58 protein-coding genes and 1 tRNA gene (2 of these 59 only partly in view) are annotated in these 55,135 nt (G+C 69.3%); 22 read left to right on the forward strand and 37 right to left on the reverse strand.

The features are described from left to right. On the forward strand, positions 1–321 hold the 3' portion of the coding sequence (locus AB7F93_RS06300) for a glycosyltransferase family 2 protein (protein WP_428302039.1). Its footprint begins 849 nt before the window's first position; only the last 321 of its 1,170 coding nucleotides appear in the window; its start codon lies beyond the left edge, outside the window; its stop codon occupies positions 319–321. An 81-nt stretch (positions 322–402) separates the two neighbouring features. Here AB7F93_RS06300 and AB7F93_RS06305 read toward each other — a convergent pair whose 3' ends face one another. The 12 genes from AB7F93_RS06305 to AB7F93_RS06360 form a co-directional block, all read right to left on the reverse strand. Continuing rightward, positions 403–1,182, reverse strand: coding sequence for a cephalosporin hydroxylase family protein (locus AB7F93_RS06305; protein WP_428302040.1), 780 nt, complete (start codon positions 1,180–1,182; stop codon positions 403–405). 16 nt (positions 1,183–1,198) lie between these two features. Beyond that, on the reverse strand, positions 1,199–1,831 hold the full coding sequence (locus AB7F93_RS06310) for an acetyltransferase (RefSeq protein ID WP_428302041.1): 633 nt from the start codon (positions 1,829–1,831) through the stop codon (positions 1,199–1,201). A gap of 13 nt (positions 1,832–1,844) precedes the next feature. Continuing rightward, positions 1,845–2,951 (reverse strand): DegT/DnrJ/EryC1/StrS family aminotransferase, encoded by a 1,107-nt coding sequence (locus AB7F93_RS06315; protein WP_428302042.1) that lies wholly within the window; start codon positions 2,949–2,951, stop codon positions 1,845–1,847. Beyond that, complete coding sequence (locus AB7F93_RS06320) at positions 2,948–4,171, reverse strand: methyltransferase domain-containing protein (protein WP_428302043.1); 1,224 nt, start codon at positions 4,169–4,171, stop codon at positions 2,948–2,950. Before AB7F93_RS06320 ends, AB7F93_RS06315 begins: the two co-directional genes overlap by 4 nt. Further along, a complete protein-coding gene (locus AB7F93_RS06325; protein WP_428302044.1) occupies positions 4,168–4,719 on the reverse strand; it encodes a dTDP-4-dehydrorhamnose 3,5-epimerase family protein in 552 nt (183 codons plus the stop codon). Before AB7F93_RS06325 ends, AB7F93_RS06320 begins: the two co-directional genes overlap by 4 nt. After that, entirely contained in the window at positions 4,716–5,789 is a 1,074-nt protein-coding gene (rfbG, locus tag AB7F93_RS06330; RefSeq protein WP_428302133.1) for a CDP-glucose 4,6-dehydratase, read from the reverse strand. Before rfbG ends, AB7F93_RS06325 begins: the two co-directional genes overlap by 4 nt. Then, complete coding sequence (gene rfbF / locus AB7F93_RS06335; RefSeq protein ID WP_428302045.1) at positions 5,789–6,556, reverse strand: glucose-1-phosphate cytidylyltransferase; 768 nt, start codon at positions 6,554–6,556, stop codon at positions 5,789–5,791. Before rfbF ends, rfbG begins: the two co-directional genes overlap by 1 nt. Further along, positions 6,553–7,833 (reverse strand): lipopolysaccharide biosynthesis protein, encoded by a 1,281-nt coding sequence (locus tag AB7F93_RS06340; protein WP_428302046.1) that lies wholly within the window; start codon positions 7,831–7,833, stop codon positions 6,553–6,555. Before AB7F93_RS06340 ends, rfbF begins: the two co-directional genes overlap by 4 nt. 240 nt (positions 7,834–8,073) lie before the next feature. Continuing rightward, positions 8,074–8,568: a hypothetical protein gene (locus AB7F93_RS06345; RefSeq protein ID WP_428302047.1), complete on the reverse strand. Its 495-nt coding sequence runs from the start codon at positions 8,566–8,568 to the stop codon at positions 8,074–8,076. Beyond that, positions 8,565–8,888: a nucleotidyltransferase domain-containing protein gene (locus AB7F93_RS06350; protein ID WP_428302048.1), complete on the reverse strand. Its 324-nt coding sequence runs from the start codon at positions 8,886–8,888 to the stop codon at positions 8,565–8,567. Before AB7F93_RS06350 ends, AB7F93_RS06345 begins: the two co-directional genes overlap by 4 nt. A 252-nt stretch (positions 8,889–9,140) precedes the next feature. Beyond that, the gene (locus AB7F93_RS06355; protein ID WP_428302049.1) at positions 9,141–9,515 is read right to left on the reverse strand and encodes an endonuclease domain-containing protein; all 375 of its coding nucleotides are present in this window, start codon (positions 9,513–9,515) and stop codon (positions 9,141–9,143) included. A 240-nt stretch (positions 9,516–9,755) separates the two neighbouring features. After that, on the reverse strand, positions 9,756–10,937 hold the full coding sequence (locus tag AB7F93_RS06360) for an aromatic ring-hydroxylating oxygenase subunit alpha (RefSeq protein WP_428302050.1): 1,182 nt from the start codon (positions 10,935–10,937) through the stop codon (positions 9,756–9,758). Positions 10,938–11,102: 165 nt separating this feature from the next. Between AB7F93_RS06360 and AB7F93_RS06365 the strand changes: the two genes are divergently transcribed. After that, positions 11,103–12,434 (forward strand): aromatic ring-hydroxylating oxygenase subunit alpha, encoded by a 1,332-nt coding sequence (locus AB7F93_RS06365; RefSeq protein ID WP_428302051.1) that lies wholly within the window; start codon positions 11,103–11,105, stop codon positions 12,432–12,434. Next, positions 12,431–12,985 (forward strand): aromatic-ring-hydroxylating dioxygenase subunit beta, encoded by a 555-nt coding sequence (locus AB7F93_RS06370; protein ID WP_428302052.1) that lies wholly within the window; start codon positions 12,431–12,433, stop codon positions 12,983–12,985. The genes AB7F93_RS06365 and AB7F93_RS06370 overlap by 4 nt, the downstream gene beginning before the upstream one ends. A 156-nt stretch (positions 12,986–13,141) precedes the next feature. On the opposite strand, the gene AB7F93_RS06375 is transcribed toward AB7F93_RS06370, so the two are convergent. The 9 genes from AB7F93_RS06375 to AB7F93_RS06415 form a co-directional block, all read right to left on the reverse strand. Further along, positions 13,142–14,335, reverse strand: a complete 1,194-nt coding sequence (locus AB7F93_RS06375) for a benzoate/H(+) symporter BenE family transporter (RefSeq protein ID WP_428302053.1) — start codon at positions 14,333–14,335, stop codon at positions 13,142–13,144. A gap of 161 nt (positions 14,336–14,496) precedes the next feature. Then, positions 14,497–15,237 carry a co-chaperone DjlA gene (djlA, locus tag AB7F93_RS06380; protein WP_428302054.1) on the reverse strand — a complete coding sequence of 247 codons (741 nt, stop codon included), beginning with the start codon at positions 15,235–15,237 and terminating at the stop codon, positions 14,497–14,499. Between the two features lie 5 nt (positions 15,238–15,242). Next, the gene (locus tag AB7F93_RS06385) at positions 15,243–16,811 is read right to left on the reverse strand and encodes a chorismate-binding protein (RefSeq protein ID WP_428302055.1); all 1,569 of its coding nucleotides are present in this window, start codon (positions 16,809–16,811) and stop codon (positions 15,243–15,245) included. Between the two features lie 154 nt (positions 16,812–16,965). Continuing rightward, positions 16,966–17,733 (reverse strand): TerC family protein, encoded by a 768-nt coding sequence (locus AB7F93_RS06390; protein WP_428302056.1) that lies wholly within the window; start codon positions 17,731–17,733, stop codon positions 16,966–16,968. A 109-nt stretch (positions 17,734–17,842) separates the two neighbouring features. Beyond that, complete coding sequence (locus tag AB7F93_RS06395) at positions 17,843–18,505, reverse strand: glycerophosphodiester phosphodiesterase (protein ID WP_428302057.1); 663 nt, start codon at positions 18,503–18,505, stop codon at positions 17,843–17,845. A gap of 6 nt (positions 18,506–18,511) precedes the next feature. Beyond that, a complete protein-coding gene (gene can / locus AB7F93_RS06400; RefSeq protein WP_428302058.1) occupies positions 18,512–19,132 on the reverse strand; it encodes a carbonate dehydratase in 621 nt (206 codons plus the stop codon). A gap of 173 nt (positions 19,133–19,305) precedes the next feature. Beyond that, positions 19,306–20,529 (reverse strand): CaiB/BaiF CoA transferase family protein, encoded by a 1,224-nt coding sequence (locus AB7F93_RS06405; RefSeq protein WP_428302059.1) that lies wholly within the window; start codon positions 20,527–20,529, stop codon positions 19,306–19,308. Continuing rightward, positions 20,529–21,731: a 3-oxoadipyl-CoA thiolase gene (locus AB7F93_RS06410; RefSeq protein WP_428302060.1), complete on the reverse strand. Its 1,203-nt coding sequence runs from the start codon at positions 21,729–21,731 to the stop codon at positions 20,529–20,531. Before AB7F93_RS06410 ends, AB7F93_RS06405 begins: the two co-directional genes overlap by 1 nt. Positions 21,732–21,762: 31 nt before the next feature. Then, positions 21,763–22,530, reverse strand: a complete 768-nt coding sequence (locus AB7F93_RS06415) for an HpcH/HpaI aldolase family protein (RefSeq protein ID WP_428302061.1) — start codon at positions 22,528–22,530, stop codon at positions 21,763–21,765. Between the two features lie 183 nt (positions 22,531–22,713). Here AB7F93_RS06415 and AB7F93_RS06420 point away from each other — a divergent pair, with 183 nt between their 5' ends. From AB7F93_RS06420 to AB7F93_RS06455, 8 genes are all read left to right on the forward strand, one after another. Then, the gene (locus tag AB7F93_RS06420) at positions 22,714–25,041 is read left to right on the forward strand and encodes a chemotaxis protein CheA (RefSeq protein ID WP_428302062.1); all 2,328 of its coding nucleotides are present in this window, start codon (positions 22,714–22,716) and stop codon (positions 25,039–25,041) included. Next, complete coding sequence (locus tag AB7F93_RS06425) at positions 25,041–25,481, forward strand: chemotaxis protein CheW (protein ID WP_428302063.1); 441 nt, start codon at positions 25,041–25,043, stop codon at positions 25,479–25,481. Before AB7F93_RS06420 ends, AB7F93_RS06425 begins: the two co-directional genes overlap by 1 nt. A gap of 79 nt (positions 25,482–25,560) precedes the next feature. Beyond that, positions 25,561–25,932 carry a response regulator gene (locus AB7F93_RS06430; RefSeq protein WP_428302064.1) on the forward strand — a complete coding sequence of 124 codons (372 nt, stop codon included), beginning with the start codon at positions 25,561–25,563 and terminating at the stop codon, positions 25,930–25,932. 1 nt (position 25,933) lies between these two features. Next, on the forward strand, positions 25,934–27,040 hold the full coding sequence (locus AB7F93_RS06435; RefSeq protein WP_428302065.1) for a protein-glutamate methylesterase/protein-glutamine glutaminase: 1,107 nt from the start codon (positions 25,934–25,936) through the stop codon (positions 27,038–27,040). After that, positions 27,030–27,875 carry a CheR family methyltransferase gene (locus tag AB7F93_RS06440; RefSeq protein ID WP_428302066.1) on the forward strand — a complete coding sequence of 282 codons (846 nt, stop codon included), beginning with the start codon at positions 27,030–27,032 and terminating at the stop codon, positions 27,873–27,875. Before AB7F93_RS06435 ends, AB7F93_RS06440 begins: the two co-directional genes overlap by 11 nt. Next, positions 27,872–28,312, forward strand: coding sequence for a chemotaxis protein CheX (locus tag AB7F93_RS06445; RefSeq protein WP_428302067.1), 441 nt, complete (start codon positions 27,872–27,874; stop codon positions 28,310–28,312). The genes AB7F93_RS06440 and AB7F93_RS06445 overlap by 4 nt, the downstream gene beginning before the upstream one ends. 43 nt (positions 28,313–28,355) lie before the next feature. After that, positions 28,356–28,718: a response regulator gene (locus AB7F93_RS06450; protein ID WP_428302068.1), complete on the forward strand. Its 363-nt coding sequence runs from the start codon at positions 28,356–28,358 to the stop codon at positions 28,716–28,718. A 59-nt stretch (positions 28,719–28,777) separates the two neighbouring features. Next, a complete protein-coding gene (locus AB7F93_RS06455; RefSeq protein ID WP_428302069.1) occupies positions 28,778–29,251 on the forward strand; it encodes a hypothetical protein in 474 nt (157 codons plus the stop codon). Positions 29,252–29,528: 277 nt separating this feature from the next. Here the strand turns inward: AB7F93_RS06455 and AB7F93_RS06460 are convergent, their stop codons facing one another. The 3 genes from AB7F93_RS06460 to AB7F93_RS06470 all read right to left on the reverse strand — a co-directional run bounded on the left by AB7F93_RS06460 (position 29,529) and on the right by AB7F93_RS06470 (position 32,134). Further along, positions 29,529–30,893 carry a L,D-transpeptidase family protein gene (locus AB7F93_RS06460; protein ID WP_428302070.1) on the reverse strand — a complete coding sequence of 455 codons (1,365 nt, stop codon included), beginning with the start codon at positions 30,891–30,893 and terminating at the stop codon, positions 29,529–29,531. Then, positions 30,886–31,191 (reverse strand): hypothetical protein, encoded by a 306-nt coding sequence (locus tag AB7F93_RS06465; protein ID WP_428302071.1) that lies wholly within the window; start codon positions 31,189–31,191, stop codon positions 30,886–30,888. Before AB7F93_RS06465 ends, AB7F93_RS06460 begins: the two co-directional genes overlap by 8 nt. A gap of 73 nt (positions 31,192–31,264) precedes the next feature. After that, positions 31,265–32,134: an alpha/beta fold hydrolase gene (locus AB7F93_RS06470; RefSeq protein ID WP_428302072.1), complete on the reverse strand. Its 870-nt coding sequence runs from the start codon at positions 32,132–32,134 to the stop codon at positions 31,265–31,267. Positions 32,135–32,303: 169 nt separating this feature from the next. On the opposite strand from AB7F93_RS06470, the gene AB7F93_RS06475 reads away from it, so the two are divergent. After that, the gene (locus tag AB7F93_RS06475) at positions 32,304–33,920 is read left to right on the forward strand and encodes an AMP-binding protein (RefSeq protein WP_428302073.1); all 1,617 of its coding nucleotides are present in this window, start codon (positions 32,304–32,306) and stop codon (positions 33,918–33,920) included. Here the strand turns inward: AB7F93_RS06475 and AB7F93_RS06480 are convergent. Then, the gene (locus AB7F93_RS06480) at positions 33,905–34,492 is read right to left on the reverse strand and encodes a DNA-3-methyladenine glycosylase I (RefSeq protein ID WP_428302074.1); all 588 of its coding nucleotides are present in this window, start codon (positions 34,490–34,492) and stop codon (positions 33,905–33,907) included. The two genes, AB7F93_RS06475 and AB7F93_RS06480, sit on opposite strands and share 16 nt — an antisense overlap. A 139-nt stretch (positions 34,493–34,631) precedes the next feature. On the opposite strand from AB7F93_RS06480, the gene AB7F93_RS06485 reads away from it, so the two are divergent. From AB7F93_RS06485 to AB7F93_RS06495, 3 genes are read left to right on the forward strand one after another with little or no spacing between them, the layout of a single operon-like run. After that, positions 34,632–34,892, forward strand: coding sequence for a hypothetical protein (locus AB7F93_RS06485; protein WP_428302075.1), 261 nt, complete (start codon positions 34,632–34,634; stop codon positions 34,890–34,892). A 59-nt stretch (positions 34,893–34,951) separates the two neighbouring features. Beyond that, a complete protein-coding gene (locus tag AB7F93_RS06490) occupies positions 34,952–35,782 on the forward strand; it encodes a DUF692 domain-containing protein (protein ID WP_428302076.1) in 831 nt (276 codons plus the stop codon). After that, positions 35,779–36,531, forward strand: coding sequence for a DNA-binding domain-containing protein (locus AB7F93_RS06495; RefSeq protein ID WP_428302077.1), 753 nt, complete (start codon positions 35,779–35,781; stop codon positions 36,529–36,531). The genes AB7F93_RS06490 and AB7F93_RS06495 overlap by 4 nt, the downstream gene beginning before the upstream one ends. Positions 36,532–36,615: 84 nt before the next feature. On the opposite strand, the gene AB7F93_RS06500 is transcribed toward AB7F93_RS06495, so the two are convergent. After that, positions 36,616–36,692, reverse strand: a tRNA-Met gene (locus AB7F93_RS06500). 127 nt (positions 36,693–36,819) lie between these two features. Here AB7F93_RS06500 and lptM point away from each other — a divergent pair. Further along, a complete protein-coding gene (gene lptM, locus AB7F93_RS06505; RefSeq protein WP_428302134.1) occupies positions 36,820–36,975 on the forward strand; it encodes an LPS translocon maturation chaperone LptM in 156 nt (51 codons plus the stop codon). Beyond that, positions 36,972–38,219: a diaminopimelate decarboxylase gene (gene lysA, locus AB7F93_RS06510; RefSeq protein ID WP_428302078.1), complete on the forward strand. Its 1,248-nt coding sequence runs from the start codon at positions 36,972–36,974 to the stop codon at positions 38,217–38,219. Before lptM ends, lysA begins: the two co-directional genes overlap by 4 nt. A 168-nt stretch (positions 38,220–38,387) precedes the next feature. On the opposite strand, the gene AB7F93_RS06515 is transcribed toward lysA, so the two are convergent. The 8 genes from AB7F93_RS06515 to AB7F93_RS06550 all read right to left on the reverse strand — a co-directional run bounded on the left by AB7F93_RS06515 (position 38,388) and on the right by AB7F93_RS06550 (position 45,127). After that, a complete protein-coding gene (locus AB7F93_RS06515) occupies positions 38,388–39,614 on the reverse strand; it encodes a porin (RefSeq protein WP_428302079.1) in 1,227 nt (408 codons plus the stop codon). 208 nt (positions 39,615–39,822) lie between these two features. Further along, a complete protein-coding gene (htpG, locus tag AB7F93_RS06520; RefSeq protein WP_428302080.1) occupies positions 39,823–41,715 on the reverse strand; it encodes a molecular chaperone HtpG in 1,893 nt (630 codons plus the stop codon). 103 nt (positions 41,716–41,818) lie between these two features. After that, positions 41,819–42,343, reverse strand: coding sequence for a DUF3106 domain-containing protein (locus tag AB7F93_RS06525; RefSeq protein ID WP_428302081.1), 525 nt, complete (start codon positions 42,341–42,343; stop codon positions 41,819–41,821). After that, the gene (locus AB7F93_RS06530; protein ID WP_428302082.1) at positions 42,330–42,542 is read right to left on the reverse strand and encodes a hypothetical protein; all 213 of its coding nucleotides are present in this window, start codon (positions 42,540–42,542) and stop codon (positions 42,330–42,332) included. The genes AB7F93_RS06525 and AB7F93_RS06530 overlap by 14 nt, the downstream gene beginning before the upstream one ends. After that, the gene (locus tag AB7F93_RS06535) at positions 42,494–42,853 is read right to left on the reverse strand and encodes a hypothetical protein (RefSeq protein ID WP_428302083.1); all 360 of its coding nucleotides are present in this window, start codon (positions 42,851–42,853) and stop codon (positions 42,494–42,496) included. The genes AB7F93_RS06530 and AB7F93_RS06535 overlap by 49 nt, the downstream gene beginning before the upstream one ends. Continuing rightward, positions 42,850–43,389 carry an RNA polymerase sigma factor gene (locus tag AB7F93_RS06540; RefSeq protein ID WP_428302084.1) on the reverse strand — a complete coding sequence of 180 codons (540 nt, stop codon included), beginning with the start codon at positions 43,387–43,389 and terminating at the stop codon, positions 42,850–42,852. Before AB7F93_RS06540 ends, AB7F93_RS06535 begins: the two co-directional genes overlap by 4 nt. A 19-nt stretch (positions 43,390–43,408) precedes the next feature. Then, positions 43,409–43,843: a hypothetical protein gene (locus AB7F93_RS06545; protein ID WP_428302085.1), complete on the reverse strand. Its 435-nt coding sequence runs from the start codon at positions 43,841–43,843 to the stop codon at positions 43,409–43,411. 105 nt (positions 43,844–43,948) lie between these two features. Beyond that, a complete protein-coding gene (locus AB7F93_RS06550; protein ID WP_428302086.1) occupies positions 43,949–45,127 on the reverse strand; it encodes an alkaline phosphatase family protein in 1,179 nt (392 codons plus the stop codon). Positions 45,128–45,192: 65 nt separating this feature from the next. Between AB7F93_RS06550 and AB7F93_RS06555 the strand changes: the two genes are divergently transcribed. Both AB7F93_RS06555 and AB7F93_RS06560 read left to right on the forward strand, forming a co-directional pair. Further along, a complete protein-coding gene (locus AB7F93_RS06555; protein ID WP_428302087.1) occupies positions 45,193–46,362 on the forward strand; it encodes an aromatic ring-hydroxylating oxygenase subunit alpha in 1,170 nt (389 codons plus the stop codon). Positions 46,363–46,364: 2 nt separating this feature from the next. Then, positions 46,365–46,853 (forward strand): aromatic-ring-hydroxylating dioxygenase subunit beta, encoded by a 489-nt coding sequence (locus AB7F93_RS06560; RefSeq protein WP_428302088.1) that lies wholly within the window; start codon positions 46,365–46,367, stop codon positions 46,851–46,853. A gap of 17 nt (positions 46,854–46,870) precedes the next feature. Here AB7F93_RS06560 and AB7F93_RS06565 read toward each other — a convergent pair whose 3' ends face one another. Next, complete coding sequence (locus AB7F93_RS06565) at positions 46,871–47,536, reverse strand: Crp/Fnr family transcriptional regulator (protein ID WP_428302089.1); 666 nt, start codon at positions 47,534–47,536, stop codon at positions 46,871–46,873. A 57-nt stretch (positions 47,537–47,593) separates the two neighbouring features. On the opposite strand from AB7F93_RS06565, the gene AB7F93_RS06570 reads away from it, so the two are divergent. From AB7F93_RS06570 to AB7F93_RS06580, 3 genes are all read left to right on the forward strand, one after another. Continuing rightward, on the forward strand, positions 47,594–49,609 hold the full coding sequence (locus AB7F93_RS06570; protein ID WP_428302090.1) for a CHASE2 domain-containing protein: 2,016 nt from the start codon (positions 47,594–47,596) through the stop codon (positions 49,607–49,609). 154 nt (positions 49,610–49,763) lie between these two features. Then, positions 49,764–52,973, forward strand: coding sequence for a TonB-dependent receptor domain-containing protein (locus AB7F93_RS06575; RefSeq protein WP_428302091.1), 3,210 nt, complete (start codon positions 49,764–49,766; stop codon positions 52,971–52,973). Positions 52,974–53,005: 32 nt separating this feature from the next. Next, a complete protein-coding gene (locus AB7F93_RS06580; RefSeq protein WP_428302092.1) occupies positions 53,006–53,317 on the forward strand; it encodes a hypothetical protein in 312 nt (103 codons plus the stop codon). Positions 53,318–53,337: 20 nt separating this feature from the next. Here AB7F93_RS06580 and dapB read toward each other — a convergent pair whose 3' ends face one another. Beyond that, positions 53,338–54,156: a 4-hydroxy-tetrahydrodipicolinate reductase gene (dapB, locus tag AB7F93_RS06585; RefSeq protein ID WP_428302093.1), complete on the reverse strand. Its 819-nt coding sequence runs from the start codon at positions 54,154–54,156 to the stop codon at positions 53,338–53,340. A 142-nt stretch (positions 54,157–54,298) separates the two neighbouring features. Continuing rightward, on the reverse strand, positions 54,299–55,135 hold the 3' portion of the coding sequence (gene dnaJ / locus AB7F93_RS06590) for a molecular chaperone DnaJ (RefSeq protein WP_428302094.1). 273 nt of this gene lie beyond the right edge of the window; 837 of the gene's 1,110 nt are visible here — the last part of the coding sequence; the start codon falls outside the window, past its right edge; the stop codon is at positions 54,299–54,301.

The raw sequence follows: 55,135 nt of genomic DNA on the forward strand, positions 1-55,135 counted from the left end.
CATTCGGGCTATGGAGAAGTGGATAGGTCTGCTTATCTGAATTTTCTTGCCAACGAGGTCTTGAGATTTGAAGACCTCCGCGCTCGTGAAAACTCCTTGAGAGCGCTAAGAGAGGCTGGTTGGCAAGAGTCGCGGCGCTCGTTGGCGCAAAAAATCAAAGACGCTCTGGCTCATCTTGCTCTAAGCGTTCCGTCTCGTAATTTCAATACGGTGGGAGAGGCGATCAATTACGCACTAACGCATGAGCCGCTTACGCACAGGATATTTGTGGGCCTTAGCAGAGATATTCGGGGGTACGCGCTCGTTGAGCGATCCAATTAAGCGTCTGCATGTGAGGCTCCCCATCGTCAATGATGACAGCCAAGCGGCATTTCAGATTACAACATCAGTGCGTCTGGTGAGTCAGATGCGTCGCAGATATCCATCCGGCGCGACGGTGATCAGCAGCTTGTGGGGGATGCTCTGGTCGATCTCGAATTCTGGGTGGTTTCTGATGTACTCCCAAACTGCGGTCTTGGGATTGTTGCCCGGTCCCCAGGGTCGGTCGGGGAACATGCTTTCGGGCATGTCCTCGATGATGGTGTCGAAAACCACGCAATAGCTGCCGGCGCTGACGAGAGGCGCGTAGGCCTCCAGTTCTGCCAGCACATGGTCATGAGTGTGGTTGCTGTCGAGGCACACCAGGACGCGCGGATACTCGGCCGCGATGCCGTGTACCTGCTCGATCATATCCGGCGCGATACTGGAGCCCTGGATCATCTGGATGCGCGTGGCCATCGGATGCGCCTCGATCGCCGCGCGATTGTGGGCGCGGATGTCGATGTCGATGCCGAGCACCTTGCGCCGCGATTCCCGGGGGTTGATGCTGACACCCGCCTCGATGGCCTCGCAGATATCGAGCTGGGCGAGCATGGAGGCGCTGAAGATCAGCGAGCCGCCGTGGGCGATGCCGGTCTCGATGATCAGGTCGGGCTTGACCTGCCAGATGAGTTCCTGCATGGCCACGATGTCTTGGGGGTACTGGATGATGGGGCGGCCAAGCCACTCAAAGTGATAGGAATACTTCAGGCGATTGACACAGCCGATCCAAGACAGCGATTTTTCCAGCGCGTCGGCATTGCTGCCTTGCTCACCAATTTCGAGATCGCATTCCATTTTGAATTGCTGATCGTGTTCGCGCATATCAAAGTAATTCCGCTTATCGAGATGGAATGGCTTTCGCCGGGTTGCCGATAACAGTGGATCCGGGCCTAATATCCCGAGTTACTACGGCGCCGGCGCCCACTACTGCGTCCGCGCCGATGGTTAGGCGCGGGAGGATCACCGAGCCTGCACCAATGAAAGCGTTTTCGCCCACAGTGACGCAGCCGCATACGGTCGCTCCGGGGGCGATGTGAACGCCATTTCCTAGTACGCATTCGTGGTCCACGGATGCATTGTGGTTGATTATGCAGGCATCGCCGGTGGTGACATCGGCAGCAACATTGGCTAAAGCCAATACTTGAGTTCCTGCGCCCAAGAGCGCGCTGCGGCTGACCACAGCAGAAGGATGCACGAGTACTGGAAGGGTTAATCCGTGTTTCCTGAACAAATCCTGAAAATGCAGGCGATCTCGTCCGCGGTTGCCACCGATAGCAGCCAGCCCCGCTACATGCTGAACACGTGCCACGCTCGTGGCCCACTGATCGAAGCCCACTTCACCGAGAAAAATGGGTACACCCGGCAACGCGCTAGGCACCTGCCGATTGTCAAATAGCGCCAAGACCCGTCCGCCGCGCAAGGCAATGATGTCGGCCAGGACTTTGGCATGTCCGGCACTGCCCCAAAGCACGAATCGCGTTGACTCAGACAAGCTGCGTCTCGATAACCGTGATTACCTGATCTTGATCGGTCTGGCTCATGTCGTGGTAGCTCGGAAGATTGATTGCACGTTCGGGGACCGTAAAGGCGTATTCCCCTGATGGGCGCGGAGTAAACATCGGCAAACCAGATAGCGGATGGAAAAATACCCGTGCGTCGATATTCTCCGCGGCAAAAGCCGCCTCAAGCATTTCCCGGGTGATGCCGAGCGAATGATCGAACACGACCGTCGGCATCCATGCGCCATTGATGGTGCCTGTCGGCTCTGGATTCATCGTCACGCCTGGGAGTCGTTCCAGCCGCGCCTTGTAGGACGCGAGTATCTCCCGCTTCCGGTTGACCAGTTCGTCGATACGTTCCAGTTGGGCGCAGCCGATGGCGGCCTGGATGTTGGACATCTTGTACTTGAAGCCGACGACGTCGGGCCAGAACTGTTTGGTTTGTCCGCGCGCGCGGCCGTGGTTGCTGAGCGTCAGCACCCGCTCGTAGAGGTCGGCATCGTTGGTGACGAACATGCCGCCTTCGCCGGTGGTCAGCGTCTTGGTGCCGTGAAAGGAAAACGCGCCGAATCGGCCCATCGAACCGGCACGCCGGCCGTGATAGACCGAGCCGATGGCCTCCGCCGCATCCTCGATGACCGGAATGCCATGCCGCTCGCCGATCGCGAGCAGTGCACGCATTGCGCAGAGATTGCCGTAGATGTGAACCGCGAGGATGGCCTTGGTACGAGGCGTGATGGCCTGTTCGACCAGCGCCGGATCCAGACACCAGGAGTCGGGCAGGATGTCGACGAACACCGGCTTTGCGCCCAGATGCACGATGGGCGCGGCGCTGGCGATCCAGTTGGTGTCGGCCATGATGACTTCGTCACCCGGCCCGATGTCGAGTGCGGCCATGCCCATATGGAGCGCGCCGGTGCAACTGGACGTTGCAATGGCGTACCCGACGCCGAGGTGGGTCTTGAACGCTTCCTCGAATCGCACGATGTAGTCGTAGCAGTGCTCACCCCAGCCGTTCGCCGCCGCGTCGGTGGCGTAGCGGACCTCCAGCTCAGTGATCGACGGCTTGGTGTACGGGATGCGCGGTTTCATGTGATGCGTAGCTCCGGAACCGCGGTGACAAAGCGCGTGCCCGTGGCCGTCAGGTGGGCGTTTTGTTGTCTGATTTCCGGCGCGATGTTCCACGGCAGGATCAGCACGTAGTCCGGTCGCTGCTCTCGCAGAACATCGGGCGGCAGGACAGGAACGTGGCTGCCGGGCAGGAATTTACCCTGCTTGGACGGCGCCGCATCGCAGACGAAGGGCAGCAGGTCGGGCTTGACGCCGGCGTAGTTGAGCAGGGTGTTGCCCTTGGCGGCGGCGCCGTAGGCGGCGACCTTCTTCCCCGCCTTCTTTTGCTGGATAAGGAATTCGAGCAGGTCGTCCTTGATGCGGTCGGCGCGGGCCTGAAAGCCGGCGTAGGTGTCCAGGCGTTGCAGGCCGCGGCGGGACTCTTCCGCCAGCAGTGCGCCGACGGTGGCGGCGGTGGCGCGCGCATCCTCGGCGTGACAGGCGAACACGCGCAGGCTGCCGCCGTGGGTGGGCAGCTCCTGCACGTCGAACGCGCGCAGGCCGACGGCCGTCAGGATGCGGCTCGCGGTATGCAGCGACAGGTAGGAGAAATGCTCGTGGTAGACGGTGTCGAACTGGGTGTGCTCGATCAGCCGCATCAGGTGCGGGAACTCCAGCGTGACGGTGCCGCGCCGTTTTAGCGCGACCTTGAGGCCACGGGTGAAGTCGTTGATGTCGGGCACGTGGGCGTAGACGTTGTTGCCGATGATGAGGTCGGCCTGCCGGCCCTGGGCGGCCAGTTGTTTTGCCAGCGCTTCGCCGAAGAATTCCCTCAGCATCGGGATGCCGAGTTGTTCGGCCGCTGCCGCCGTGCCGGCGGTGGGCTCGATGCCGAGACACGGGATGCCGGCGGCCATGACGTGCCGGAGCAGGTAGCCGTCATTGGCGGCGACTTCGATGACGAAGCTGTCCGGCCCAAGCGCGAGCCGCTCGCGCATGGCCTCGACATAACGCCGGGCGTGCTCCAGCCAGGTGGTGGAGGTGGATGAGAAATAGGCGTAGTCCGGCCGGAACAGGTCATCGGCGCGGGCGTAATCCTCGGTCTGCACCAGCCAGCAGTGCGCGCACACATAGAGCTTGAGCGGGTACCAGGTCTCCGGGGAGTGCAGATCCTCCGCCGTCAGGTAGGCGTTGGAAGGCGGCGCAAAGCCCAAGTCGAGAAACACGTGTTCCAGCGGCTGGGCGCAGTGACGGCAGTTCATGGCGCGCGCCCCCAGTCGCCGGCGTCGATCAGCGGGTGACTGCGGTCGCGGGGCGAGAGGTCCGTGGCCGGCAGCGGCCAGCGGATGCCGAGCGCCGGGTCGTCGTGGCGGACCCCGCCTTCGGCTTCTGGCGCGTAAAACGCGGTGTGCAGGTAGAGCAGCTCGCTGTCCGGCGCCAGCACCTGAAAGCCGTGCGCACAGCCTTCCGGTATCACCACCATGCGGTGGTTGTCCGGCGAGAGTTCCTCGGCGTGCCAGTGCAGAAAGGTCGGCGACTCGGCGCGCAGGTCTACGGCCACATCCCAGACCCGGCCGCGCAGGCAGTGCACCAGCTTCGTCTCCGCGTGCGGCGGGTGCTGAAAATGCATGCCGCGGATCGCGCCGACGGCGGCGGTGCGGGAGTGGTTGATCTGCACGATGCGCCGCTCGCCCAGCACGCCGGCCAATTCGCGCTCGCAGAACAGGCGGGCAAAGCTGCCGCGCGCGTCGGTGTGGGGACCGCTGGTGACGACCATTACACCGGGCAGCGAGGTGGGGGTGAGGGTCACGCCGCGCCGCCGACGTATTCGTCGATCTGCCGCTGGCAGACCGCCTGCATGTCCTGCCGACGCTCATGGGCGCGATGCCATTCGACGATGGTGTCGAGCGCCCGCTCCAGCGGCCAGCGCGGCCGCCAGCCAAGGCGAGCGTTGGCCTTGGCGCAGTCGAGCTTGAGGCACTGCGCCTCGTGCGGTTGGGGGGCGCTATCGGGCTGCCAGCTAGCGCCTTCCCCCCACGTTTTGGTGAGCCGTTCGACGATCCACTGCACCGGGCGGGCATCGGTTTCCGCGGGGCCAAAGTTCCAGGCTTCGGCATGGGCCGGACCCTCTTCCACCAGCCGCTGCGCCAGTAGCAGGTAGCCGGACAGCGGCTCCAGCACGTGCTGCCACGGACGAATGGCGCCGGGATTGCGGATGGCGACCGGCTCGCCGGCGGCAATGGCGCGAAGGATGTCCGGAATCAGCCGGTCTTCGGCCCAGTCGCCGCCGCCGATGACATTGCCGGCGCGCGCGCTGGCCAGTGCCGTGCCGTGTTCGGCGTGGCGCTGCGGCGCAAAGAACGACTGCCGCCACGACTGCGCCACCAGTTCCGCGCACGCCTTGCTGCTGCTATAGGGGTCCACGCCGCCCAGCGGCTCGCCTTCACGGTAGGCCCACAGCCACTCGCGGTTTTCGTAGCACTTGTCCGAGGTGACGACGACCACCGCGCGCACGCCGCCCACCTGACGCACCGCCTCCAGCAGGTTGACGGTGCCCATCACGTTGGTGGCGTAGGTGCCGGCCGGGTCGGTGTAACTGGCGCGCACCAGCGCCTGCGCTGCCATGTGGAACACCACCTCCGGCTGCACGCGGCGTACCAGCGCGGTCAACGTTTGCGCGTCGCGCACATCGCCGAAGGTCGACTCGACGGCATCGGCAACCTTGGCCAGCGCGTACAGGCTGGGGTTCGTGGACGGCGGCAGGGCGTACCCGTACACCTGCGCGCCCAGCCGGGCCAGCCACAGCGACAGCCAGCCGCCCTTGAAGCCGGTGTGACCGGTGATCAGCACGCGCTGGCCGCGCCAGAACGCCGCGTCCATCACCAGATCTTCCACGGCGCCTGCCCGCTGTCCCACAGCGATTCGAGCAGGTTCCGGTCGCGCAGCGTGTCCATCGGCTGCCAGAAACCGTGGTGCAGAAAGCCGCTCAGTTGCTGGTCGCGCGCCAGTCGCTCCAGCGGCTCGCGCTCCCAGACCGTGTCGTCGCCGTCGATATAGTCGAACGCGCGCGGCGAGAGTACGAAATAGCCGCCATTGATCCAGGCGCCGTCCCCGGCCGGCTTTTCCAGAAACGAGGTGATGCTGGTGCCGTCCATGCCGAGCATGCCGAAGCGGCCCGGTGGCTGCACGGCAGTGACGGTGGCGACCTTGCCGTGCGCGCGGTGGAAGGCAATCAGGCGAGCGATGTCGACGTCACTGAGCCCGTCTCCGTAGGTGAAACAGAAATCCTCTTCACCGACGTAGTCCCGCACCCGCCGCAGCCGCCCGCCGGTGCTGGTGTCTTCGCCGGTGTTGACCAGCGTCACGCGCCACGGTTCGACCTCCTTCTGGTGCACTTGCATGCGGTTGTTAGCGATGTCGAAGGTGACGTCCGACGAATGAAGGAAGTAGTTGGCGAAGTACTCCTTGATCAGATAGCCCTTGTAGCCCAGGCAGATGATGAAGTCGTGCAGGCCGTGGGCCGAGTAGCTCTTCATGATGTGCCACAGCACCGGCTTGCCGCCGATCTCGACCATCGGCTTCGGTCGGATGGTGGTTTCTTCGGCCAAGCGCGTGCCGAGGCCGCCGGCGAGGATGACGACTTTCAATTCAAGCTCCGCACAAGCCTTGGAGGCGAACCCGAGCCGCGAATGATCTGCACGAGTATCCAGCCTTGAATGAGGATAAGTACTCCCTCTGTGCCGTAGGCCGCGCACACGGCGCCGGATAGCCCGAAAGCAGGCGCGAGCGCCGCCACTAGGAGGACGTTTGTCACGGCCCCGGTGCCGTGGACGAGAAAGAAATGTCTGTGAAGGTCGAGACCCGTCATGGCCGTGCTCAGCAGCCAGCGAATCACCTGTACGGCCGGCAGGGCGGCCAGCAGAACGACGGCTGGGACGGACGCCTCGAAGCTCGGCCCCAGAATCCAGGGGATGGTGTTGGCCGCGGCGACCAGGGCGCCGCCTCCCAGGATCGCAGTGGCCAGCGGGACGAGGCCGAGTGTGAAGGCCGTTGAAATGGGTTTCTGTGCCCGGTAAACGCGCGGTGCCAGCGATTCCAGCATGGCGAGCACTGGCAGCAGGAGCAGATCGGTGAAGCGTTGTGCTGCGCTCAAGGCGCCGGCGCCGGAGGCGTCCGTGATGCGCGCCAGCATGGGTTTGTTGATTTCGGCCTGAACTTTCTGCGCGGCGTAAGAGAACGAGAACGGCAGACTCGCCTTGATGGCCTGGGCCATTGGGGTGTCGGAGCCGGCGGCGCCATGCCCGTGCTTGTTGACCAGCACCAGGAGCCCCAGGTAGGCCGCGCTGCTGCCGAGGTACCCGAAGGCCCACGTGGCCGGCGTCCAGTGCGTGAATCTGCCGATAATCACAAAGGCCGCCAAGCGGCTCAGGATCAATCCGCTGGAGATCAAGCCCATGGTCGCGACGCGGTCGCGGCTTTGATACGCGCGCCCGACGCCATCCACAGCGGTGGCACAGACCACTTCGGCCACCACGATGGCCAGGATGGCGGATATCGGCAGCAGGTGACCGACCATCAGTTGCGTCATGGTCGCGGCCACAACGCAAAGAATCGGCATGTAGAGCAGCCACAGGCGGACCGTGTCGCGGGTGAGGTGAGGCAGGCGGTCGGGGTCGCGCGCACCTTCGCGCACCAGAACGGCCGCCGCGCCCATGATCGCGAACGAAAAAATACTGGCAAGCGCCATTGCGGAAATCAGCGCGCCATATCCCTCCGCCCCAAGCGTCCGCGCCACCAGCACAAACAGCGCCGTCTGCGCCAGCGTGCGGACGGTCAGCCAGCCGAACAGCGCGCCACTGGCGCGCAGGTAGCCGCCGGGGCGCCAGGCGAGCAACTTGGTGAGGGTGGCGGCGGGTGCGCTCACGCGTTCGAGTTATGGTGCAGAGGGCAGTGCGCGGGGGGCGTCTGTGTGGGTCAGGATATCGTCGGCGGGGCGTGATTGCTTGAAGCGTGCCCGAGCGCGCCGTTGATTGTCGCGGGTTGGCTGGGTGGCGGATCGCGCGGCCGACTGCGCGCTCGCCGAACGAAGTACGACACGTGTTTGTGTCGTCGTGATGGTCGGGCCCGAATTGCGCGGTGGTCCGCCGATTGCGCCGTAGGCGCGTCATGCGCTGCCGAAGCGGGCCAGGGCGTAGCTGCGTATCGCGCCGTGCGCGGCACACAGCCTGTCGACGCAGTGCCGGGCGCTCAGCAGTGCCGGCAGCATGGCCTCCGGGCGTTCGAAGTACTCGTGCACCAGGCGGTTTCGGATCAGGCGCATGGCCGGCCACTCGTCCGCGCGTTGCAGCAGGCCAAGCCGCTCGGCGCGGTGCAGGTTGTCGAGTGCGCTGCCGGGCTGCTCCGCGCTGGCGCGCAGCAGTGCGGGCAGCAGCTTGTCGACCAGTGTGTCCTGCATGCGCCCGAACTTGGCGCCGAAGGATTCCACGCGGTCGATGCCGTCCGGCGTGGCCAGGGTGTGCCGCAGCCAGGCTTCGGTGACCTGATCGTCTGGCAGGCCGCCGAACAGGCGCTCGCGCACGCCGAGCAGGTGGAATTCCTCGCGTGCCAGCAGGGCCAGCAGTTGGCGCAGGCGCTCCACGGCCGGGTTGGTGTCCGTCACAGCCGCACTCCGCTCTTGCGCGCCACGCGGTGGATGGCCTGCTCGGGCTCGCCCGGGCTGCGCGTGACGATGTCGATGCGCTGTTCGCCAAGTTCGCGTTGCAGGCGTGCGTACAGGCGGCCGGCGCGTTGCAGCGCCGTGGCGGTGTCGCAGGGCGTCTCGACGTACAGATCGATGTCGCCGCCGAGTTGGTCGGGGTCGGCGCGCGAGCCGAACAGCCACACGCCGGCATAGGCGCCGAAGATGTCCGCCACGGCGGCGCGGATGATGTCCACCTGCTGCGGCGGCAGGCGCACGGCGGCGGTTTGGGTGGCGGTCATGCGGCGATTCCCTGCGTGGTCGGGAAAAAGGGTAGCGCCTTTGTCATGCGGCGCGGCGGAAGGGGCTGTTGGCGTGTGTTTCGCCGGGACGATGGAGCCCGCCGGGATGCGCTGCCACCCCAATGCGCCCTCTCCCGGCCTTCGGCCACCCTCTCCCACGCCGTGGGAGAGGGGAATAATGCCGACCCGGGCGTGTGGCGGATGCGGGTTTGGCCGCCTGCGTCTGTCGCTGGCGCGTTCTCCCCTCTCCCGCTAGCGGGAGAGGGGCAGGGGAGAGGGCGGTTCCGCGCTGGCAATAACCGCGTCAATCCGCTCCAGTACCGCCGGCAGCTCTTGCAGCACCTGGTGGTTCCAGAATCTCAGCACCCGGTACCGGTGCGCGGCCAGCCAGGCGTCGCGCTGCCGGTCGCCACTCGCATCGTCGGCGTGTTGGCCGCCGTCAACCTCGATGACGAGGCGGTGCTCCAAGGCGACGAAATCGACGATGAACGGACCGATCGGTTTTTGCCGTTTGAACTTCACGCCCGCAAAGCGGTGACCGCGCAGGTGATACCAGAGCGCCGTTTCGGCGTCGGTCATGGTTTTGCGCAGCGTTTTGGCACGGTGCAGTAGGCGCGGGTTCGTCATGTGGACCCTCTCCCGGCCTGCGGCCACCCTCTCCCGCGGGGCGGGAGAGGGGAAAGAATGCCAGCGGTTGGCGTGGGCGTTGCACGGTGGGGTTGGCGGCCATCACAGCAGTGCGCCCGTATCGCGCGCCAAGCGGTGGATGCTTGGTCGCGTTCGCACAAGCTGCGGGTAACGATATCGATGCGCTGTTTACCAAGCTCCCTTTGCAGGCGCGCGTACACGCGGCCGGGGGGCGCCCGCTCAGTCCGCCACTGTCATGCCGAGCGCCCGCCGGTAGGCGTCCCAGAACACCACGCACTGCATCTCGTCGTTCTGCTGCGAGTCGGTGTACGGGTCGGCGTCGAGGCGCATGCCCTTGACCATGTAGTTGTTGCCGGTGGCGCCGCGGGCCTTGGTGATGCGGTTGAACACGGCGCCGTCTTCCAGCGTGATGAAGCCGCTCGGCCCCAGCATGTTGGACGACTGGCGCAGGCGGTGCTGGCGGGTGGCGGCGTCGTCGTCCTGGTGGGCGTAGTAGGTGTAGTGGACCTCGGTGCGGTTCGGCCCGAGCGGCACGGCGTAGCGCACCGTCATGGTGTCCATCTGCTTGTTCATGTTGGTGGTGGGGAACAGGATGGCGAGCTGGCCGCCGTCTTCCGGCCGGTGCTTGTACGCGATGACGCTCACGTCCTGGATCAGCTCCGGCTTGCGGTTCGGCACGATCTCGTAGTGCGCGTTGCGATGCCCGTGCGGCGTGCCGGACAGCACGCCCTTGCCGCCGACCCAGTTCAGCATGCGGAACGCCGCGTGCAGCATGGGCGCGTGCCAGCCGTCCTGGTCGAAATAGGCCTTCCAGTTGCAGTCGAAGATGACCTTCTGGTAGCCGAGCAGCGTGAGGCGTCCGTCGCCACCCAGGATGCGGCGGATGATCTCTTCCATGCCTTCAAGAAACGTCGCGAGCGGCGGGGCGGCCGGGTCGAGCGTGGCGAAATGCAGGCCGTGGATGCTTTCGAGCCGCACCGGCGGCAGGCCGAAGTTCGCCTTATCGAAGCCGGCGATGAAATCGTTCTCGCCCGGGCACACGCGCAGTTCCCCGGCGCTGTCGAAGGTCCAGCGGTGGTACGGGCACTCGTGGTGCTCCTCGTGCCCGCGAAAGCCCGGCACCAGCAGCACGCCGCGGTGGCTGCACGCGTTGATGAAGGCGCGCACGGTGCCGTCCGCGCCGCGGCTGATCAGCAGCGGCCGTTCACCGAGCGTGAAGGTCTTGTAGTCGTGCGGGTTCGGGATTTCCGCGTCGTGCGCCACGGGGTGCCAGTACGGGCCGTGGAAGATGCGCTCGATCTCGGCCCGGTAGATGTCGTCGCGGTGAAAGATGTCGCGCGGGATGGCGTTCGGCACGCTCGGCCAGGCGTAGGCGGCGGCGCTGCGGGTGGGCATGTCCATGGGGGGAGTCTCCTCGGCTTTGGTCGGCGTTCGTTTTGGGCGCGTTCACTCGATCAATCGAGCCGCGCGCGGCCAATCGGGGGCGCCGGGCAGCATATCGCTTCCCGCTGCGGCCGGCGCCTGTCGTAAGCTGCGGGCGGGCGAAAACCTTACGGAGGAGGCGAGATGTCGGCACCGGAAATCCTGGACGCAGCCGGCGCGGCGGCGCTGGTGGACGTGGAGCAGGGGCTCGCGAGCCGCCGCCTGTTCGTGGACGAGACGCTGTTCGAGCTGGAGATGGAGCGCATCTTCACCAGGGCCTGGGTGTTCGTGGGCCTGGAGAGCGAGATCCCGAACGCCGGCGATTACGTGACGCGTTCGCTGGGGCTGGATCCGGTGATTCTGGTGCGCGACCAGCACGGCCGGGTGCAGGTGTTCCACAACAGCTGCCCGCACCGTGGCGCGATGATCTGCCAGGCCGACAGCGGCCACGTGAAGGGCTTTGTGTGTGCCTACCACGGCTGGGCGTTTGGTCTGGATGGCCGTTTCCACAGCGCGTTTCACCCGAAGGAGTTCTACCGCGGTGCGGTGCCGTTCGATCAGCTCGGCCTGCACCGCGCGGCGCAGGTGGACACCTACGGCGGCATGGTATTCGCCACCTGGGACGCCACGGCCCCGCCACTGTCGGACACGCTCGACGACACCGTGCGCTGGTATTTCGACATGTTCTTCGCGCGCACGCCGCAGGGTCTGGAGGTGCTGGGGCCGCCGCATCGCTGGGTGTTCGAGCACAACTGGAAGGTCGGCCCCATCAACTTCTGCGGCGATGGCCCGCACGCACCGCTGCTGCACAACCCGGTGAGCCAGATGGCGGTCGGCGAGTCGGCCGAGCAGTTCATGAACGCCATCATGGGCGAGAGCCCGGACGTGATGCTGGGCCACGGCAGCGCCATGCTGCTGAACCTCACCCCCGGCGAGCGGCTCGACTTCGTCGGCTATCACCCGGAGTTGGTGAAGCTACACCGGCAGATGCTGGACGACACGCGGTTCGGTTTTCTCGGCCGCATGATGACCAGCGTCGCGACGCTGTTCCCGAATCTGTCGCTGATGCAATTGCCGGTGCGCTTTGACGCCGGCGAGCCGTCCATCAACTTCTTCGCGCTGCGCCTGTGGCAGCCGATCAGCGCCACGCGCACCGAGGCCTGGCACTGGTTCCTCGCCGACCGCGAGCTGCCGGACGACTGGAAGGCCCGCACGCTGAAGGCCGGCCTGCGCTCGTTCTCGGCCGCCGGCACCTTCGATCAGGACGACTCGGAGGCGTGGTCGGCCATGACGCGTGGCATCCGCGGGCCGGTCGGCCGCCGGCTCGATCTGAACTTCCAGGCCATGCGCGGCTGGCGCGACGATTTCTGGGACGACTTTCCCGGCCCCGGCAAGACCTGTCGAAACATGTTCACGGAAGCGACCGAATTCGAATACCTGGTCGAATGGCGGCGCTGGATGGCGGGGGAAAAATGAGCGCAGCGACCCAAGCCGCCGCGGCCGACACGCCGTGGCTCACCGGCACGCCGGTGGGTGATGCCGACTATCGGCGCGTGAGTGAGTTCCTGTTCCACGAGGCGCGCCTGCTGGCGAGTCGCCAATACCCGGCGTGGCTGGCCCTGCTGGCGCCCGATATCCACCACCGCGTGCCACTGCAGCAGTTCGTCAAGCGCGGCGAGGAGCGCAGCTACGGCGAGGCGCCGCCGTGGCTCGATGAAACCCGCCACAGTCTCGGCATCCGCGTGCGCCAACTGATGACGCCGCAGTCGAACGCCGACCGCGTGCCGAGCTTTCTGCGTTACTTCGTCACCAATATCGACGCCGTGGTGGCGCACGACGGCATCCGCGTGGCAAGCCAGGTGCTGCTGCTGCGCGTGCGGGCCAACAACCCGCAGCCGTTCCTGCTGAGCGCCGCGCGAGAGGATCTGCTGCGCCCGGCCGATGGCGGTCTGCTGCTGGCGCGGCGCGAGGTACAGCTCGACATGCCGATCATCGACGCGCCGAATCTCGCGTTATTTCTGCAGTAGGTGCTTGAAAAATTCCTTCCGTGGAATTTTTCAATTCGCAGCAGCGCGGTACACGTCCGCGCTGCGCTCCGTCAATCGAGGGGAGAGCCCCTCGATTGACGCCGGGGCATCCTGCCCCGGACCGCCCCGGACACGTTGACGCCTCCGCAGGCCGTCTCACTGCCCCTGCACGGCGGCGCGCAGGTCCTCGCGCTCCAGCAGCGCCGACGCCACGAACGCGAACACCAGCCCCCAGAACGGCGCGCCGATGCTCAGGATCGGCACGTTGGCGACGGTCACGACGAACGCCACCAGCGCACCCAGCGGACAGCGGCCGCGAAACGCGCTCTGGAACGCGCCCTGCAGCACGCGCAGCATGGCAAGCCCGCCGAGCAGTCCGATCAGCGCGATCGGCAGCGCCAGCGCAAAGCGCGTCGCGGCCGGTGCGAACAGGCCAAACAGCACCATCGCCCCGCCGCACACGAGGCCGCCGAGCCAGTGCGACTCGCGCGCGCCGCTGCTGACGAGAATGCCGCTCACGGGCCCGGCAAGACACGTCGGCACCGAGCCCACGGCCGCGAACGGCAGGCTGCCGAGCCCGCAGGCGACGGTGACCGCGCGCACCGGCGGCGCGTGCCCGGCCTGTTGCAGCACGGCAAAGCCCTGCGCGTTCTGGATGGCGAGCACGGTCACCGCCATCGGCACCACCAGCTCCAGCATGGCCTGCACCGAGAACGCCGGCGCGCACAGGCGCGGCTGCGCCAGCAGACCCGCCGAGGCCCCAAGCGGCTGCATGCCACCAAGCAGCACGGTGGCGGCCACGCCCGCGATCAGCGCCGCCAGCACCGGCGGCACCCTCCGGCCGAGCGCCGGCAGCACGGTGAACAGCACAAACGTGCCGAGCGTGATCGCCGCCACCGCCGGCAGCTCGCCGAACGCCGTCACCACGCGCAGGCCAAACGGCAGGAACACGCCCGCCACCATGCCCATCACGATCGGCATCGGCACCCGGCTCATCACGCGGTTCACCACGCCGCTGGCGCCGAGCACGGCCATCAGGATGCCGGTCACCCAGCAGGCGCCGATGACTTCGGCAAAGCTCAGGTGGTCCAGGGCCGGCGGCAGCAGCAGCGCGCCCGGTATGGTCCAGGCCATGCCGAGTGGCTGGCGGTAGCGCCAGCACATCCAAAGCGTCAGCAGGCCGCCCAGGCCATAGGCGCCGAAGATCCACGACGCTATGTCTGCCGGCGCCAGCCCGCCGCCACGACCGACCGTGATCAGGATGGCGAGCGACCCGGTGGCGGCGAACAGAAACGCCGTGATGCCGTTGCTGAAGGCGTGGCGCAGGGCGCCTTCACTCGACGCAAGCACTACGTTGGGAGGGACTGAAGGGTGTTCGTTGGACGGCACGGGTGTTTCTCCTCAATGGGGTTTGTCGGAAACCGATCCCTCTCCCCCAGCCCCTCTCCCGCGTGCGGGAGAGGGGTGCGCGGCAGCGCGGGAGAGGGCGGCGCGGCAGCGCTGTAAAGGGCTCAGAACCCACGCGCCTCGCGAATACGCCGGTAGGCGTCGTTGATGGTCTGCGCGCGCGTGGTGGCGGCCGGGTCGTCGCCGGCGCGGTCCGGGTGATGGCGGGCCATCAGGCGCCGGTAAGCGCGCTTGATGGCGGCGGGTTCGGCGTCGGCCGGCACGCCGAGCACGGCATAGTCCTGTTCGAGCCGCGGCCGAACCCGGCCGGCAGCGTGCCGCCCTCCGCCCTGCGCCTGCCCCAGCACGGCATCCAGCATCGCCGCCGGCAGACCAAATTGCGCCAGCACGCCGACCAGCGCCTGCCGCGAGGCGGGCGACAGGCGCCCTTCGGCTTGCGCGACCGACACCTGCATTTGCAGCAATGTGTTCAGAACGCGCAGGTCGGCACCGGCGTGGGTGCGCACGTCCGCCACGCAGCCGGCGACGGAAAAATCGGCCTGCTTGCCGCGCGCGAAGCGGTCCTGCGCGCGCCGCCGCTGCGCGGGGTCCAGCCGCAGGCGCTGCATCCAGGCTTCGGCTACGGCGATCTCGGCCTCGCCGACGCGGCCGTCGGCCTTGGCGATGTGCCCCATCAGCGCAAAGCCGCCGTCGATCAGCAGCGTGAGCCGCGGCTGGCGACCGGGCAGCGCCGGCGCGGGTTTGCTGGCGCGGTCGAGGTTGTGCCCGGCGGCGGCCCCGAGCAGCGCGCCGATCGGCCCGCCGATCGCAAAGCCCGCCACGCCGCCGATCAGTTTGCCGAGCATCCCCATCAGGGCGAAACCAGCCGCGCCGCCAGCCAGCCGCGCAGGGAATTGAACACTGCCAGCGCCTGCACCGTGGCCAGTTCGTCGCGCCGCAGCAGGCCCTCGCGCAGACGGCCCGCGCGCAGCAGCGCCGCCCGGTAGGTGCCGGGCAAAAGGCCACAGCGCAGCGGCGGCGTGTACCAGCGCCCGCCGCGCAGGAAGGCGACGTTGGCGATGCTGGTTTCGGTGATCTCGCCGCGGCGGTTCCACAGCAGCACGTCGTCGGCCTCGGGGTGTTCGGTACGCGCCCGATCGTACAGGCCGCGTTGGGTGGTCTTGTGGAACAGCAGCGCGTCCGCGGCGTCGACCGGTGCGTCGGCCAGCGCCAGCGTCCACAGGCGCCGGCCGGGCCAGTCGAAGGCCTGCGCGGTGATGTCGAGCTGGCCGTCCGGGTGCAACACCAGCCGCACGCGCTGCACGCCGGGCGCGAAGCCGGCGGCGGCGCGTTCCAGCGCCACGCGCGCCGCGCCGGGCGCGAGCGCAATCCCCGCCCACAGCGCCGATGCGCGCAGCCGCGCGAGGTGCTCGTCGAGCAAAAAATACCCCTCGCCAGGCACCCAGCGCAGCGTTTCGATCAGACCGAACACCGGCGGCGGCCGGCGCAGCGCGCGGGTCTTCAAGCGGCATTCGCGCGCCTCGGCGGCCGGCACGGAATCCCACACGATGCCGCTGCCGGTGCCGTACTCGGCCTGCCCGCTGTGGCGGTCCACGTGCAGCGTACGGATGGCGACGTTGAACTGCGCCGTGCCGTCCGGCGCGGCGTAGCCGATCGTGCCGCAGTAGATGCCGCGCGGCGAGCGCTCGCGGGCGGCGATCTGCCGCATGGCCTGTACCTTGGGCGCGCCGGTGACGGACGCGGCCGGGAACAGCGCGCGCAGCGTGTCGGTGAGGCCGGCCCGGGTCTGCGCCTGCACGCGGCTGATCATCTGCCACACGGTCGGGTGGCGCTGCACCTCGAACAAACGCGCCACGCGCACGCTGCCGGGGCGGGCGATGCGGCCGAGGTCGTTTCTCACCATGTCGGTGATCATCAGGTTCTCGGCCTGTTCCTTGGCCGAATGACGCAGCGCGCGGGCGAGGCGGCGGTCCTCCGCCAGCGTGCGCCCGCGCCGGGCGGTGCCCTTCATCGGCCGGCTTTCGATGTGCTCGCCGTGGCGCACGAACAGCCACTCCGGCGAGGCGCTGGCGAGCACGTGGCGGCCGAGGTCGAGATACGCGCCGGCGGTGGCGCCGCGCGCGGCGGCGCGAAACCAGGCCCACGGATCGCCGCCGAAAACGGCCCGCAGGCGCTGCGTGTAGTTGACCTGGTAGCAGGTGCCCGCGGCGAGCACGCGGCGGATGTCGACCACGGCGTCGAGGTACTCGGCATCGGCGATTTCCGGTCGCCAGGCTGCGCTCGGCGGCGCGTCACCGGCAGCCAGGTGCACCGCGTCGACTCGCCGGTAAAACCCGAACCACGCCAGCGGCAAGGCGCCGTTTGGGTGGCGCACCGCGAGCGCGGCATCAAACGCCGGCGCCGCCTCGTAGGTGAGCATGCCGACCGCATACAGGCCATCGGCGAGCGCGCGCTCGACCTGCGCGAGCGCGGGCAGAACGTCGCCGACCGCCGTCGCCTCGACCGCGCCCGCGGGCGCGCCAAAGCGCAGCCAGCGTCCGTCCGCCGCGCGCAGCAGCGGCGCGGTGGGAGCGTTACCGCTCAGGCGGCTGGTCCTCCACGTAGGCGCTGCGCAAATGCACCGGCGCCACGGCGCGGCGGCGCACGCGGATGTTCAGCATCTCCACGCCCACCGAGAAGGCCATGGCGAAGTAGATGTAGCCGCGCGGGATGTGCGCGTCGAAGCCCTCGCCGATGAGCGCCATGCCGACCAGCACCAGAAAGCTCAGCGCCAGCATCTTGACCGTCGGGTGGCGCTCGATGAAGGCGTGGATGCCGCTCGCCGCCACCAGCATGATGCCGACCGAGATCACCACCGCCAGGATCATGACCGGGATGTCGTTGGCCATGCCAACCGCCGTCAACACCGAGTCGATCGAGAACACGATGTCGAGCAGCACCACCTGCACGATGACGGCCGCGAACGAGGTCACCGCCCGCGCCGAGGCGGCGCCTTCCTCGCCCTCCAGGCTGGAGTGGATTTCGAGCGTGGCCTTGGCGAGCAGGAACAGGCCGCCGGCGACCAGGATCAGATCCCGCCCGGAAATCGCCTGCCCCAGCAGCGCGAACAGCGGCTGCGTGAAGCCGAGCAGCCAGGACAGCGACAGCAGCAGCAGGATGCGCATGCCCATGGCAAGGCCGAGGCCGATCTGCCGCGCCTTGGCCTGCTGCGCCACCGGCAGCTTGGCCACCAGGATGGACAGGAAAATGATGTTGTCGATGCCGAGCACGATCTCGACCGCGGTCAGCGCGGCGAGCGCCACCCAGGCCTCGGGGCTGCTCATCCAGGCGAAGAAATCCATTCAGACCTCCGGTTGTTGTTGCGGGGATGGGGGCGTCATGTGTGGGAGGCCCGCCCTCGGGCCGAACGGCTGAAATTCGCGCCGGGGGCGGCGCTCCCACCCCGTCTCGTCATGGCTGGTCGCTGAAGATGCCGTTGACGCCGAGCGCCGCCAGGCGCGCCGCCGTGTCGGCGTCGTTCACGGTGAACACCCACAGCGCGCAGCCGGCGCCACGCGCGGCGGCCACGGCATCCGCATCGGCGTGTTCGAGCGCGCAGGCGATCACGCGCGCGCCGAGCTGCTCTGCCATCGCCACCGCGGCGGCGTCCACCTGTTCGCACAGCACGCCGAGCGGCAGGTCCGGCAGCGCCGCGTGGAGCGCTGCGAGCTGCGGCCAGTCGAAGGACGAGCACAGCAGCGCGTCGGCCGACCAGCCGGCGAGCAGCGCATCGCGCAGCAGCGGCAGCAGGCGCGGCGCGACGCGCGGGCCCTTCAATTCCAGGTTCACCGCGCAGCGGCCGCGGCACAGGTCGAGCACCTCCTGCGGCAGCGGGATGCGCTCGCCGTGGCCGGCGTCGAGCGCGCGCAGCGCCGCGACGGTCTGTGTCGCCACCGGGCCGTGGCCGTCGGTGGTGCGCTCCAGCGTGTCGTCGTGGATCACGACCAGGCCATCCGCGCAGGCCTGCACGTCCACTTCCACCCAGGTGGCGCCAAGTTCAATCGCCCGCCGGACGGCCGCCAGCGTGTTCTCGGGTGCCAGCGCGCTCGCGCCGCGGTGGGCGATGCGCAGCACGGGGGGTCAGTCCGCCAGCTTGGCGAAATCGTCCGGCCCGGCGCAGCTCACGTGCAGATCGTTCACCAGCCCGTCGGCGATGCCGTAGATCCAGCCGTGCACGGTCACGTCCTGGCCGCGCGCCCAGGCGGCGCGCATGACGGTGGTGTCGCACACGGCGCGCACCTGTGCGCGCACGTTGTGCTCGCACAGCGCGTCGAGGCGCTGGCCATCGGGCAGCACGTCCACCTCGTGCCGGCAGCGGTGGTAGACGGTCTCGATGTTGCGCAGCCAGTTGTCGATGAGGCCGAGCGGCTGGCCATCCATGGCCGCCTTCACCGCGCCGCAGCCGTAGTGACCGACCACCATCACGTGCTTGACCTGCAGCACTTCCACGGCGAACTGCAGCACCGCCAGGCAGTTGAGGTCGGTCTGGTGCACCAGGTTGCCGACGTTGCGGTGCACGAAGATTTCGCCCGGCAAGAGACCCACGATCTGGTTGGCCGGCACGCGGCTGTCCGAGCAGCCGATCCACAGGTACTGCGGCTGCTGCTGGCCCACCAGGCGGCTGAAAAATTCGGGGTCGGCGGCCTTGGCGCGGGCGGCCCAGGCGCGGTTCGCTTCGATGAGATTGTCGAGGTCTGACATGGGTATGGAGTAGTGGGGGATGGGTTGTCGATCCGGCCGGTTGAACGCACGCTTTCGCCAGCGTCGCCGGGCACGCCTTCCCCGCCGCAGGGGTTCTTTTCCCCTCCCCCGCGTGCGGGGGAGGGGCAGGGGAGAGGGTGCTCGCCAGGCATCACGCAACGATTATGCCGGCCTCACACCACGCCCGCGGCGCGCAGCGCGGCGATGTCGGCGGCGCTCTTGCCGAGCAGGTCCGCGAGCACCGTGTCGGTGTGCTCGCCAAGCTGCGGCGGCGGCAGGCGGTACTCGACCGGCGTGTCCGAAAAACGCAGCGGGCTGCCGACCAGCGGCACCGGCCCGGCGGCCGGGTGATCGAGGCTGATCTTCATGCCGCGCGCCTTGACCTGCGCTTGCTCGAACACCTGCGCCATGTCGTTGATGCGCCCGCAGGGCACGTCCACGGCGCACAGCGCGTCTTCCCAGGCCTGCGCCGGGCGGGTGGCGAAGATGGTCTGCAGGCGCGCGATGAGTTCCTCGCGGTTACGCACCCGCCCGGCGTTGCGCGTGAAGCGTTCGTCGGCGGCCAGATCGCCCGCGCCGGCCACCGCGCACAAACGCGCGAACTGCGCGTCGTTGCCCACCGCCAGCACCAACGGCCCGTCGGCGGCGGCGAACACCTCGTAGGGCACGATGTTGGCGTGCGCGTTGCCGTAGCGGCCCGGCACCTTGCCGCCGATGAAATAGTTCATCGCCATCACCGCCATGCTGGCGACCTGCACGTCCAGCAGCGCGAGATCCACGTACTGCCCCCGCCCGCTCACGCCGCGCTGCACCAGCGCCGCCAGCACGCCGATGGCCGCGTGCATGCCGGTGGTCAGATCCGCGTAGGCGATGCCGAGCTTCTGCGGGCCGCCGCCGGGGCGGTCGTTGCGCTCGCCGGTGACGCTCATGAGCCCGCCCATGGCCTGGATGATGAAGTCGTAGCCCGGCCGGCTGGCCAGCGGCCCGGTCTGCCCGAAGCCGGTGATGGAGCAGTACACCAGGCGCGGGTTGATGGCCGCGAGCGCCGCGTAGTCGAGCCCGTAGCGGGCAAGATCGCCGACCTTGAGGTTTTCGATCAGCACGTCGCTCGCGGCGGCGAGCTCGCGGATCAGCGCCTGACCTTGCGGCTGGGTGAAGTCCACCGTCACCGAGCGCTTGCCGCGGTTGGCGGCGAGGAAATAGGCCGCGTCCGGCGTGTCCTGCCCGGCGCGGTCCTTGAGGTAAGGCGGCCCCCAGCTGCGTGTGTCGTCGCCGCGGCCGGGGCGCTCGATCTTGATCACGTCGGCGCCCATGTCGGCCAGCATCTGGCTGCACCACGGCCCGGCCAGCACGCGCGACAGATCGAGCACCCGGATGCCGGCGAGCGGACCTGGCATCACACGCGCTCCAGGATCACCGCCAGGCCCTGCCCCACGCCGATGCACAGGCTCACCGCCGCGTAACGCCCACTGCCCGCCGCGAGCGCGCGCGCCGCGGTGAGCGCGAGCCGCGCGCCGGACGCCCCGAGCGGATGACCGATGGCGATGGCGCCGCCGTTCGGGTTGACGCGCGCGTCGTCGAACGGCAGGTCCAGGAGCTTCAGACACCCCAGCACCTGCGCCGCAAACGCCTCGTTGATCTCGATGACGTCCATCTCATCGAGCCGCAGTCCGGCGCGTTCCAGCGCCTTCGGGATGGCGAGCGCGGGGCCGATGCCCATCACGCGCGGCGGCACGCCGACCGCGGCGCCCGAGAGGATGCGCGCGAGCGGTTTGATGCCGAGCCGCTCACCGAGCGCCCGGCTGCCGACGATGAGCACCGCCGCGCCGTCGTTGATGCCGGACGCGTTGCCGGCGGTGGTGACGCCGCCTGGATTTAGCGCCTTCAGGCGCGCCAAGCTGTCGAGCGTCGTTTCGGGCCGCGGGTGCTCGTCCGCGCTCACCACCACCGGGGCGGCCTTGCGCGCGGCCGGCAGTTCCACCGGCGTCAGCTCGTCGGCAAAGAAACCCTCCGCCAGTGCCCGCGCGTAGCGGGCCTGCGAGCGGGCGGCGTAGGCGTCGCTGTCCTCGCGGCCAATGCCGTACTCGGTGGCCACGTTATCGGCGGTCTGCGCCATGCTGTCGTCGCCGAATTCGGCGCTGATGCGCGGGTTCGGGAAGCGCGCGCCGATGGCCGAGTCGAACACCTTGAAGTCGCGGCTGAACGCCTGCTCGGCCTTGCCGACCACGAACGGCGCCCGGCTCATGCTCTCGACACCGCCGGCCAGGAACAGCTCGCCCTCGCCGCAGGTGACGGCCCGCGCCGCGTCCAGCACCGCCGCGAGCCCGCTCGAACACAGGCGATTCACCGTCTGCCCCGGCACGCTCCCGCCGAGTCCCGACAGCAGCGCCACGTGGCGGGCCACGTTGCGCGCGTCCTCGCCGGCCTGGCAGGTGCAGCCGAGCAGCACGTCCTCAACGCCGGCGCCGGCAAGGCCGTAACGGTCGATCACCGCGCGCGCCACCTGCGCGGCGAGGTCGTCCGGGCGCAGCGGCGCGAGCGCCCCGCCGTGGCGGCCGAAGGGCGAGCGCAGGCCACCGTAGAGGTAGGCGTCGAGCATGGGTTGATCCTCGGATGGACGCCGACGGGCGTCAGGACTGGAAGCGTGAGATTGCCGCCACCGCGGCGGTGCGCAGCAGGATGGCGTCGGCGGCGATCAGGAAAAAGCTGGCGCCGAGCGCCGCGTAGTCGGCGGCGATCTGCGCGTCCGCACAGTACACGCCGGCCGCCTTGCCGGCGGCGCGGATGCGCGGCAGGGCGGCCTCGATGGCGGCGCGCACCTCCGGGTGCGTGGGCTGCCCCAGGTGCCCCAGAGCCGCGGCCAGATCGGCCGGCCCCAGGAACACGCCGTCCACGCCGTCCACCGTGGCGATCGCGTCGAGTGCGTCGAGCCCGGCGCGGGTCTCGATCTGCACCGCCAGGCACAGCTCGCCCGGAGCCTTGGCGTAGTAATCCGTCACCGCGCCCCAGCGGGCGGCGCGCGCCATGCCGGCGCCGACGCCGCGAATGCCGCGCGGCGGGTAGTGCATGGCCGCCACCAGCGCGCGCGCCTGCTCGGCGCTGTCCACCATCGGCGCCAGCAGGCTCTGCACACCCAGGTCCAGCACCTGCTTGATGCGCGCGGCGTCGTGGTCCGGCAGGCGCAGCACCGGCGCCACCGGATAGCCCGCCAACGCCTGCAGCTGCGCCAGCACCAGGCGCAGGTCGTTCGGCGCGTGCTCCCAGTCGATCAGCAGCCAGTCGAAACCGGCGGCGGCCATCAGCTCCGTGCTGTGGGAATCGGCCAGTGCCAGAAACGCGCCGAGCTGGCGCCGGTGCCCGGCAAGCGCGCGTTTGAAGGGGTTCTCGGGCAGGTTCACAGGGTCGCTCCGGGGTGGCGCAGCACGGGCATTTTCCCAGACCTGATGCTCCGCCGGCTTGGGCGGGGAAAGGGCGCTCGGCGGGCCATTTAAAGATTCCTTCTTGCCAGCAGATAACTGCTACGACCCGGCCGCTCGCTGCGCTGCGAGCCGCCCTACCCACCAATCTGCGCGGCGCCCCTGATGGACGAACAAGACGAAATCATCAGCGAATTCCTGGTCGAGAGTCAGGAGAACCTCGATCGGCTCGATCAGGACCTGGTCGCGCTGGAGAGCGAGCCGGGTTCGCGCGAGCGCCTGGCGAGCATCTTTCGCACCATCCACACGCTGAAGGGTACGGCGGGCTTTCTGGCGTTCGGCACGCTGGAGCGCCTTGCGCATACCGGCGAGAGCCTGCTCAGCCGCCTGCGCGATGGCGAGCTGCACTACACCGCCCCACGGGCGACCGTGCTGTTGGAGATGGTGGACGCGATTCGGCAGATGCTGGGCAACATCGAGGCGACCGCCAGCGAGGGTGCCGTTGACTGCGATGCCTTGATCAAGCGCCTGGCGACGCTGACTGAGGACGATGCACCTGCCGCAGCGGTGGAACCGGCTGCGCACAGCGAGCTGGTTGCGCAAGCGGACGAGGGCGACGTGGTTGCGGCGAAGCAGACGCAACTCGCCATCGCAGAACCGCCTCCGGCGCAGGTGCTGGCGCCGGTGACGGCCGAGGCGCCGCCGGCTGAAGCGGCGGTTGCGGTCGTCAAGCCCGCCGAGGAGTCGCAACTTGCCCGTGTGACACCGCTGCCGAAAACTGCCAGCGTGCCGGCTGACGATGCCGGCGGCGAGGCGCGCGGCAGCATTGCGGACGCCAGCGTGCGCGTGGACGTGCGCCTGCTCGACCGGCTGATGAACCTGGTCGGCGAACTCGTGCTGGCGCGTAACCAGATCCTGCAGCACCCGGTGCTGCGGGAGGACGCGAGCACACACGGCGCCTCGCAGCGGCTCGACCTCATCACGTCCGAGCTGCAGGAAGGCGTGATGAAGACCCGCATGCAGCCGGTCGGCAGCGCCTGGGCCAAGTTCCCGCGCGTGGTGCGGGACCTGGCGGTCACCTGCGGCAAGCAGGTGCGGCTCGAAACCGACGGCGCCGACACCGAACTCGACCGCACCATCCTGGAGGCGATCAAGGATCCGCTGACGCACCTGGTGCGCAACTCGGTCGATCATGGCATCGAGACGCGCGAGAGGCGCCTTGAAGCCGGCAAGGGCCCAACTGGAACATTGACGCTGCGCGCCTACCACGAAGGCGGCAAAGTGGTGCTGGAGATCAACGACGACGGCGGCGGCATCCACACCGCCAAGGTGAAGGCGCGCGCGCTGGAACGCGGGCTGATCACGCCTGAGCGGGCGGCTGCCATGTCCGAACACGACCTGCAGAACCTGATCTTCCTGCCCGGTTTCTCGACCGCCGACGCGGTGTCGAACGTGTCCGGCCGCGGCGTCGGAATGGACGTGGTCAAGACCAACATCGAGCGGATTGGCGGCAGCATCGACCTGCAAAGCAGGTTGGGTCAGGGCACGTCGATCAAGATTCGTATCCCCCTCACGCTCGCCATCGTGCCGGCGCTCATCGTCACCAGCGAGGGCGAGCGCTACGCCATACCGCAGGTGAACGTGCTTGAGCTGGTGGGCCTCGACGCCGCGCAGGCCGAGCGGGACGTGGAGCACATCCACAACGTGCCGGTGTACCGCCTGCGAGGCAACGTGCTGCCGCTGGTGTACCTGCACCAGGTGCTGGGCCAGGCGTCAGTGGTGACGCCGGCCCCCGCCACCATCGTGGTGGTGCAGGCCGACGATCGGCAATTCGGTCTGGTGGTGGGCAGCGTGCACGACACGCAGGAAATCGTCGTCAAGCCGCTCGGGCCGGAGCTGAAGGCCATCCCCGCTTACGCCGGCGCCACCATCATGGGCGACGGCCACGTGGCGCTGATTGTGGACGTGCCGGGCATCGCCCAGCTGGCCGGCCTGATGTCGGAAGCGCGCATGATGCGTCAGGCGGCCGCGCAGGGGCGCGGCGCCGACGAAGGCGCCTCCAACAAGCAGATTCTTCTGCAGTTCGAGGCGCGCGGCGGGGCCTGTTTCGCCGTGCCGCTGCACACCGTTGCGCGGCTTGAGGAGATCGACCCGCAGCGCATCGAGAGCACGGCCGGCCAGCAGGTCGTGCAGTACCGCGGCGGCATGCTGCCGCTGGTACGCCTTGATGAGTCCCACAACGGCTCGGCCGCGGTGTCCGTCATCGTCTGCGGCGAAGGCGAACAGCACGTCGGCTTCGTCATCGAACGCGTGCTCGACATCGTCGAGCAGACGGTGGAACTGGAACGCGAATGCAAGGGCGGTGAGCTGCTCGGCACGGCGGTCATCGCCGGTCGGGTGACGGACTTGCTCGACATGGCGGCGGTCGGACGCGGGGCCGGCATTCAGGCATTTGATCGGCGCAAGCGTGTGCGCCTGCAGGAGGTGGCGTGATGGCCGGGTCAGTCCAATTCTGCACGTTCTACGTCGGGGATCGGTACCTGGGCGTCGAGTTGTTGCGCGTGCAGGAAGTCAACCGCCTGCAGGACGTCACCCGGGTGCCGCTGGCGGCGCGCGTGGTCAGCGGCCTGATCAACCTGCGCGGGCAGATCGTGACCGCGTTCGACCTGCGCGCGCGGCTCGGTTTGCCGCCGCGCGAGGACGCGCAACGCCCGATGAGCGTGGTGATGCGCGGCGAGCAGGCCATCCGCAGTTTTCTGGTCGATCACGTCGGCGACGTGGTGGAAGCGGACCCCGAGACGTTCGAGCCGCCGCCGCAGACGCTCGACCCGGCCGCGCGCGATTTCGTGCGCGCGGTGTGCAAGCAACCCGGGCGCTTGCTGCTGGTCATCGACCCTGAGCGGATCGTCGAGGCCATCAACGCGGCCGCCTGAGGCCGCCTCTGCGCAGCGTTAACGGTCAAGGCCACTCCGTGCGCAGACGGCGCACAGCAGCCTACGGAGAATTTTTTTCATGCAGGCTTTGGTAATCGACGATTCGCGCGTGATGCGCAAGCTGCTCGGCGGCATGCTCGGGCAGTTCGGTTTCGAGGTAGCCGAAGCCGGCAACGGTGTGGAGGGCCTGCAGCGCCTTGGCGCTGGCCCGCTGCCGAACGTGGCCCTGGTCGACTGGAACATGCCGGAGATGGACGGCGTCGAAATGATTCGCGCCGTGCGTGGGCGGCGCGACTGGGATCAGCTGCGCGTTTTGATGGTGAGTTCCGAGACCAGCCCTGGGCAGGTTGCCCAGGCGCTGGCGGCCGGCGCCGACGAGTACCTGATGAAACCGTTCACGGCCGACAGCCTGCGCGCGAAGCTCGAAATGCTGGGTCTGGTGAGTTACTGACGTGGAGCCGAGACGCATCCTGATCGTCGACGACTCGGCTCTGATGCGGCGCCTCGTGTCGAAGGCGTTGGAGGGGCAGGCCGATCTCGTGGTCGTTGGCACTGCGGCCGACGGCGTGGCGGCGCTCGACGCCATCGAGCGGCACCGTCCGGACCTGGTGACGCTGGACGTGGAAATGCCGCAGATGGACGGTCTGACGGCGCTGACGCACATTCGTCTGCGCTGGCCGCGCCTGCCGGTGATCATGTGCTCCACGCTCACCGCGCGTGGCGCGGAGGTCACGCTGGATGCGCTTGCCAAGGGGGCCAGCGACTACGTTGCCAAGCCGAATTCCGCCACTGGTCTTGATGCCAACCTGAAGGCCTTCGGTGACGAACTGACGCGCAAGCTGCGCGCGCTGTTACACCTTCGCGGGCCGGTCAAGCCGGACATCGCCGCGGCGCGTACGGTTCAGCCGGCAGCGGCGCCAATCGCGCCGCCGCAGTCATCACGCTGCGGGTCGCATCCCGTCCGCCTGCTTGCCATTGGCTCGTCCACCGGCGGCCCGAATGCGCTGGCCGAGGTGCTGCGCCACCTGCCGGCCAATTTGCCGGTGCCGGTGGTCATCGCCCAGCACATGCCGCCGGTGTTCACGAAGCTGTTGGCCGAGCGGCTCGATGGCATCTGCAAGCTGCCGGTGCGCGAAGGCAGCGAGGGCGTCGAACTGCTGCCCGGCACGGTATGGCTGGCGCCGGGCGACCACCACATGCTGATCGCCAGCCGCAACGGTCGCCCGGCGCTGCATCTGGACCAGAGCCCGCCGGTCAATTTCTGCCGTCCGGCCGTGGACCCGCTGCTGCAATCGGCCATCGAGTTGTACGGCGGCGACGTGCTGGCCGTGATCCTGACCGGCATGGGGCGCGACGGCCAGCAGGGCTGCCGCCAGCTCTACGCGGCCGGTGCCAGCGTGTACGCCCAGGACGAGGCCACCTCGGTGGTGTGGGGCATGCCGGGGGCGGTGGTGCAGGCGGGTGTCGCCCAGCGCGTGCTGCCGCTGGCGGACATCGGGCCCGCCATTGCCGCGCGCTTGACCTCGCCGGTCGCGGGGGGGATGCGGCATGCCGGCTAACGCGACGGACTTCGCCTATATCCGCAAGTTCCTCTACGACAAGTCGGCCATCCAGGTCGGCGACGACAAGGATTACCTGATCGACTCGCGCCTGACGCCGGTGCTGCGCAAGCACGGCGTGGCGGATTTTGGCGCGCTGGTGCAGCGCCTGCGCGCCAACGGCGGTGATCCGCTGGCGGTGGCCGTGATGGACGCGATGACCACCAACGAGACCTATTTCCTGCGGGAGCCGGCGCTGTTCGACGAGTTGGTCAAGAACTGCCTGCCGGCTCTGATGGCCGCGCGCGCGGCCACGCGGCGCCTGCAGATCTGGAGTGCCGCCTGCTCGACCGGGCAGGAACCGTACGGCCTCGTCATGCACATGCGCGAGCGGCTGCCGCAATTGCGCGACTGGCAGGTGCGCGTGGTGGCAACCGATATTTCGCCGAGCTGCCTGGCGCAGGCCGCAAGCGGCGTGTACCGGCAGCTCGAAGTCAACCGCGGCCTGCCGGCGCCGTACCTCCTCAAGTACTTCACGCGCAAGGGCCTCGACTACACGCTCAACGACGACATCCGTCAGGCGGTCGAGTTCCGACCGCTAAACCTTGTCGGGGGCTGGCCGATAGACATCAAGCCGGATCTGCTGCTGATGCGTAACGTGCTGATCTATTTCGATCAGCCGACCAAGGCGGCGATTCTGGGCAAGGTGCGACAGGCGCTGGCCGCGGATGGCTATCTTGTACTCGGTGCGGCCGAGACCACCCTTAACGTGGACCCGACCTTCGAGCGGCTGACGCAAGGCGTCTACCGCCAGGGTGGCGTGAACCTGAACCTCAAGCAAGGAAATTGCCGATGAACATCAGCGAAGCCGACTTGGAAGCCCTGACGCGCGACGTCTGGTCAACGATGATCGGGATGGATCTGGTGGACGCCGTCATGGCCGGCACGCCTGGCGCGGGCATCAGCAGCCAGATCGAGATTCAGGGCGACACCGACGTCGCCCTGCGTATCGACTGCAGCATGGAGTTGGCGCGCAAGGTGGCCGCGCGGCTGTTCGACATGCCGGAAGATGAAATCGAGACCGAGTTGGTGCTCGACGCCATGAGCGAGATGGCCAACATCATCGGCGGCAACTTGAAGGGCTTGTGGCCAGGCGCCATCAAGCTGTCGCTGCCGGTGTCCTGGGAGTCCGCGCAGAGCGACCCCAATGAGCATTTCTGGAACGTCGCGCGGGGTTTCGACTCCGCCGACGGGTCGATGCTGGTCCGCGTCAGCGGCGACGGCGGCAACTGAGCGGCGCGATTTCCCTTCTCCAACCAGTCAGGACGTGGTGGCAATGAAAATTCTCGTAGTGGACGACAGTAAAGCCATGCGCATGATCGTGCGCCGAACCCTGCGTCAGGCGGGTTTTGACCAGCACGATGTCGAGGAAGCCGAGAACGGCGCCCAGGCGCTGGACATCATCCGCAAGGCGCCGCCGTCGGTGGTGCTGTCGGACTGGAACATGCCGGAGATGTCTGGCATCCAGTTGTTGCAGGCGGTGCGCGAGGAGGGGCACAAGGTGAAACTCGGCTTCGTCACGTCGGAAACCGCCGACGAAATGCGCTCGCTCGCCGCCGAACACGGCGCCGCGTTCATGATTACCAAGCCGTTTACCGAGGATACGTTTCGGCACGTGCTCGAACCGATTCTCGGCTGAGGCCGGCGCGGCCCCTGGTTTGCCCCCAATCCCCACTTGATGCTCAGAAGGAACTTCGCATGGCGCTCAAGGCACTACCCACCGCAGACGCCGTCGCCAAACTGATCGCCTCGCTGGCCGGCAAGAACGTTACTGTGACGGCTGGTTCGAAGTTGAAGGCGCCACCCATGGGCAGCGCGATCGGCGTGTGCATGGATGAGACGCCGAGCGTGGCTGCCGTCATCGTGGCCGATGTCGCCCTGGCGGCCGCGGCTGGCGCTGCGTTGGCAATGATTCCCCCCACCGCCGCGCAGGATGCGGCGCGCAGCGGCGTCCTGCCCGTGAACATGGCCGACAACTTCCGCGAGGTGACCAACATCATGTGCAGCCTGCTGACTGCCGCCGGCGGCCGTGGCGTGCGCCTGACGGACTTTTCCGTGGCCGGTGCGCCGTCCGCTGCCGAGGCCGTGTTGGCAGGCACCGGCGCGCGGCTGGATCTGGTCGTGGACGTGCAGGGTTACGGCAAGGGCCAGCTCGCCATCATCTCGGCCTGATTCGTCCACTCGGGCCGGGGGCAGCTTGCGTGTCTGAGCTTGCGTGTCTGGACGGGCACTCCGCCCCGTTTCCCGGCGCCATTGATGCGCGGCCGTCAGCCAGCTTGTCGCGTGATGGGGTTGCGCTGAACGCGAACACCGATGGCAGACTCCGACTCCGTCGGCGCCTGTCATTCGAAGGTGGCCTCTAAGGCCTAAGGCCAGGCCGACTAGCCCGACAAAGCGCTTGCCTTGTTGCAAGCGCAGCTTGAGCGGCCCTCCGACTTCGCACCCGGCCTCAGGCGCCGGCGTCGGTAGCGGCGCCGGGCGCGGGTTTCACTTGCGTGCGCAGGCCGAGGTCTACCTCGATGCGGCGGGCGACGCGTTCGGCGTGCTCGCGGTCGGCAAAGGGGCCGGCCGTGACTTCGTGGCGGCCGGCGAACGGCCGGTGCTCGGCGCGTACCGGCGGCCCCAGGTGGCGCAACTGGGCGACCAGCTTGCGCGCGTTGCTCTCGCCGCTGTAGCTGCCAAGGTCGAGGTACCAACTGCCGCGTGACGACGGCGCGGGCAGGCTGGCCAGCGGGCGGACTTCCTCGTGCAGCGGCAGGCTGGCGACAAACGCCGCCTGGTCGGGCGCGGACTTCAGCACCGGCAGCGGGTAGCCGGGCTTGGCCTGCACGTAGGTGCGCACGCGCGCCCAGTCGACGCTGGCGTCGTCCCGGCCGCGCGCGGCGAGCGCCTTGCGGATCGCGACCGAGGCGACCGCCTCGGCTTCGGTGGCCGTCATGGCGTGTTCTTCGAGCGGCTTGTGGACTTCAAGCAGCAGCAGCTCGCCCTGCCAGCCGACCAGGATGGGCTGGTTCACCACCGTCACTTCCGAGCCGACGGTGGTCTGGTCGTACAGGCGGGTGATGTCTTCCGGGTACAGCTGCAAACAGCCGTGCGTGACGCGAAGGCCGGTGCCGGCCGGCTTGTTGGTGCTGTGGATGATGTAGGTCGGCCAGCCCAGATCCACCACGTGGGTGCCGATCGGGTTGTCGGGCCCGCCCGGCACCACCGCCGGCAGCGGGTCGCCGCGCTGCGCATGCGCGCGGCGCACCGAGGCCGGCACGCGCCAGTCCGGATACGCCCGCTTGCGGGTGACGTAGGTACTGCCGAGTGGCGTCGGGTAGGCCTCGCGGCCGATGCCGATGGGGTAGCTCACCACCCGCCGTTTGCCGGACGCGTCCGCCGGCAGAAAGTGGAACAACCGCCGCGCGGCCACGTTGGCGACCAGGCCGCTGCGCGGCGCGTCCGGCAGGATCTGCGCCGTCGGCAGCACCACCTCGCGTCCCTCGCCGGGCAGCCACAGGTCCACGCCGCGGTTGGCCCAGACCATCTCGTCGTAGCCGAGGTGAAACCGCCGCGCGATGTCGAGCAGGGTTTCCTCGCCCCGTACCCGCGTCGCCTGCAGGGCGCCGACCACCTGCTGCGTGGGTTCGACTTCCAGCGTGAGCTGCGGGCCAGGCGCCGTCGCCCGGGGCGGCGGCTCTACCTTGGGCGGTGGCGGTGGTAGCGGCACCACCGGTTCCTTCATGCAGCCGGCGAGCAGCAGCGGCAGCAACAACAGGCCGCGCGCGAGCGGGCCGGGGACAGTCAGGCGGGGGGTGGTGCGCTCAGGCATTACCGACGTTGCGGTCGAAGGGGGAGTGGAAGTAGGAGCTTTCCTCGGCCGACTCGCGCGCCTCGTCGAGCAGCGCGTGCAGGCGCATCTCGGCGGTGGCCATCTCGGCGCAGGAGCGGCACGACGGGTCGGCGCACGGCTGGTGGGTGTACAGCCAGAAATGCACGATGCCCGACAGCATGCCGGACGCGATTTCCCAGGCATCGGCGTCCGGGTTCGCATCCAGCAACTCGTTGCCCAGTTCGACCACGCGGTCGGCAACGTCATCGAACGGGGAACTGGGATGGGCGGGGTTCATGACGGTAACCCTCGCGGGCGTGGCGGCAACGGCGCGCATTCTAGCGCCGCCGCCGCCGCCGGGTTTGATCGCCTCAGCCGCGCAGGAAATCAAGATGCAGCCGGTTGAACAGCTCCGGCTCCTCCCACTGCGGCCAGTGGGCACTTTGCTCCAGCACCACCAGGCGCGCGTCCGGGATGTGGCGCATGGCCGCTTCGGCCAGTTCCACCGGCTGGCCGGGGTTGTGGCGCGTCCACAGCACCAGCGTCGGGCACTGGATGTCGCGCATCAGGTCCGGGCGCATCCACTGCGCGGTCCAGGCGTCGTCCACTACGCGGCCGAGCGTCGACACGGCGATCTTGCCCATGTGCTGCTGCATGCCGGGCTGGGCGTAGATGGCGTAGCGGATGGCCACCACCTCGTCGGTGAGTGTCTTCTCGGGCTCTGCCATCAGCCAGGCCATGCGCGCGCGCACGGCGTCCATGGTGAGGTTGCCGGCGGCCTTCTTGGAGCGCTCCAGCGCGTCGATCAGCTCCTGTTTGCCCTTGTCGTTGGGCGGCGCGAGGATGCCAGTGTTCAGCACCAGCTTGCTGACCCGCTTGGGCTCGCGGATGGCGGTCCAGGCCGACACCATTGCGCCGAGTGATTCGCCCGATAAACAGGCCGACTGCGCGCCGATGGTGTCCATGAACGCCAGCAGGTGATCCGACCACACCTGCATGGTGTAGTCGCCGTCGTAGTGGTCCGTGTAGCCGTGGCCCAGCATGTCGATGGCGTACACGTGGAAGTGCTTCGCGTGCTCGGCGAGATTGCGCATGTACGCCTCGGCGTGGCCGCCGGTGCCGTGCAGGAAGATCAGCGGCGGGCCCTCGCCGCACTCGATGGCGCGCGTGCGGTAGCCGCCCGCCTGATAGAAGGTCTGCTTGAACGGCACGCCCAGCATGTCCACCCAGATGGTGCTCATGTCCTGCTCCTCGTCGGGTTGTGTTGTGATTGCGGCGACAGGATCACGGCGCTTGGCGGCGCCAGTGGTCTGCGTGCCCGGCAGTCTAGCAGCCGGTGCCGCTGCGACCGGACCGCAGTGCCCGGCGCAGGCATCACAACGACAAGCATCGACAGGACGGAGAACGCCGATGGAACCCCTGCTGGTCAAACACATCGTCGAGCGGGCAGCGACCTGCTTCCCGCGGCGGCAGATCGTCGCCCGCACCGCGGGCGAGGGCCGCTTCGCCTACACCTACGCCGACTTCTACTGGCGCATCCAGCGCGCCGCGCACGTGCTGGACGGGCTCGGCGCCGGCCGCGGCGAAACCGTCGGCGTGCTCGGCTGGAACACGCACCGGCACCTTGAAATCGACTACGCGACGCTCTGCAAGGGCTCGATTTACCTCGGCCTCAACTTCCGCCTCGACGTGGACGCGCTGGTCTACACCTGCAACCTCGCCGAGGTGCGCGTGCTGGCGCTGGACCCCGAGCTGCTGCCACTCGCCGAGCAACTGGTGGCCGCGGGTGCCAACACGATCCGGTCCTTTCTGCTGCTCGGCGATGGCCCGGCACCGGCCACCGCGCTCGCGCCCGTGTTCGACTACGAAACCGAGCTTGCCAAGGCGCCGGCCGAGTACGCCTTCCCGGACGACGTGGACGAGAACGCCACCGTGTGCGTCAGCTTCACCGGCGGCACCACCGGCCGGCCCAAGGGCTGCCCGTACTCGAACCGCTTCCTCGTCCTGCGGGCGCTGACGCGCCAGTCGGCGCAGTCGCTGGGGCCGTATCACGGCGACGACGTGCTGCTGGTGATCCCGCCCATGTTCCACGCGCACGCCTTCAACCTGCCGATGGACGGCATGATCGCCGGCGCGAAATTGGTGCTGCCCGGCGTGCACCCGGACGGCCACGCCGTGGCGCGGCTGATTGCCCAGGAGCGCGTCACGCGCCTGATGGCGAACCCGGTGCTCGGCAAGCTGGTGCTGGCCGCCGCGGCCGAGCGCGAGCACGATCTTTCCAGCCTGCGCTACGTCGGCTTTGGCGGCGACATCGTGCCGCGCGACATGGCGCAGCGGTTTCTCTCGATGGGCGTGAAGCTGCGCTGCGGCGGGCACGGCATGGCGGAATCGCTCGCCGACCACACGGCGGCGTTCTACGGCGAACTCGCCGGCGCCGACCCGGACGCCGCCTTTACGCGCATGCTGGACGAGAACTCCGGCCTGCCCATCGTCGGCGCGCAGGTGCGCATCGTGAACGCGGCCGGCGTCGAGGTCGCGGCCGACGGCGTCGAGACCGGCGAGATCCAGCTCAAGGGCTGGCACGTCATCGCCGAGTATTTTCGCGATGCGGCCAACACGAAGGCGCTGTTCACGGCCGACGGCTGGCTGCGCACCGGCGACGTCGGCGTGCGCTTCGCCGATTCCAGCATTGCCTTCGTCGGGCGCAGCAAGGACATGATCAAGTCCGGCGGCGAGTGGATCCCGTCGCTCACCCTCGAACACGCGCTGTCCGAGCACCCGACCGTGGCCGAGGTGTGCGTGATCGGCGTGCCGCACGCCACCTACGGCGAGCGGCCGCTGGCGCTGCTCACCGCCCGGCCGGGCCAGACGCTCGACGCGGCGGCGCTGCGCGAGTTCCTCGAACACCGCCTGCCGCGCTGGATGGTGCCGGACTGCCTGCCGGTGGACGACATCGCCAAGACCACCGTCGGCAAGTTCAACAAGACGCTGCTGCGCGAGCGCTACCGGGGTTACTTTGAGGCCTGAACGGCGCCCGCCAGCGCCGTCCAGCGCGGGCAGCCCTGCAGGTGGTCGTTGACCACGCCCACCGCCTGCAGGTAGGCGTAGCAGATGGTGCTGCCGACGAAGCGAAAGCCGCGCCGCTTGAGGTCTTTTGAGAGCGCGTCGGACAGCGCCGTGCGCGCCGGCACCTCGGCCATCGCGTGCCACACGTTGTGGAGGGGCCGGTCGTCCACCCAGCGCCACAGGTAGCGGTCGAAGCTGCCGTGCTCGGCCTGCACCGCAAGATACGCCCGCGCGTTGCCGATGGAGGCGTCGATCTTGAGCCGGTTCCGCACGATGCCCGCGTCGGCCAGCAGCCGCGCCCGGTCGGCGTCGCCGAAGGCCGCCACGCGCGCCGGGTCGAAGCCGCAGTACGCCGCCCGGTACGCGGCGCGCTTGTTGAGGATGGTGGACCACGCGAGGCCGGCTTGGGCGCCTTCCAGGATCAGGAACTCGAACAGGACGCGGTCGTCGTGCTGTGGCACACCCCACTCGGCGTCGTGGTAGGCGATGTCGAGCGCGCCGCGCGCCCAGGGGCAGCGTTGGGAGTCGGTCATGGCTGTCTCGGCGAGGAGCGTGGCAGGGCGTGTAATGATTTGCCGGGCGCCGCGTCTAAAGCGCGGTTGTCGGATAAGGGCAACCCGGCGCGGGCCGTGCGGCCCACCGTTTCAACTTACCACCCAGAGGATCGAGACCATGGCCAGAACCAGGACTTCCGGCGCGCTGCTTGCCACTGCCGCCGCCGCGCTGCTGCTGTCGGGCGCCGCGGCGCCGCTCACCGCCCACGCCGAGGACGCCAAGGTGCAGTGCCTGGGCGTGAACGCCTGCAAGGGCCAGAGCGACTGCGCCACCGCCAGCAACGGCTGCAAGGGCCAGAACGCGTGCAAGGGCAAGGGCATGAAGGCGATGACCGAGGCCGACTGCAAGGCCGCCGGCGGCACCGTCAAGGCCGAGTGAGCCACTCCGGTTGAGCCACAAGGGCCGGGGCGTACGTCCCGGCCCTGTCTTTCATCTCCATGAACTCAAGCCAACGACTCGGCTTCGGCCTCGGTCTGCGCCGGGAACACTTCGCCGACCTGCTGGAAACCGCCCCGGCCGGCGTGGACTGGTTCGAGGCCATCAGCGAGAACTTCATGGTCGCCGGCGGCAAGCCGCTGGCGGTGCTCGAGCACGTGCGGCGCGACTTTCCGCTGGTGCTGCACGGCGTGTCGCTGTCGATCGGCGGCATCGACCCGCTGAACGCGGATTACCTGGGCCGCCTCGCGGCGCTCATCGACCGTTTTCAGCCCGCCTGGGTGTCGGACCACCTGTGCTGGACCGGCGTCGACGGCCTGAACCTGCACGACCTGCTGCCGCTGCCGTACACCGCGGAAAGCCTTGCCCACGTCGCCGCCCGCGTGCGCCGCGTGCAGGACCGGCTCGGCCAGCGGCTGGTGCTGGAGAACCCGTCGACGTATCTGGCCGCCGCCCACAACGACATGGGCGAGTGGGAGTTTCTGGCGGCGCTCGCCGAACAGGCTGACTGCCTGCTGCTGCTCGACGTGAACAACGTCTACGTGTCGGCCTGCAACCACGGCTTCGACCCGCAGCGGTACCTCGCGGCGATCCCCCCGGCGCGGGTGGTGCAACTGCATCTTGCCGGCCACAGCGAGGTCGGCGGCTTCAAGATCGACACCCACGACGCGCCCGTGTGCGAGGCAGTCTGGGCGCTGTACGCGCAGGCGGTGCGGCGCTTTCCGCACGCCGCCACGCTGCTGGAGCGCGACGCCAATATCCCGCCGCTGGCGGAGCTGATCGGCGAACTCGACCAGGCGCGCGCGCTGGCAACGCAACAGGACGCAGCGTGACCGCGCTTGCCGATTTCCAGCGCTCGCTCGCGGCGCACATTCGCCACGGCGCCGCCGTGCCGCCGGGTCTGGTGGCGGATGGCCCGGCGTTTCCCGCCGCGCGACGACTGGCCGTGTACCACGACGCCTACCGCCTGCGTCTGATCGACGCGCTTGGCGAGGACTTTCCGCTGCTGCGGGCTCTGCTCGGCGAGACCGGCTTCCAGCGTCTCGCACAGCGGTATCTGGCCGCCTGCCCGTCGCGCTCGCACACGCTGCGCGATCTGGGTTGGGGCCTTGCCGGCTTTCTCGCCCGCCGGCCGGCGCTGCGCGCCACGGCGGCCTTCGAGTGGGCCTTGCTTGATGCCTTCGACGCGGCAGACGCGCCGATACTGACGGCCGCCGACCTCGCCGCCGTGCCGCCGCAGCGCTTCGCGCGCCTGCGCTTCGCCCTCGCGCCCGGCGTGCAGGTGCTGCGCCTGCGCTGGAACGTGCCGCAGGCGTGGAGCGCCTGGCAAGGCGGCGCGGCGGCCGCCGTGCCGGCACGTTTGCCGGCGCCGGTGGATTGCCTGATTTGGCGGCGCGAGCAGCGCGTTTATTTCCGCAACCTGCCAACCGACGAGGCGCTTGCGCTCGCGGCGCTGCGGCGGGGGCGTGGCTTCGGGGCCATTTGCCACGCGCTGGCTGAGGCCGGCGATGTGGACACGGCGCCCGCGCGGGCGGCGCAACTGCTCGCCAGCTGGCTGGCGGAGGGTCTGCTCGCGGCGTGAGGGCGGGCGTTTCCCAACGGGAGGCCCGCTGCCGTCCGGGGAAGGGCAGGTGCGCCGCGGCGAGAACGCGGGCGGATCAAGACGTGGTGGCTATGGGTGGACTCGAACCACCGACCCCGGCATTATGAGTGCCGTGCTCTAACCGGCTGAGCTACATAGCCATTGTTCGGGGGGCGCGTAGTTTAACAGCATCGGCCGGCGCGCCACACTGTGCCGGCACATCGTGTCGGCCCCGTCTCGCGCGAGTCGGGGCCGCGCCGCCTCGCGAAGGAGCCTCCCGTGTCCTGCATGTCCCGTTACCCCGGCCGGTCGCTGGCTGCCGTGGGTCTGTTGCTGTTGTTGTCCGGATGCGGCCAGACCGGGCCTCTCTACATGCCGCCGCCGGAAGCGCCAGCCCAGGCGCCCGCCGCCGAAGCTACGCCGCCGGCCGAAGCCACCCCGTGAGCCCGCTGCACTACCGCGGCGGCGCGCTGCATCTGGAGGGCGTGGCGCTGGCGGCGGTGGCCGAGCGCTTCGGCACGCCCTGTTACGTCTACTCGCGCGCCGCCATCGAGGCCGCCTACCGCGCCTACGATGCGGCGTTCCGCAACCGCCCGCACCGCGTGTGTTATGCGGTGAAAGCCAACTCCAACCTCGCGGTGCTGAACCTGCTGGCGCGACTGGGCGCCGGCTTTGACGTGGTGTCCGGCGGCGAGCTGGCGCGCGTGCTGCGCGCCGGCGGGGAGCCATCGCGGGTGGTGTTCTCGGGTGTCGGCAAGCGCGTGGAGGAACTGCGCGCGGCGCTGGCGGCCGGCATCGCCTGCTTCAACGTGGAGTCGGCCGCCGAGCTCGACCGGCTGAACGCCGTGGCGCTGGACATGGGCCGCGTGGCGCCGGTGGCGCTGCGCGTGAACCCGGACGTCGACGCCGGCACGCACCCGTACATCTCAACCGGTCTGAAGACCAACAAGTTCGGCATTCCGGCCGCCGACGCGCGGGCGCTGTATCGGCGCGCGGCGAGCCTGCCGGGTCTTGCCGTGCACGGCATCGCCTGCCACATCGGCTCGCAGCTCACGGATCTTGCGCCGCTGCGCGAGGCGGCCGGGCGCATTGCGGCGCTGCGGGCGGAGCTGGCCGAGGACGGCATCGCCATCGGGCATGTGGATCTCGGCGGCGGGCTTGGCATTGCCTACCGCGACGAGGCGGTGCCGAGTCACGCCGAGTACGTGGCCGCCATCAGTGCGCCGTTCGACGGCAGCGGCGTTGAGATTTCCATCGAACCCGGGCGGTCCATCGTCGGTGCGGCGGGCGTGCTGCTGACGCGGGTCGAGCACCTGAAGCCCGGCGCCGAGCGCAATTTCGCCATCGTGGACGCGGCCATGAACGACCTGATGCGCCCGGCGCTGTACGACGCGTATCACGCGGCGCTGCCGCTACGCGAGACGGGCGACGCGACGCAGACGTGGGAACTGGTCGGGCCGGTGTGCGAAAGCGGCGACTTCCTCGCCCATTCCCGTTCACTGGCGCTGGCGGAAGGCGATCTGCTGGCGCTGCGCGACGCGGGTGCCTATGGGTTTGCCATGAGCAGCAACTACAACACCCGCCCGCGGCCGGCCGAGGTGATGGTCGACGGCGAGCGTGTGCACCTCATCCGTGCGCGGGAGACGCTGGACGACCTGTGGCGCGGCGAGGTCGTGCTGGCGGATTGAGCGCGCGACGAGCGAGGCGGCGCACGGCCGCCCCGCACGTCGGGCGGGCGGGGCAGGACGCCCCGCCACGGCCAAGGACGCGGGTCCTTGGCCGTGGAGCGCATCGCGGGCGCGGCCCGCGATGCAGCGAACTGAAAAATTCCATGGAAGGAATTTTCAGTTTCCGACTCAAAACGAGAAGCCCACGCCCGCGTTCATGCCGTGGTCGTCCTGGGCCGAGGTCGGGCCGTTCTTGTCCATGTAATCGAGCTTCAGCACCACCTGCTCCGACAGCCAGTAGTTGAAACCGACGTCGACCTGCCGGAACTTGCTGTCGGCGCTGTCGCCGGCGGTGTTGTCCCAGCGGTTGTAGCGCGCGAACACGCCCCACTGCTCGTTGAAGCGCCAGGACGGCTCCACGTACCAGCCGTTCTGCTCGTCGCGGCCGCGCGCCTCGGCCTGATCGCCGCCGATGTCCCAGGCCGCGTACAGCGCGCGCAGGCCGAACGGCCCGCGCTGGAACACGGCGTGCGTTTCCCACAGGAAGGCGCGGGCACGGTCGCCCAGGCCTTGCGTCAGGTCGTCCTGGTACTGGCCGGCGAGCGCCAGTTCCAGGCCCGGAATGCCGGTGTAGCGGATGCGCGCGGTGCCGGCCGGATCCTCGGCCGGCGCCTCGGACACTTTCTGGCGTCCACTGCGCGGCAGGAAGGCGCTGCTGCCGGTGATCGGCACTTCGAGACCCGAGTGCGCGGCCACGTGGTAATCCCAGCCGGGCGCGATGTCGCCGCGCAGGCCGACGCCGCCTTCCCACCAGGTGGTCGGGATGATGGCGTTCTCGATCGGGTTGCGCTCCACGCCGTAGAAGGTGTCCGGCTCGTGGTGCTCGTTCAGGATGCCGAGCGGCAGCAGGAACAGGCCGAACTGCGCGTGCTGGGCTTCGAACAGGTCGCGCTCGATGTAGGCCTGTTCGAGCTCGATTTCGCCCTCCTGGCCCTCGCCCGCGATGGAGTGTTCGATTTCCACCTCGGCGAACAGGCGCGTCCTGGCGTCGAACTCGTGCCCGAGGAACAGCACGAAGCGGTGAAAGTCGATCTCGTCCTTGCTTTGCAGGCTGTTCCAGTGCATCTCGCCATAGGCGCCGAGACTGGTCTTCTCAGTCCACGACGGGCCGCGCGCGGCGGCTTCCTGCTCGGCCTTCTCGACCGCCTCGCCGGTGGCGGCAACCTGCTGCTTGATCTGCTGGTTCTCGTTCTTGAGGGCGGCAATTTCCTGCTGCGCCGCGGCGAGCTGCGCCTGGAGCTGCGCCAGCGTCTGCTCGATGCTGTCGATGGATGCTGCGCCGTGCGCCATGGGCGCCAGCGCGCTGCCGAGCACGGCGGCGGCCAGCGCGCGCCGCGTCGAAGTGCGACCGTTCATGAATCCTCCCTTCGAGTGTGTGTAGCCGCGAGCCCGTTGCCGCGGTTGCAGGGAGTCTATATCAAAACAAGAACGATTCGCATTTATGAATTCGTGGCCGCCTTGATCGGCGTCAACGCCCGCCCGGCGCGCGTGACGGCAGCGACCGAGCGGGGGGGGAGTTGTAGCGGGCAGCGTCGACAAGGGCAGCGAAGCCCCCGTCGGCGCGTCACCCGCCGAGCAGCAGCCGGTTCATGCGCTGCACGAACTGCGCCGGCTGTTCGAGCTGGCCGCCTTCCGCCAGCAGCGCCTGGTCGTAGAGCAGCCGCGCCCAGTCCTGGACGTGCTCGGCGTCGGCGCCGGCTTTCACCCGCGTGAGCAGCGGGTGGCGCGGGTTCACCTCCAGCACGCGCTTGTTCTCGGGCACGTCCTGGCCGGCGGACTTGAGCAACCGTTCGAGGTTGCCGGACAGGCCCTCCTTGCCGGCGACGAGGCACACGGCGGATTCGGTCAGGCGATCGGACAGGCGCACCGACTCGACCACGTCGCCGAGCGCCGTCTGCAGCGCGCTCAGCGTCGGCGCCCAGTCGGCGTCCGCCACCGGGGGCAGGTCGGTCTGCGCCGGCGGCAGCTCGTCGAGCTTGAGATCCGCCTGCGCGGCCGATTGCAGCGGCTTGCCGTCGAATTCCGGCAGGCTGCCGACCAGCCATTCGTCGATGCGGTCGCCGAGCAGCAGCACTTCCACGCCGCGCGCGCGCAGCGCCTCCAGATGCGGCGAGGCGGCGGCCGCGGCCACCGAATCGGCGGTGATGTAGTAGATGGCCTTCTGGCCGTCCTTCATGCGCGCCACATAGTCGGCCAGCGACACCGTGGGCGCGGACTCGACCGTGGTCGAGAAGCGCAGCAGCGCGGCGATGCGGTCGCGGTTGCCGTGGTCCTCGACCACGCCTTCCTTGAGCACGCGGCCGAACAGACCCCAGAAGCGGGCGTACTTGTCGGCGTCCTCGCGCGCCATCTCGTCGAGCAGGCCGAGCACGCGGCGCGTGCTGCCGGCGCGGATGCTGTCCACCACCTTGCTGCCCTGCAGGATCTCGCGCGACACGTTCAGCGGCAGGTCGTCGGCGTCGATCACGCCGCGCACGAAGCGCAGGTACGCCGGCAGCAGGTGGGCCGCGTCGTCCATGATGAACACGCGCTTCACGTACAGGCGCACGCCGTGGCGGCGCTCGCGGTCCCACAGGTCGAACGGCTCGGCGGACGGCACGAACAGCAGCGCCGTGTACTCGTGGCTGCCTTCGACGCGGCTGTGCAACTGCGCCAGCGGCGGCTGCATGTCGTAGCTGAGCTGCTTGTAGAACGCGTCGTACTCGTCCTGGGTGATCTGCGCGCGCGGGCGCACCCACAGCGCGGTGGCCTGGTTCACCGTGTCCCAGGCGGGCGCGTCGGGGGTTTCAGCCTCAGACTGATCTTCATCGGCCACCGGCTTCGCCGCCGGCATGCGCACCGGGAACGTGATGTGGTCCGAGTAGGTGCGGATGATCGACTTCAGACGCCAGGCATCCGCGAACTCGTGCGCGTCGTCGCGCAGGTGCAGCACGATTTGCGTGCCGCGCGGCGCGGCGACCGTCTCCAGCGTGTAGTCACCCTCACCGGCCGACTGCCAGCGCACGCCGTCCTCGTCCGGCCGGCCGGCGCGGCGGGTGGTCAGCGTCACCCGGTCGGCGACGATGAAGGCGGAGTAGAAGCCCACGCCGAACTGGCCGATCAGGCGCGCGTCCTGGGTCTTGCTGTCCTGCATCGCCTTCACGAACTCGGCCGTGCCGGAGCGGGCGATGGTGCCGATGTTGGCGATCACCTCCTCGCGGCTCATGCCGATGCCGTTGTCGCGCACCGTCACGGTGTGCGCGGCGGGGTCGCACTCGATCTCGATACGCAGCTCGCCGCCGCCGTCCAGCAGCGTGCCATCGCTGTAGCCCTCGAAGCGCAGCTTGTCGAGCGCGTCCGACGCGTTCGAGACCAGCTCGCGCAGGAAGATTTCGCGGTTGCTGTACAGGCTGTGGATCATCAGCTTCAGCAGCTGACTGGTTTCGGTGGTGAAGCTGAGCGTTTCGGCGTGCGTCATGACGGCCTCGTGCGGTCGGGGCGGTGGCGGGGGGCGACTGGCGCGGATATGGGGCGCACGCGGCGTAATTCAAGAGCGGCGCCGCGACCGGGCGCGGCGTCGTTCAGCGGTCCGGGTTGCGCCCCGGACGCTCGCCCGACCGGTCGCGCCAGCGTTGCAGGCGCTCGCGGCGCTCCTCGGGCGGCAGGGCCTGAAACCGCCGCCGCAGTTCCTGCCGCTGCTCGGGCGGCAGCGCCCGAAACCGCTGCCAGCGCTCGCGAAGCCGCGCCTGCTGGTCCGGCGGCAGGGCCTCGAACTGCCGGCGGCGCTGCTGCAGGCGCTCGCGCTGTTCGGGGCTCATTTCCCGATACCGCCGCAGGCGCTCGCGCGCGGTGGCCTGCTCGTCGGGCGTCATGCGCTGCCAGCGTTCGGCGCCTGTGATGAGCCGCTGCTGGCGCTGCGCCGGCAGGCTGTCCCAGCGCTCGCGCAGCGGGGCCAGCAGGCGCTGCTGTTCGGGCGCCAAGCCGGACCACGGCACGGCGTCGTCGGCTTGGGTGGGCCCAAGCCACAGTAGCGCCAGCACCACGGCCGCGCGTTGCAGCCAGGTCGGCACGTTGATGCGACGAAATGGCTGTCTAGTCGTCAGCATGGTCGGCCTGCGCGGGTGGCGGCGGGCTGTTCGGGTCTTGCGCGGCGGTGTCGTCGGCCGCGTCGACGAGCGCGGCGTCCTCACCCCATTCGCCGATGAATTCGAGCAGGTCCGCGTCCGGCGGCGGCGCGTTGGCGTGGCTCACGGCGGTCACGAGGGCGAGCGCGGCGAGCCAGCGCCGTCCACTTGGTCGAGCCACTGATAGAACTCCAGGTCTTCGTAGACCGCCGCGTCGGTGGCGGTGGCGTAGTCGAGCGCATCGGCGTCGGCGGGGAAGCGGCCTTCGCGCGGCAGCAGCGTCACGACGAGCAGCGCCGCCGCGCAGGCAACCGCGAGCGCCGGCCAGCGCCGGGCCGGCCGCTGCCACCAGCGCACGGGTGACGCCGCCTGCGCCACGGCGCGGCGGCGCGCGGCCGACAACCGCGCCAGCGTGAGCGCGTCGAGCGTGTGTTCGCTGTCCTGCAACAGCCGCCGCGCGGCGTCGGCCAGCGGATCGCGATCAGGGTTCATGGCCAGTGCTCCCCGAGCACCGCGCGCAGCGCGACTAGCGCCCGGAACAGGTGTGTTTTCACGCTGCCCTCGCTCACGCCCATGGCGCGCGCGGCCTGCGCGGTGTCCGCCTCTTGCCAGATGCGCAGCGTGAACGCCTCGCGCTGGCGGTCTGGCAGGGCGCGCAGCGCCGCTTCGAGCGCGACGAGCGCCTGTGAGCTTTCGGTGCCGCGCTGCGGCCCCGGCGCGGGATCGGCGGCGAGGTTGGCAAGCGGGTCTGGCGCCTCGTCGTCGGTTGCCGCGAGTTCCACAAAGTAGCGGCCGTCTCGTTTTCGCGAGCGCCGGCAGTCCTGGATGCGGTGTTCGAGGATGCGGTGGAACAGCGCCGGCCACTGCGCGGGATCGCGCCCGCCGTAACTGCGGGCGAGGCTCAGCATGGCGTCCTGCACGATGTCGAGCGCATCGGCGCGGCTGCCGACGGCGGTTTCCGCCACGCGCAGCGCGCGCCGCTCGATGCTGGCGAGGAAGGCATCCAGCGCCGCCGCATCCGCCTTCACCGGTGCGGCATGGCTTGGCTCAGCGGCCGCGGCGACGGGCGCCGCCGCCCGCGTGCGGGCGGTTGTCGATCCGGTTGTGGATGCGCTCGCCGCGGTTATCAAGCCGGGTGTCGATGCGGTCACCGCGGTTGTCGAGGCGGGTGCCGATGCGGTCGCCCCGGTTATCGAGCCGCGTGTCGATGCGGTCGCCGCGTTGATCCAGGCGCGTGGCGGCGTTATCGCGGCCGGCCGCGGCGGCGCGATCGGCGGCGCTGTCGAGCCGCTGATCGATGCGATCGCCGCGGTCGTCGAGGCGGGTGTCGACGCGCTCGCCGCGGTTGTCGAGGCGGGTGTCGATGCGGTCACCGCGCTGGTCGAGGCGTTGCTCGATGCGGTCGCCGCGGCCGTCGTCGGCGAAGGCAGTCGTGGCGAGACTCGCGCCGATCAGCGTGGCGAGCAGAAGGGTCTTGCGCATGGTGAGGCTCCTGTGCAGGTGGGGTGCGGGCCGTTTCCGCCGGCCCGTAGCCAATAACGGATGTCGCGTGGCTGCGGTTGACAGGCGGTTCAAAAAATACCGCCATCAGGTCTCGAACACCGCCAGCGGCACCCGCCGCTCGGCGTCGCTGAGGCCGCCGTGCACGCCGACCGGCGCGAACGGCGTCTCGCCCGGCAGGCGGTCGCGCAGCGTCCAACCGTCCGCCATGGCAATCACGAAATCGCCAACGCGCTGCGCGAGCGCGGGATGGGGCTCGCCCGGCCCCAGAAAGCCGGCGTCGATGAACTGCTGGCCGGCGTGAATCGTGGCCCGCTCGCCCAGAAACTCCGCAAGGTCGGCGCCGAGTGCGTCGCGTTCACCCGGCTTGGCGTGCACGAAGGCCAGGCGCGACTCGCCGGCGAGCGGCAGGCGCAGGCGCTGCACGATCTGCGGCCGGTCGTTCAGCAGCAGGGCGTGACCGGGCGCGATGTCGACAAAGCCGTGATCGGACGTCACCAGCACCGTCGCGTTCGTGCCGGCGACGGCCTTCAGAAACCGCGCCAGCTGCGCCTCGATGTCGTGCAGGTGCTCGCGCGTGCGTCGGTGGCCGATGCCGCGCTCGTGGCCGAGATGATCGAGTTCCGGCCAATACGCGTGGATATAGCGTGGCGGGCCGTCCGCGCGCAGCAGCCGTTCCAGCAGGCCGAACAGGCCCGTCAACGAGCGGTAGCCGTGCACGGCGGCGGGGCCGGCGTGCTGGCGCGTGTAGGCGGAGCCCACCAGGCGCCGCGCGGTGACGACATGGCAGTCGCGGGCGAGGCGCGCCGCGAGCGGCGGACTGCGGTACAGCGTCGCAAGGTCATCCGCCGGCAGCGAGCGGCCGTTTCGCACCCTCGCCAGCAGCGGCAGCACGACCTCGTCGCGCGCCTCGAACGGCGTGAACCAGCCGAGCAGGCCGTGGCTCGCCGGCGACTGCCCGGTGAAAAACGTGGTCACCGCCGCCGCGGTGGTGGCCGGGCACACGCTGCGCAAGTCGACGAGCCGATTGTTCGACAGCGGCCCGCCGGGGCTGGCGTGGGCCAGGTACTCGCTGCCAAGACCATCGATGATCAGCAGCACCAGGCTGCGCTTGGTGGCGAGCGTTAAAGGATCGAGCGGGGGCAGCGCAGATCCTGCACACGCGCCGCCGGCGGCGCGCTCGATGCTCGCCATGAGATTGAGCGTGCCGGGCGCGGCAAAGTCTTCGGCACTGACGCAGGTCAACGAACGTTCTGGTTTAAGCATGCAGACTGTTATAAATAGGCTTCGGGCGCGCCGACGCCCGCACGCCGTCGACTGGAGTATCGACCATGAATGCACCCCGCAGTGATTTGCCGGTCCGCACCTGGACTGACCACACCCACGTGCCGTACTACCTGTACACGGACGATGCCGTCTACCGCCAAGAGCTGGACCGCATCTTCTACGGCCCGTTCTGGCATCCGGTGGCGCTGGAAGCGGAACTGCCCAAGGTCAACGACTACAAGACCATCGTGGTCGGCGAAACGCCGCTGATCGTGACCCGCGTTGGCGCCGACGAGTTCGCCGTGCTGGTGAATGCCTGCGCCCACCGCGGCGTGCAGATCACCACCGAGTTCAAGGGCAGCGCCACCGACTTCAGCTGCCCGTACCACGCGTGGGCGTACGACAACTGCGGCAACCTTCGCAACGTGCCGGGCGAGGACCGCTTCCCGGACAACTTCGACAAGCGCCACTACGGCCTGCGCCGCCTGCGCGCGCAGCTGTGGAACCAGGTGCTGTGGGCGACGTTCGACGACGCCGCGCCGCCAATCGAGGAGTTCTTCGGCGAGGTGGCGGACTCGATCCGCGCCGCGCTCGGCGGCGGCGATCGCAAGCTGCAACTGCTCGGTTATCAGAAGATCGTCTTCAACTGTAACTGGAAGGTGTACATGGACAACGACGGCTACCACGCCGGCCTACTCCACACCGCCTTCCGGATGCTGAACTACCAGGGCGGCAAGGCCGATCTGGTGGCGGATGGCGCGGCCGGCCACTGGGGCTCGCACTACGGTGCGCACCGCATGGTCGACAACGGGTATCTGGCCGACGCATCGCTGGTGATGACCGAGGGCGACGAGCGCACCGCGGCGGTGAACCTGCTGCGGCCGGTGACGCAGGTGGTGAAGCATCTGAACGCCATGAACTTTCGCTTCGGCCGCCCGCTGGGACCCGACAAGACCGAGGTGCACTACACGTATCTCGCGTTTGCCGACGACCCTCCGGAGCTGCTGCAGCACCGCATCCGCCAGTCGGCCAACCTGCTGGGGCCGAGCGGTTTCGTCAGCATCGAGGACGGCTCGATGTTCGAGCGGGTGCAGAAGGCCATGGGCGCGCCGGGCGGCGAGATCAACTTCCTGAAGGGCCTCAAGGAAAGCCCGGACGGCCACCACAGCCTGCAGAACGACGAGGCCGGCAACACGCCCTGGTGGCGCTACTACAAGCAGGTGATGGGACTTTGAGCATGAACGTGATTCTGGACCCCGGCCTGCTGGCGCGGGTCGATGCCCTGCAGCAGGCCTACGCCCATGCGCTCGACCGGCGCGACATGCAGGGCTGGCTGGCGTGCTTTGCAAGCACCGGCCGCTATGAGCTCACCTCGGCCGAGAACGTGCGCCTGGGGCTGCCGGTCGGCATGATGCTGGACGACTGCCACGAGCGCCTGCGCGATCGGGTGAAATTTGTGAACGAGGTATGGGCGAGCGTGGTCGATCACTACCAGCCGCGGCACATGCTGTCGCGCGACCTGTGCGCCTGGGGCGACGACGGCGCCATCGCCGCCAGCACCAACTTCTCGGTGTTCTACACCAACGCCGAGGGCAAGTCGGCGCTGCTGGCGACCGGGCATTATGAGGATTTGATCGTCGACGAGGGTGGTGCGCTGCGTTTTGCTGCCAAGCGGGCGGTGATGGATACCGCCGTGCCGTCGCGCTACATCATCTATCCACTGTGACGCGCTGCCGGCGCGGTTCAAAACCGCGCCGGCAGCGGTTTCTTGAGCACGATGCGCTGGCGGTTGGTGTCCACGTAGCCGCCGCGGCGCAGTTCGCGCAACACCCGCGCCACCATCTCGCGCGACGCGCCGATGCGCGCCGCCAGTTCGCGCTGGGGCGGCGGATTCATGATCACGCGCTGCCCGTCCTGGTCCACCGACAGCTCTCGAAACAGTTGCGCCAGGCGATGGTAGACATCGCCGAGCGCATACCCGCGCACGGTGGCCGTGAGCCCACGGATGCGCTGGCCGAGTGCTTCCAGCAGCCGATCGGTGGCCTGCGGGTAGGCGATCAGGAGGCTGCGCAGCGCCGGCCCGGGTACCGTCAGGAAGCGCGCCGGAGTCGTGGTGATGATTGAGGCCGAGCGCAGGCCATCGCCGAGCAACGCCAGTTCCCCGAACCAGCTGCCGGCCTTGAGCGTGTTGACCGTCGCCTCCTTGCCGTCGTTGCCGGTGATGAACACGCGCACCTCCCCGGTCAGCAGGAAATACACCGTCGTGCTGGCGTCGCGCTCGCTCATCAGCAGGTGGTCGGCCGGGGTCGTGCGCACGCGACCGATCTGCTGCAAGCGCTGCAAATCGTCATCCGACAGCGGTTGCAGGATCGAGAATTGTGCGAGTTCGGAAGCCAGTTGCTGTGCCATTCTTCCGGTCCGGGGGGTGCGGTGAGCCGATCGATTATCCGGGTGCCGGTTCGGCCGGTGCAAACCTGGACCGCGCTCGGTATCGCCGGGCTGGTGTGGTTGCTCGGGCTGCTGGCCTGGCAGGTGCCGGGTGCCGATCGGCTGGAGCGGGACGTCACCCTGCCGTGGTTGTTTGCGAGCCGCGGCCCGCGGCCGGCGCCCGCCGAAGCGCTGATCGTCTCCATCGACTCGGAGTCTGCCCGCCGGCTCGGTCTGCCGTCGCGCATTTCGGACTGGCCGCGCAGTGTTTATGCCCGGCTGATCAAGCGCACGGCGGCGGCCGGGGCCGACGTGATCGCGATCGACGTGTTCTTTGCCCGGGCGCGGCTGGGTGCCGGGGACAAGCAGTTGGCGAGCGCCATCGCCGACGCCGGCAACGTGGTCCTGTTCGGCCGCATGCGGCGGGAGGTGCGGGCGGTCTCCGAGGCCCACAGCGACAGTCAGGTGATGGTCGACCGCCTGTACCGACCGTATCGGCGTTTTGCGGACGCCGCCGCCGCGGTGGCGCCGTTCGTGCTGCCCAAGGCGCCGGCGCGGGTCGATCGGGTGTGGTTGTATCACCCGGCGGCGCCGACGCTGGCCACCCTGCCGGCGGCGGCGCTGCGCGTGCAGGTGCAGGGCAACGTTTGCCCCCCGCCACCGGCCGCCACGGCGCTGCAACGCGCGGCCTGCGATCTGGCCGCGGGCGAGCCGGAGCGGCAGCTCAACTTCTACGGTCCGCCGCACGCCGTGCGGGTGCTGTCGGCCGCCGACGTGCTGCTCGGCACGGTGCCCGACCTGCGCGGCAAGGCCGTGTTCATCGGCCACATCGAAAAGTACTTCCCGGCGCAGCTCGACAGTTTTCCGACCGTGGTGGGGCGGGAGGACGGGCTCGACCTGTCCGGGGTGGAGATCGCCGCTACGGCGTATCTGAACCTGCTGCGGCAGGAATTTCTGCACACGCCGCGCGCCGCGGTCATGGCGGGTGGCCTGGCCGTGTCGGCGCTGGCACTGGCCGGGCTTTTTCTTGCCCTCGGCGTGCTGCCGGCGCTGGTGTTGGCGGCGACCCTGGCCGGCGGCGTCTACCTCGCGGTATTGCTCGTCTTCAGTCGTTGGAACGTATGGCTGCCGCTCGTGCCGTGGCTGGCGCAGGTGGCCGGAGCCCTGCTGGCGGCGATCGCGCTGCGCGCCCGTGCGAGCGGTCGCGAGCGGGCGCAGGTGGTGGCGGCGTTTCGTCCGTACCTGCCGGCGCACGTGGTGCAGGCCGTGGCGCGCGACGCGTCGGGCGCGTTGGCCAGCCACCGGTCGCGGCCCATCCGCGCCGTGTGCCTGATCAGTGACGCGGCCGGCTACGCCGCGCTCGGCGAGCGCCTGCCGGCCCGGCGGCTGCACGAACTGGCGAACCGTTACTTCGCGACGCTGCTGGAACCCATCCACGCGCAGCAGGGCATCGTGACCGACATCGTCGGCGACTCCGCGCTCGCCCTGTGGCCGCTCCTGCACGCCGGAGTTGGTGCGCGCCTGCGTGCCTGCCGGGCAGCCATGGACATCCAGGCGGCGCTGGCGAACTTCGAGCTGCCCGGCGGCGGCCGGCTGCCGACGCGGATCGGCCTCCACCTGGGCGAACTGGTGCTGGGTCCGGTCGGCGCCGGCGAGCATTTCGAGTACCGGGCGATTGGCGACGTGGTGAACACGGCCAGCCGTATCGAGGCGCTGAACAAGCAGCTCGGCACGCAGGTTCTGGCCAGCGCCGAGGTGGTGGCAGGACTTCCGGACATCGACTGTCGACCGATCGGCCGCTTCGTGCTGGCTGGCCGGGAGCAGGCGCTCGCGCTGTACCAGCTGACAGGCGTCGCCGCGCGCGCCAGCACCCGGGTGCTGTTCGAAGAGGCGCTCGCCGCCTACGCCGCCGGGGACGTGCGCGCCGCGCTTGGCGCGTTTCAGGCAGTACAGGCGGCCGATCCGGACGACGGCGTGACGGCGTTTTACCTGCGGGCGCTGGAGCGGGGCGACGCCTTGCGCGAAGACGGCGCTATCGTCACTGTAAAAATCTGACGTTATGCTGAGGAGCGCGTTGCCCGCGTTGCCCGCGTGGCCATTGGGCGCCGCCTCGCCGCGGGCCTTCCGCCGGTAGCGATCCGCGCGCCGGCGGGCGCGCCGGTTTCAATCCCGAACAATCAACAACAAGGAAGTCCGCATGGGCCGGATAGTGGCCGACTTGCGAGCGTGGGTGGCGATTGCGCTGCTGCTGGCCGCGGTGCCCGCGTGCGCCTGCGAGGCGTGGGTGGCGCGGCTTGCCAGCGCGCGCGGCGTGGTCGAGGCGCAGGTCGACGCCGACGGTCCGTGGCGCGCGGCGCGCGCGGGCGACCGGTTCTGCTCGGACGTGTCGGTGCGGGTGGGCGCCGCCAGCAGCGCGGTGCTGGAGCTTGCCAACCAGACTGTCGTGCGCTTGTCGGAACAAAGCGCCGTGTCGTTCCGGCGTAGCCCTGATGCGGCCGTGTCGGCCGTGCAGGTACAGCACGGACGCGGGCATTTCCTGAGCCGCACGCCGCAGCGCTTCAACGCCGCCACGCCGTATCTGAATGCCGCCATCGACGGTACCGAGTTCCTGCTGGTGGCCGGCGATGTGGCCGATCAGCTGACGCTGTTCGAGGGCCAGGTGACCGCGGCCGGCCGCACGCTGAAGCCCGGCGAGAGCCTGCGCGTGACACGCGCCGGCGAGACCGAGGTGCGGGTCGGCGCCGGCAGTCGCGACGGCCTGGACTGGGCGCTGCATTACCCACCGCTCTCGGGAACGGCGCTGGCCGAGGCGCGGGCACGGCTCGCTGCTGGTGACGCCGCGGCAGCGCAGGAACTCGTGCAGGCTGTCAGGGAAGGTGCCGAGCCGCCGCAGCGCGCCGAAGCGCTATCGCTGCAAGCAGTCATCGCGCTGGCGCGCGGTGAGACCACCGAAGCCGATCGTCTGAGCGCCGAGGCGACCACACTGGCGCCGACGGTGCCCAATGCCTGGCTGGCGCGCTCGTACGCGCGGCAGGCGGCGTTCGATCTGGCGGGTGCGAGGCAGGCGGCCAGCCGCGCCGCCCAACTTGCACCCGCGGACGACCTTGCCGGCTTGCGCCTGGCCGAACTCGACCTGGCCGCAGACGATCATCGCGCCGCGCGGCGCCGGGCGCAGGCGGTGCTAGCCGGCCCGCAGGCGGGATATGCCCGGCGGCTGTCGGGTTTTGCGCAGCTGGTGGGCGACGACGCCCCGGCCGCGCAGGCGCAGTTCGAGCAGGCGAGCGCCGCCGATCCGCTCGACCCACTGGCGCGCCTGGGCCTGGGCCTGGCGCTGATCCGCCAGGACGATCTCGCCGCCGGCCGCCGGCAGATGGAGATCGCCGTCAGTCTCGACCCGGGCCAGTCGCTGCTGCGCAGTTATCTCGCCAAGGCGTACCTGGCCGAGCGGCGCGACCACCCGGCGCAGGCCGAGCTTGGCCGCGCCCGGGAACTCGACCCCGCCGACCCGACGCCGTGGTTTTACGAGGCGCTCGGCCTGCTGGCGGCCAACCGGCCGGTCGAGGCGCGCGCGGCGCTGGAGGAGTCGGTCAAGCGCAACGACAACCGCGCCGTGTACCGCTCCAAACTCCAGCTCGACGAGGATCTGGCCGCCCGCCAGGCCAGCAGCGGGCGCGTGTACGAGGCGCTCGGCTTCGAGCAGCTGGCCCGGCGCGAGGCGAGCGCCGCGCTGGCCAGCGACCCCACCGACTTTTCCGCCCACCGGCTGCTGGCGGACAGTTACCTTGGCCTGCCGGACCACGAAACCGGCCGCCTGTCGGAGCTGCTCCAGGCGCAGTTGTGGCAGCCGCTGAGCGTGCTGCCGCTGCAGCCCCAGGCGCGAGCGGAGGATCTCGGCATCCGCCAGGGCGCGGTGTCCCTGCAAAGCGGCCTCAACGAATACACGCCGCTGTTCGTGCGGGACGGGGTGAGCGTGCTCGCCAGCGCCGTCGGCGGCGGCGATGGCCTGTTCAGCAACGACGTCATGGCCACCATGCTGTCGGGGCCGCTGTCGATCTCGGCCGCGCAGTTCGGGTACAGCACCGACGGCTTTCGCGACAACGCCGACCAGGACATCGACCTCTACGACCTGTTCGCGCAGTGGCGCGTGGCGCCCGGCACCAGCGTGCAGGCCGAGGCGCGGCGTCGGCGCGAGGAGCGCGGTGACATTGGTCTTTATCCGTTCGACGACGTCGACTCGCCGACGCTGCGCCAGTTCCGCGACCGCGACACCTACCGCCTCGGCCTGCGGCACGACTGGGCGCCCGGCCACAGCACGCTGCTGTCGGTACAGCGCGAGAGCGTGCACGAGGGGCAGGATTACGAACTGGAGATTCCGTTCCCGTTTCCGCCGCCGACCACCATCACAGTGCCGTTCAAGGTGCGAGGCGACAGCAAACCCCTGCTGGTCGAGGCACAGCAGGTGGTCTCCGGCGCCGCCGGGCGTCTGCTGTTGGGCGGTGGTCACTACCGTGCGAACGGTGACGTCGACATCAACGGCTTCATGCTCGATCAGCACGACCGCCAGCACAACGGCTACGCCTACGGTTACGTCGACGGGCCCGGCGGCACGCAGTGGACACTCGGCCTGGCCGTGGATTCAGTCGATGCCGACGTCGTCGACAAGACCCGCTGGAGCCCCAAACTTGGCCTGGTGTGGGCGCTCGACGATCGCACCACGCTGCGCGCCGCGGCGCTGCGCGCGGTGCACCGCGAGCTGATCGGCAAGGGCACCATCGAGCCGGTGCAGGTGGCGGGCTTCGTGCAGTTCTTCGACGACGTGATCGGCACGCGCAGCGACCGCTACGCGCTGGGTCTGGATCGGCGTCTGCTCGATGGTCTGGACGTCGGCGGCGAGGCGAGCTGGCGGCGCCTCGAAACGCCGTACCTGGCTTTTCCGAACACGCGCGAGGTCAGCCAGGACCGTCAGCAACTGCACAGGCTGTACGGTTACTGGACACCGGCTGCGCGCTGGGCGCTGCGCGCCGAGTACCGCTACCAGAAACGTACCCACTCCGATGAGGCGCCACGCGGGGTCGAGTCCGGCAACTGGGGGATTTTCGATCTGCGCACGCACAGCGTGCCGCTGGGTGTGCGTTACAGCCACCCGGCCGGATGGCTGGCCGATTTCGCCGTTACCGGCTACCGGCAGAACGGTGATTTCGTGGTCACCACCAATGGCGAGCAGCGCCACGCCCGCGACAGCTTCTGGCTGAGCGACGCGCGCCTCGCTTACCGGCTGCCGCGCCGGCTAGGACTGGTGAGCGTGGGGGTGAGAAACCTGTTCGATACCACGGTGCAGTTTCAGGATACCGACCCGCAGAATCCGGAGCTGTACCCGGAGCGTCTGCTGTACGGCAGCGTGAGCTTGATGTTCGATTGATAGGCCGACGCAAGGGAGGATGAGCAATGAGGATGTGGTGCAAGACCGGTTGGGCGGCAGCCGTGCTGCTGGCCTGCGCAGCGTTGTCCGGCTGTGGCCAGGAGAAAGCCGCCGAGCCGCAGGCGAGTCCCTTTGCCGGCCTGCCGTTCGTGCTGGTGCCGGATCAGAACGGCAACCTTGAGCCGCGGACGCCCGACGGCAAACCCATCGCCCCGAGCGATGTGCCACCGCCGGATGCGATCAAGGCCATTCGTGGTGTCAGTCAGGTGACCGTGCTCAAGGCTGAAGGCTCCTGCTACTACTGGGTCTTCATTCTCGGGCGTTGGTATCTGATTCCCTGCTGACCCCCGCGCCGGCGGGCGGTTCAGCGCAGCCCGAGCACGTCCTGCATGTCGTAAAGCCCGGCCGGCTGGCCGGCTAGCCAGGCCGCGGCGCGCAGCGCGCCGCGGGCAAAGGTGAGGCGGCTGCTCGCCTTGTGGGTGATCTCGATGCGCTCACCCTCGCCGGCGAACAGCACCGTGTGGTCGCCGACGATGTCGCCGCCGCGCACCGTCGCAAACCCGATCGTGCGCCGGTCGCGGGCGCCGGTCTGGCCCTCGCGGCCGTAGACGGCGCAGTCGGCGAGATCCCGCCCCAGCGCGTCAGCCACCACCTCGCCCATGCGCAGCGCGGTGCCGGACGGCGCGTCCACCTTGTGGCGGTGGTGCGCCTCGATGATCTCGACGTCGAAGTCGTCGCCCAGCACCTGCGCCGCCTGCCGCAGCAGCGCCAGACACAGCGTGACGCCGACGCTCATGTTGGCGGCGAACATGACGGGCGTGCGCGTGGCGGCAGCGGCGAGTTCCGCCTTCTGCGCGGCGGTCAGGCCCGTGGTGCCGACCACCAGCGCGCGCCCGCTCGCCGCGCAGGCCGCTGCGTGCGCGAGCGTGGCGGCGGGGCTCGTGAAGTCGATCAGCACGTCGAACGCGCTCGTGGCGAGCGCGTCATCGGCCGTGACGGCGATGCCGTTCGCCGGCAGGCCGGCCAGCACGCCGGCATCGAGCCCGAGCGCGCTGCTGCCGGCGTGCTCGAAGGCGGCCGCGAGCGCGAGCCCCGGCCGCTCGGCGCAGGTGGCGATCAGCGTGCGGCCCATGCGGCCGGCGGCGCCGGCGATGGCGATGCGCAGCGGGGTGGCGGCGGTCATGCGGGGCCTCGTGTGGAGTGGGTCCGGGGCAGGAGGCCCCGGCATGAATCGAGGGTGTCACCCTCGATTCATGGAGCGCCGCGCGGGTGTGACCCGCGCGGCAGCGAGCTGAAAATTCCAGGGAGGGAATTTTTCAGCAGAACTAATCGAAAAAGCGCTTCACGCGGTCGAGCCAGGACTGCTCGCGCGGGCGGTGGTGTTCGCCCATGGTCTCACCAAGTTCGCGCAGCAGTTTCTCCTGCCGCTCGTCGAGGTTGACCGGCGTTTCCACCGTGGCGCGCACCATCAGGTCGCCCACCTCGCGCCCGCGCACCGACGGCATGCCCTTGCCGCGCAGGCGAAACACGCGCCCGGTCTGCGTGCCGGCCGGCACACTCAGGCTGAGCCGCCCTTCGAGGCTCGGCACTTCGAGCTCGCCGCCGAGCGCGGCCGTGACCACGCTGATCGGCACCTCGGTATGTAGATCACCGCCGTCGCGCTCAAACAGCGCATGCGGGCGCAGATGAATGTCGACGTAGAGGTCGCCCGGTGGGCCACCGCGGCGGCCGCCCTCGCCCTCGCCCGACAGACGAATGCGGTCGCCGGTGTCAACGCCGGGCGGGATTTTCACCTCGAGCTTTTTCGGCTTCTGTACGCGCCCGGCGCCGCGGCAGTCCGGGCACGGGTCGGTGATCACCTGCCCGGCGCCGCGGCACTGCGGGCAGGTCTGCTGCAGCGAGAAGAAGCCCTGCTGGATGCGCACCTGGCCGTGGCCGCCACAGGTATTGCACGCGACCGGCTTGGTGCCGGGCTTGGCGCCGCTGCCGTCGCAGGTGTCGCAGTTGACCAGCACCGGGATGTCGAGCGTGGCGGTCTTGCCGCGAAAGGCTTCCTCCAGCGTGATTTCGAGCTCGTAGCGCAGGTCCGCGCCGCGGCCGGCACTGGCCCGCCCGCCGCGCCCGCCGCCGCCGCCAAAAATGTCCGCGAACACGTCGCCGAA

Source organism: Immundisolibacter sp. (assembly GCF_050250495.1).
GTDB lineage: Bacteria > Pseudomonadota > Gammaproteobacteria > Immundisolibacterales > Immundisolibacteraceae > Immundisolibacter.

Bases quoted from the DNA above. Each gene is read 5' to 3' on its own strand.
- AB7F93_RS06305 (WP_428302040.1), bottom strand. From the start codon at position 1,182: ATGCGCGAACACGATCAGCAATTCAAAATGGAATGCGATCTCGAAATT.
- AB7F93_RS06315 (WP_428302042.1), bottom strand. From the start codon at position 2,951: ATGAAACCGCGCATCCCGTACACCAAGCCGTCGATCACTGAGCTGGAG.
- AB7F93_RS06320 (WP_428302043.1), bottom strand. From the start codon at position 4,171: ATGAACTGCCGTCACTGCGCCCAGCCGCTGGAACACGTGTTTCTCGAC.
- rfbG (WP_428302133.1), bottom strand. From the start codon at position 5,789: ATGGACGCGGCGTTCTGGCGCGGCCAGCGCGTGCTGATCACCGGTCAC.
- AB7F93_RS06350 (WP_428302048.1), bottom strand. From the start codon at position 8,888: ATGACCGCCACCCAAACCGCCGCCGTGCGCCTGCCGCCGCAGCAGGTG.
- AB7F93_RS06355 (WP_428302049.1), bottom strand. From the start codon at position 9,515: ATGACGAACCCGCGCCTACTGCACCGTGCCAAAACGCTGCGCAAAACC.
- AB7F93_RS06360 (WP_428302050.1), bottom strand. From the start codon at position 10,937: ATGGACATGCCCACCCGCAGCGCCGCCGCCTACGCCTGGCCGAGCGTG.
- AB7F93_RS06365 (WP_428302051.1), top strand. From the start codon at position 11,103: ATGTCGGCACCGGAAATCCTGGACGCAGCCGGCGCGGCGGCGCTGGTG.
- AB7F93_RS06370 (WP_428302052.1), top strand. From the start codon at position 12,431: ATGAGCGCAGCGACCCAAGCCGCCGCGGCCGACACGCCGTGGCTCACC.
- djlA (WP_428302054.1), bottom strand. From the start codon at position 15,237: ATGCTCGGCAAACTGATCGGCGGCGTGGCGGGCTTTGCGATCGGCGGG.
- AB7F93_RS06385 (WP_428302055.1), bottom strand. From the start codon at position 16,811: ATGCTCACCTACGAGGCGGCGCCGGCGTTTGATGCCGCGCTCGCGGTG.
- AB7F93_RS06390 (WP_428302056.1), bottom strand. From the start codon at position 17,733: ATGGATTTCTTCGCCTGGATGAGCAGCCCCGAGGCCTGGGTGGCGCTC.
- can (WP_428302058.1), bottom strand. From the start codon at position 19,132: ATGTCAGACCTCGACAATCTCATCGAAGCGAACCGCGCCTGGGCCGCC.
- AB7F93_RS06405 (WP_428302059.1), bottom strand. From the start codon at position 20,529: ATGCCAGGTCCGCTCGCCGGCATCCGGGTGCTCGATCTGTCGCGCGTG.
- AB7F93_RS06410 (WP_428302060.1), bottom strand. From the start codon at position 21,731: ATGCTCGACGCCTACCTCTACGGTGGCCTGCGCTCGCCCTTCGGCCGC.
- AB7F93_RS06420 (WP_428302062.1), top strand. From the start codon at position 22,714: ATGGACGAACAAGACGAAATCATCAGCGAATTCCTGGTCGAGAGTCAG.
- AB7F93_RS06425 (WP_428302063.1), top strand. From the start codon at position 25,041: ATGGCCGGGTCAGTCCAATTCTGCACGTTCTACGTCGGGGATCGGTAC.
- AB7F93_RS06430 (WP_428302064.1), top strand. From the start codon at position 25,561: ATGCAGGCTTTGGTAATCGACGATTCGCGCGTGATGCGCAAGCTGCTC.
- AB7F93_RS06440 (WP_428302066.1), top strand. From the start codon at position 27,030: ATGCCGGCTAACGCGACGGACTTCGCCTATATCCGCAAGTTCCTCTAC.
- AB7F93_RS06445 (WP_428302067.1), top strand. From the start codon at position 27,872: ATGAACATCAGCGAAGCCGACTTGGAAGCCCTGACGCGCGACGTCTGG.
- AB7F93_RS06450 (WP_428302068.1), top strand. From the start codon at position 28,356: ATGAAAATTCTCGTAGTGGACGACAGTAAAGCCATGCGCATGATCGTG.
- AB7F93_RS06455 (WP_428302069.1), top strand. From the start codon at position 28,778: ATGGCGCTCAAGGCACTACCCACCGCAGACGCCGTCGCCAAACTGATC.
- AB7F93_RS06460 (WP_428302070.1), bottom strand. From the start codon at position 30,893: ATGCCTGAGCGCACCACCCCCCGCCTGACTGTCCCCGGCCCGCTCGCG.
- AB7F93_RS06465 (WP_428302071.1), bottom strand. From the start codon at position 31,191: ATGAACCCCGCCCATCCCAGTTCCCCGTTCGATGACGTTGCCGACCGC.
- AB7F93_RS06470 (WP_428302072.1), bottom strand. From the start codon at position 32,134: ATGAGCACCATCTGGGTGGACATGCTGGGCGTGCCGTTCAAGCAGACC.
- AB7F93_RS06475 (WP_428302073.1), top strand. From the start codon at position 32,304: ATGGAACCCCTGCTGGTCAAACACATCGTCGAGCGGGCAGCGACCTGC.
- AB7F93_RS06480 (WP_428302074.1), bottom strand. From the start codon at position 34,492: ATGACCGACTCCCAACGCTGCCCCTGGGCGCGCGGCGCGCTCGACATC.
- AB7F93_RS06485 (WP_428302075.1), top strand. From the start codon at position 34,632: ATGGCCAGAACCAGGACTTCCGGCGCGCTGCTTGCCACTGCCGCCGCC.
- AB7F93_RS06490 (WP_428302076.1), top strand. From the start codon at position 34,952: ATGAACTCAAGCCAACGACTCGGCTTCGGCCTCGGTCTGCGCCGGGAA.
- lptM (WP_428302134.1), top strand. From the start codon at position 36,820: ATGTCCCGTTACCCCGGCCGGTCGCTGGCTGCCGTGGGTCTGTTGCTG.
- AB7F93_RS06515 (WP_428302079.1), bottom strand. From the start codon at position 39,614: ATGAACGGTCGCACTTCGACGCGGCGCGCGCTGGCCGCCGCCGTGCTC.
- htpG (WP_428302080.1), bottom strand. From the start codon at position 41,715: ATGACGCACGCCGAAACGCTCAGCTTCACCACCGAAACCAGTCAGCTG.
- AB7F93_RS06525 (WP_428302081.1), bottom strand. From the start codon at position 42,343: ATGCTGACGACTAGACAGCCATTTCGTCGCATCAACGTGCCGACCTGG.
- AB7F93_RS06535 (WP_428302083.1), bottom strand. From the start codon at position 42,853: ATGAACCCTGATCGCGATCCGCTGGCCGACGCCGCGCGGCGGCTGTTG.
- AB7F93_RS06545 (WP_428302085.1), bottom strand. From the start codon at position 43,843: ATGCGCAAGACCCTTCTGCTCGCCACGCTGATCGGCGCGAGTCTCGCC.
- AB7F93_RS06550 (WP_428302086.1), bottom strand. From the start codon at position 45,127: ATGCTTAAACCAGAACGTTCGTTGACCTGCGTCAGTGCCGAAGACTTT.
- AB7F93_RS06555 (WP_428302087.1), top strand. From the start codon at position 45,193: ATGAATGCACCCCGCAGTGATTTGCCGGTCCGCACCTGGACTGACCAC.
- AB7F93_RS06560 (WP_428302088.1), top strand. From the start codon at position 46,365: ATGAACGTGATTCTGGACCCCGGCCTGCTGGCGCGGGTCGATGCCCTG.
- AB7F93_RS06565 (WP_428302089.1), bottom strand. From the start codon at position 47,536: ATGGCACAGCAACTGGCTTCCGAACTCGCACAATTCTCGATCCTGCAA.
- AB7F93_RS06580 (WP_428302092.1), top strand. From the start codon at position 53,006: ATGTGGTGCAAGACCGGTTGGGCGGCAGCCGTGCTGCTGGCCTGCGCA.
- dapB (WP_428302093.1), bottom strand. From the start codon at position 54,156: ATGACCGCCGCCACCCCGCTGCGCATCGCCATCGCCGGCGCCGCCGGC.